This is a genomic window from Salinimicrobium xinjiangense DSM 19287, from assembly GCF_000423585.1.
In the GTDB taxonomy this organism is placed as follows: Bacteria; Bacteroidota; Bacteroidia; order Flavobacteriales; family Flavobacteriaceae; genus Salinimicrobium; species Salinimicrobium xinjiangense.
The window spans coordinates 37,013-94,683 of record NZ_KE384058.1 but is presented as its reverse complement, the minus strand read 5'-3'; the positions used below and the strand labels follow the sequence as shown (position 1 = coordinate 94,683).

The following is a 57,671-nucleotide window of genomic DNA, read 5'->3' as shown; positions in this document are numbered from 1 at the left end:
CATCAGATCTAACAGTGCAAAAGATAATGCAGGATCCTTCGTGGATAGGCAACTTCCCATCCAATATTTCCTGGGGAGCACACAGTGAAAATATCTACTTTAGATATAATCCTGAAAATAATCCTGCAGATTCCCTTTACAGGTTAAACATTAAAAATCCTGAAAAAATAGAAAAAGTAAGCTGGCAGGAAGAAGACAAACTGCTTCCACGACAGGGAGATTTTAATAAGGCGAATAATAAAAAAGTTTTTACCCGTAACGGAATTTTATTTCTTTATGATCTAAAAAAACGGGAAGAAAAAAAACTGGTTGAGCTAAGTAATGGAATATCCAATCCGCAGTTTTTGGCCGACGAATCAGGGATCAGTTTCATTTATGAGAACAATGCCTACACTTACAACCTCAACTCTGGGGCAATTAAGAAACTGACCAATATACGTTCAGGAAAAGAAAAAGAGGAAAAAGAGAAAAAACTTTCTGAGCAGGATCAATGGCTTCAGGATGAAAATCTGCAATTGCTGGAAGAAGTAAAAAAACGGGAGGAGAACCGAAAGTCAAGAGACGCTTATCGGGAAATGACAGCCACTGCCCCGGATTATACCTATTATACCGGTGACAAAAGAGTTATGAATATGCAGGTTTCTCCTGCAGGAGACCATGTTACTTTTCAGCTATATAGCAGGAGTGACGCAAAAGATACAGATGTACCCGATTATACAGATCTTTCGGGATATACCGTAAATCTCCCTGCCCGAAGCAAGGTTGGCAGTGAGCAGGCAAAACTTGAGACCGCCATTTACCATCTTGAAAAGGATACAGTATATAAAGTGCAGACAGATGACCTGCCGGGGATCAAAGATCTTCCTGATTATGTAAGTGATTACCCCGACAAGGAATGGAAAGAGGAAGTAAGGGAGGTGTACACAAATGGTCCTTATTTTTCTGAAGATGGAAAAAATGCAATTTTGATCGTAAGATCTGAAGACAACAAGGATCGATGGATCACACTCGTGGATCTGGAAACAGGAAAATTGAAAAGCCTGGACCGCCAGAGAGACGAAGCATGGATTGCAGGGCCCGGAATAGGACATTCCTGGAGTGGTGGAACCATAGGCTGGCTTGATGACAATCAAACTATTTATTTTCAAAGCGAGGAGACAGGTTATTCTCACCTTTACCTGTTGAATGTGGATTCCGGCCAAAAAACAGCCCTTACGAAGGGAGAATATGAGGTGTTTGATCCCTTCCTGTCGCGAAACGGAAAGCACTGGTATCTGACTACTTCAGAAGTACACTCGGGGGAGAGACATTTCTACAAGATGCCCGTCAAGGGAGGAAAAATGGAAAAACTCACTTCTCTTACAGGAAATAATGAGGTGGAGCTTTCTCCCGATGAAAAGTATATGGCCATAAGGTACTCCTACTCCAACCAGCCATGGGAGTTGTACCTGAAAAAGACCTCTCCCGGGGCTGAAGCCAGGCAGCTTACCTCCGGCCAGTCCGATGAATTTAAAGCTTATGACTGGCGTGATCCCGAGCTGGTCCAATTCGAGGCTCAGGATGGAGCAATGGTACCTGCCAGGTTATATAAACCAACGGCCGAAGCCAGTAATGGTGCTGCGGTTATTTTTGTTCATGGGGCCGGATACCTGCAGAACGTACACAAATGGTGGTCAAGTTATTTCAGGGAATATATGTTCCACAATCTATTGACAGATCTGGGATATACTGTGCTGGATATTGATTACCGCGGAAGTGCCGGCTACGGAAGAGACTGGAGAACAGGAATCTACCGACATATGGGAGGCAAAGACCTGTCTGACCAGGTGGACGGGGTGAAATATCTCATTGCAGAACATAACGTAGATCCCGAAAAAGTGGGGATCTATGGCGGAAGCTACGGCGGATTTATCACTCTAATGGCCCTTTTCACTGAAGCTGATACATTTAAAGCAGGTGCGGCCTTAAGATCGGTAACAGACTGGGCCCATTACAATCATGGCTATACCTCAAATATCCTGAATGAACCCGTTGATGACCCTATCGCCTACAGGCGTTCCTCCCCTATCTATTTTGCTGAAGGTCTTGAAGGACACCTCTTGATCGCCCATGGAATGATTGATGTGAATGTTCATTTCCAGGATGTAGTAAGATTGGCGCAGAGACTTATCGAATTAGAAAAGGAAAACTGGGAAATGGCTGTGTATCCTGTTGAAGATCATGGGTTCCAGGAACCCAGCAGCTGGACAGATGAGTACAGAAGAATACTGCAACTTTTTAATGAAACTCTGGTAGACTAATAATTAAAGTCCGGTGCCATAAAAGCTCCGGACTTTTTATTTTCGGCTGCTCCTTCTTTCACAAAAGAACTAAATTTCCTACCTTTAATGAACTAATCATCCCACCATGAAAAAAATATTGGTTGCTATCAATGTTGAGAAGAACGCTGATCGCCTTTTAGGAAAAGCCGAAGAAATAGCAAGGGCTTTTGGTTCAAAAGTCTGGATACTGCACGTTAGCGAAGCCGATCCGGATGATTTTCTTGGTCTTGAAGCGGGACCTCAATTTGCCCAGGATAAAAGAGTGGAAAACCGGAAGAAGGAAAAAGACCTTGTACAAAGACTTGCCGCCGGGCTTCAGCAAAAGGATATCAAAGCCGAGGGGGTACAACTGGAGGGATCTACGGTTAAAATGATTAAGGCTGCAGTCCGTGATCTAGATGCAGATCTTATTATTGCAGGTCATCACAGGCGTAATTTCTTTTATCAGATGTTTGTGGGCAGCATTGAACAGGACCTAATGGAGGATTTAAATATTCCGGTAATGCTGGTGCCTGTAAAATATTAATTCTTTCATTTCCGGGTTTATAAATTTTACCTGCCATTCAATTAAGAAGATGGAGTCCCGGTAATAACTCTATTTGTTTTCCGGAATTCAGATCGTTTTTTCCACGGATTATTTTCTGATCTTTTTTATTAGAAAAATTTAAGACAAGCAGACCTAAATCAGGTACAAATGATTTGTAGGATTTTTCCAGCAATTTATTTTTTAAAAGGAAGTCTAAATACCTATTTTTAAAGCTCAAATATCATAACTTCATAATTTTCAGTAGGTAATAAGAAAATATTTTAATTATATTTGCTCACGTGCCTTAACAAAATATTAAGATAGTAAAAGGCGTTTTTTTATACCCCTACCATGACCGAGAATTGCTGGAAAGAAATTTTTGAAGCATTGCCTCAGGCATGCCTGGTTTTAAAACCTCAACCTGATAATAGTTTTATCACGGCAGATGTAAACAAGGCATATCTTGACCTGACGGGTATAAGCAGAGCTGACATACTTCAAAAAGATCTTGAAAAGGTCTTTCCTCCGAATCCTGAGCTTGAAGCTTTTAATGAAAGTGAAGTTTTTATTTCCCTCACAAAAGTTTTAAGAACAGGAGAAAAAGATGCTGTCAAAAACTGCAGGTATGATCTGTTAAATAGCAGCACAGGGGAATACCAGGAACGTTATTTTACTTTTCAGAATATCCCTTTAAAAAATCCTGATGGACAGATCGAGGTAATACTTCATACCTCTAAGGAGGTAACGCGGGAAAATTTATACGCCCAAAAAGAAAAAGAAATTGAAGCCGAATTAAATATTAACCGGCAACAATTCAAAAATTTTATTCGTGAGAATCCCGACGGACTGTACCGGCTGGACCTGGAAGGGAATTTTTTACATGCCAATCAAGGTTTCGCCAAACTTGCAGAACTTTCTATAGAAGAAATTGTAGGCAGCAATTTTTTACCTTTTTGCTCACCCCACCACAAGGACCTCATCCTGGAGCACTTTGACAAAGCCATTTCCGGTAAGATCACCTCTTTTGAAGCCGATTTCATTTCAGCTTTAGGGAAGACAGTGATCCTGAGGGTACTCCTGATGCCAATGTTTTCAGATGAAAAGGTAACTGAAGTTCACGGTATAGCTAAAGATATTTCTGAATTGCGCAACAGCGAAAAGGTAGTGGTAGAAAAAAGCAGATTTCTGGAAGTAAATGCTGCCTTTATAAGCTCCCTGCTGGAAAAAGAAATTAATGATGAAGCCCTCCTCGATACTTTCGGCATCATAGCCCAAACCGTAGAAGCAGATCGCATGTATTACTTTGGAGCCGATAAGGATCCAAAGACGGGTGAGATCCTAATTAGTCAGAAGGTGGAATGGTGTAGTGAAAATGCAGAATCGCAGTTAGATAATCCCGATTTGCAAAACATGCCTATTAGCAAGGTAGAAGAGATCACTGCTCCCCTTACCAAAAACCTGCCTTTTACCGCTACAAGACATGAACTTAAGCCGGGGGCACTAAAGGAGATATTCGAGGAGCAGCATATAAAATCCATGCTTTTACTTCCCATATTTGTGGAGGAACAACTGTTTGGTTTTGTAGGTTTTGACGACTGTACCAATGATCGAACCTGGAAGGAAGAAGAGATCACATTTCTAAAAAGCCTTACTCAAAATCTTACCAATGCTTTTGAAAAAAAAGCAGCGATTGACAGGGTTAGGAAAAGTGAGGAGGAAGTAAAACGTAGTGAGCAAAAATTCCGCGCCCTCGTTCAGGAAGGTTCAGATCTTATAGGAATATTGAACATTGAAGGCTATTATTCTTTTGTTAGCGAGAACTATAAGAACATTCTGGGATTTGATCCGGAGGACCTTATAGGAAAAAACGCCTTTCACTTCATTCATCCTGAAGATTGGGAAAGAGTCAAACACCAATTCTACCAGCTCAAGGAGCAAAAACAGGTAAAGATCTCTCCTTTCAGGTTTATGAATAAAGCAGGAGAATATCGCTGGGCTCAAACCACTGCGACCAACTTATTGAATGATCCCGCGGTACAGGGAATTGTTGCCAACTCCAGGGACGTCACCACTATCATTGAACAGGCGCGGGAGATCGAGCACATCAATGAAAGATATCAGTTAGCGGCAACAGCCACCGAAGATCTTATATATGACTGGGATCTTACCAGTAATAATGTTACCCGCTTTCATCGTAGCAGAAAAGAACTTTTTGGATACCCTTCAGATGTGGTAAACAAAAGGGAATTCTGGAAGAATAACATCCATCCCGAAGACCTTATTCAGGAAAGAAAAAGATTATCGGAAGTTCTTCGCAATCCAAATGAGAATTATATTAAAACCGAATACAGGTTTCGTAAAGCAGACGGCACTTATGCCCAGGTTGTGGATAAAGGATATATTATTAGAAACCATACCGGGAAAGCCGTCAGGCTTATAGGGGCTACCAGTGACATATCAGAGATCACCGCAAAAAAAGAGGCCTTAAAAGTAGCAAACAAGCGCTTTAAAATGGCGATGAAGGCTACCAACGAGATGATCTGGGACTGGGACATAGCTACAGATTCGGTTACAAGAAGTAAAGGCTATAAAAACATATTTGGCTATCATACCAATGAAGCCACCTCTGTACATTCTTTCTGGCTGAACAAGGTTGTGGAAGAAGATAAGGAGAAGGTGCGAAAATCCCTTGCCTGTGCAGTGCACGATCCCGAGGTTAAGAAATGGAAACTGGAATATCGCTTTTTAAAGGCCGATGGTAAAATTGCATATATCCAGGACAGGGGATATATCATCAGGAATAAAAAAGGAAAGGCTACCCGTATGGTAGGTGCCGTTCTGGACGTTACAAATTCAAGAAAATTGCTTCGAAGGGTACAGCGGCAGAACAAACTTTTAAAAGAAATAGCCTGGGAGCAGTCTCACGTTGTAAGAGCTCCCCTGGCGCGGATAAAAGGTTTGTTACACCTCCTGGAGCAGGAAAATTGCCAGGAAATGTCCAGAGAAGAAATCTTTTTTCACATACAGGATTCAGCCAATGAACTCGACAGCATCATTCGCAATATTGTAGGTAAAACTGAAAAAATAGATATTGAGATCAAGTAGTTCCACACCATTGGAGATCCTGGTAGTGGACGACGACAGGGTTGTTGCCCTGTTACACAAAAATCAGCTTCGTTGCTCAAAAATAGAACCGGCACCTGTGATTTGCAGCAATGGCGGGGAAGCTCTTAATTATCTGCTAAGGAAGGACAGCGCCGAAAATACCTTTCTGGTTCTTCTGGATCTCAACATGCCCGTGGTCAATGGCTGGAAATTTCTGAAAGAACTTAAAAAAGATCCGCCTCTGGCGCAGATATTCGTCGTCATCGTGACTTCCTCTATTAATCAGAAAGATCAGGAAAAGGCACAGAAATATTCCTCTGTAATTCATTTTTGTCCAAAACCTTTAAGTTCGTCCTGTGTAACTACAATAAAAAATCTGGAACAAGTGCGGCAATTTTTCAGGGAAGATTAAACGAAGCCAAAGAGCAGGGAGAATAGGTGCCAAAAATGGCATTTTTGGAGCTCTTTGTTTTCCGGGTTGTTCTTAAAGTCATATCTTCATAAGAAAAATATGAAGCAACTGCACACTGCATTTGTTGGTTATGGTCCCGGCGGAAGAATTTACAATGCACCCATTCTTTCAAGTGTTCCAGGCTTCAGGATAGACATGATCCTTACCTCCAGCTCCAAAAACGTTAAAGCTGCACGGAACGATTTTCCAAAAGCTGAAATTGTGGGGGATTACAACAAGATTTTGAACAATAAGGACATAGATCTGGTTGTCCTGGTCCTGCCCAATCACCTGCATTACGAATATGCCAAACAGGCTCTTGAAGCCGGAAAACACGTACTTGTTGAAAAGCCGTTTACCACCCATGTGTGGGAGGCGAACGAACTTATAAAGCTCGCTTATGACAATAACCTGGTACTGAGTGTTAATCATAACCGGAGATGGGACAGCGACTTCCTTACAGTAAAAAAAGTCCTTGAAAATGGCCTTTTAGGAAAGGTAGTGGAATATGAAGCCCATTTTGACCGCTTTAGAAACGAGGTGAAAAGCGGTTGGAAAGAAAATAAAGATCTGCCGGGCGGCGGAATCCTTTACGACCTGGGAAGTCATCTCATCGACCAGGCTGTTACGCTCTTTGGCTTACCGCGGGAAATATTTGCAGATATTCGCATTCAGCGTGAAGGTGCAGAGGTGCCCGATAATTTCGAGCTCCTCCTATTTTACCCGGGTCTCAAAGTAACTTTGAAAGCCGGAATGCTGGTGAAGGAAAAAGGCTCTACCTATAGCGTCTTCGGAACGAAAGGCAGCTTTATAAAGTATGGAGCAGATGTACAGGAAGAAGATCTAAAGCAGGGAAAAAAACCCGAAGATGAATCGGAGTGGGGTAAAGAACCACAGGAGATCTGGGGAAAATTAAATACTGTAGAAGAAGAAAAAAAGGTTGAAAGCGAGCACGGCAATTACCGGCGGGTTTATGAAGGCCTGTATGAAGCCATCAGTCTTGGGAATGATCCCGCAGTGACAGCAGAGCAGGCACGGGATGTCATAAGGATCATTGAAGCCGCCCAAAGAAGTATGGATGAGCGGCGGGTAATTACTTTTCGATAGGAACCCGGCGGCTCTCCTTCAGCTTTGAAAAATATCTTTTGGCTTCCTTCAGCACACGCGGAGCCATGATAAGTGTGGCTGTCATTGTCGGGATAGCCATAAGTGCAAAGAATCCGTCGATCAAATTGATCATCATGCTGAGAGAAGTTGTCGCTCCAAGCAGGATACTCAGAATATAGAAGTAGTTATAGTAATGCTTCCGGTGCGCCCCGATAAGAAAAGAGAGACATTTGCTTCCGTAGTAAGAATAGGAGAATAGGGAGGAAATACTAAAAATCGCAATACATACGAGCAGCAAATAATTTCCGTAGACAGGAATGGAGGCATTAAATGCTGCTGCAGTAAGGCTCACCCCGTTCACGTCATGAGTATGCCACACACCCGTAACAAGAATGGCCATCCCGGTTAGGGAACAAACAATAAGGGTATCAATTGCAGGGCCCAACATGGCCACAAGACCTTCCCTCACAGGCTCGGCAGTTTTCGCCGCCCCGTGAGCCATAGGAGCAGTACCTATCCCCGCCTCATTGGAGAATGCACCCCGACGAATACCAAGAATAATTAGACCTCCAAGCACACCTCCCAAAAATGGCTCTCCCACATAATTTTCAGCAGCAAAGGCATCTGTGAAAATGAGACCAAAATAATAAGGCACCTGGTCATAATTCACCAGCAGGATGATCAAAACCGAAACAAAGTAAAGGGCAACCATGACCGGCACCATTCTGGAAACCGTATTACTAATCCGTTCCAGTCCGCCGTAGATCACAACTGAAGTAATAATGGCAAGCAGAATCCCAATAGTAAGATTCGAGATAAAATCCACCTCTACTCCGTTTGGAGTAAGTAGAATATAATTTATTGCCTGGGTAAGCTGGTTTACATTAAACACCGGTAGGGCACCCACCAGTCCGGCAACACTGAAAAAGGCTGCCATGATCCACCATTTCCTGCCAAGACCTTCAGTAATAAAATACATAGGCCCTCCCTGTAGTTTTCCTTCGGAATCTTTCCCGCGGTACATGACTGCAAGGGTGTTGGTAAAGAATTTGGTAGCCATTCCGATCACTGCACTCACCCATAACCAGAACATGGCCCCGGGACCTCCAATGGCTATAGCAACAGCGACCCCCGCTATGTTACCCATTCCGATGGTAGAGGAAAGGGCTGTGGAAAGTGCCTTAAAATGATTGATTTCTCCCGGATCATTGGGGTCATCATATTTTCCGCGTAAAACTTCCACGGCATGTCTCAGGTATCTGAAGGGAAGAAATTTAGAAAGAATGAGTAGATATAATCCACCTCCGGTAAGTAACAATAAAAGCGGAAGGCCCCAAACAAAAGAGGCGAATTCAGCTATAAACTCATCTAGTTTAGCCATGAAGCAAATATAACTATTGCAGGGTATTGTACAAATAGAAGACAATATTGGGATCTACCCCGACTACAGGAGAGATTATTCTTCATCCTGCAGGTAAACGATACCCTTTGGCAGGATACTTAGCGGTAGCGGACTGTGCAGCTCCCGGTGAATACCATTTACATAATTTGGAATCATCCCGGCTTCTTCGGCAAGTTCACTACCTTCAAAACCGGTAATCTCACAATAATCCACCAGCTCATTGAAGTTCTGCAGGTATTTTGCAGCCAAAGGCATATATGACCAATGCCATTTTTCTTCCCTGTATCCCGTTCTTCCGGAGTCCTGAGCGGTATATACCTGGTAAAATCCGAATTTCGGAGCATTTTTTACCAGCCATTCATATTCGGCCCTGCCCCTGCCCTCTTCAAAATAGGAATTTTCGAGATTGTTTATATCTATGTCTGTTCCCCAATGGTGACGCGAAGTAGCAGGCATGGAACTGTACTCAAGGATCAAATTGACTTTTGCTAATGAGACCATATTGTCGAGAGCTCGCCATTTCCTTTCCCATATTGCCTTTTGCTCATTAAAATTTCGGGTTCCGGAAACGATCTTAAGCTCTACTCCCTCCTGTTTTGCCTGTAGATGCATTTCCTTAAAGGCAGCATAGACTACTTCATTCAGATAGATGCTTTTAGCAGCATAGTTTTTGTCCACTTTTACAAAATTGGAAGCTGTGCGGTAATCATATTTTCCCAGGAGGAAATCAAGGTCGGAGACAGTCTGCTGCGCACTTGAAGTGAAGAGCGGCAACAATAGTAAAAACACGAAAAAAGATCTGTTCATTCGCAGCCTGCAAGGATTAATTAATTAGGCTTCGGAAATAGACCCCTTTCCTTCTTCAACAGCTGCGCATCTGCCCGAAGCAAAACTCTGACCAAAATCTTAAAAGTTTCTTAATATTCCAAAACATTTTTTTGAATCAGGTATAATTATGAAGATTGGCAACAATAGTTGGTATTTACCGTACAAGCTGATGGCAAGGAATGAGACATCGTCACCGGTCCAATTGGTCTTCAAAACGCCTTCTGCAGAATAAAAATTTTAACTTTACCTTTAGCTGTAGAATAAGTGTTAAACATAAATCTTCTTATATGAAATTAAAATCCTCCTGTTTTCTGCTCCTCCTGTTCTTTCTTGGCTCCTCAATTTTACAGAGCCAAAATATCAATAAGGAAGATACAAGGTTGCTGAGCAAACCTGCAATTAGTGATACCCATATCGCCTTTATATACGCCGAAGATCTTTGGGTTGCCAATAAAAACGGATCAAATCCTACCCGTCTTACAATTGATGAAGGTGTAGAAAGCAATCCTGTTTTTTCTCCCGATGGAAAGATGATTGCTTTTAATGCCGAATATGACGGCAATACAGATGTATATGTGGTCCCGGTAAACGGCGGAATTCCACAGCGGCTTACCTGGCATCCCTATGCCGATTATGTGAGGGGTTTTACTCCTGAAGGTTCGGCTGTATTATTTTCTTCTCAGCGTAATATCTTTACTAACCGGTATTCAGAATTATTTGAAGTGCCGGTGACAGGAGGACAAATTACTGAGCTGGAGATTCCAAATGCCTATTGGGCTTCTTATTCACCGGACGGAAAATACATTGCTTACACACCCCTGTCTGAAAGATTCAACCAATGGAAACATTATCGTGGAGGAACGGCTACCCGCATCTGGATCTTTAATACAGAAGATCATTCTGTAACCGAAATTCCCAAACCTGCAGAAGGCAGCAACGATACGCGACCACAGTGGTTGGGGAATAAGGTCTACTTTAGAAGTGACCGGGCAGGAGAATTCAATCTCTTTAGCTATGACATTGCCACAAAGCAAGTGGAGCAACTTACACATTATAATGAATTTCCGGTTATAGATCTTGCAACGGGAAATAATGAGATCATTTTTGAACAGGAAGGTTATCTCCACACCTTTGATCCAAACTCTAAAAAGGCCAGCAAATTAAAAATTGGAATTGGAACCGATCTGCTGGAGGTACGGCCCCGATATGTAAAAGGAGACAATTACATTCGCAGCGCCTCTATTTCACCTACCGGAGCCAGGGTAGTTATGGATTTTAGAGGAGAAGTAGTAAGTGTGCCGGGAGAAAAAGGGGACGTCATGAACCTATCCTCTACTCCGGGAGCTCATGAGAAGTTCCCCGTCTGGTCACCTGACGGAAAATCTATAGCCTATTTTTCTGATGCAAGTGGCGAATACCAGCTTTTTGTACAGGACCAGACCGGGTTAGAAGAACCCAAAAGATTCGATCTCAACGGAACCGGGTTTTATGCCCACCCGCAATGGTCACCAGATAGTAAGAAGATCAGCTATGTAGACAACGGCAGGAATCTTTATGTAATCAATGTTTCTACGGGAAGGGTGAACAAAATAGCTACAGATGCACGTTATATTCCCGGGGTTTTCAGGAATCTATTTGGTGACTGGTCCCATGACTCCAACTGGATCACTTACACCATTGTGACAGATACAAGTTTTGAGCAGGCTTTTGTTTACTCTCTTTCTCAGAACAAATCTTTCCCCATCACCGACGGGCTTTCGAATGTATCCAGTCCCACTTTTGATCCCAGCGGAAAGTATCTTTATATGCTGGCTTCCACAGATGCCGGCCCGGTAGTGAACTGGTTCGACCAGTCCAACCAGGACATGCAAATGAGCAGTAACATCTACCTGGTTACGCTTCAGAAGGATGTAGAGTCTCCCTTTGCAAGAGAAAATGATGTAGAAAAAATTCAGAAGGAAGAGGAAGAGCAGGACAAGAAAAAGAAAAACGAGAAGGAGAAAAAGGAAACTAAAGTTCCCGATCTTAAAATAGAATTTGAAAACATAAATACCCGAATTGTCGACATCCCGGTGAAGGCCGGTAATTATGCTGCCTTAAGCGCTCCTAAAGAAGGAATGTTGTACTACCTGGCCTATGCACCCGGAGAGCAGGGCAAAGCTGCTTTGAGAAAATACGATCTTAAAGAAAGAGAGGATAAGGAGGTGATGCCGGCCAATCAATATCAGATCTCTGCAAATGGAGAAAAAGTTCTTTTTCTTGCCGACGGAAAATGGGGTATAGCCGAACTGGAGAAGATTGGCGAGAAACGCAATCTTAACACCGGCGATATCCAGGTGAAAATAGATCCCGTTGCCGAATGGCAGAACATTTTTAATGAAGCCTGGAGAGTTAACCGTGATTATTTCTACGATCCTAATATGCATGGTGTAGACTGGCAGGCTATGAAAGCGAAATATGAACCTTTCCTCGCCGATGTTGCCACCAGAAGCGATCTTTATACAGTAATGGAATGGATGTTTAGCGAATTGGGAGTGGGTCATCACAGATTTTCGGGTACCGGAGATCGTCTTCATGAACCCGGAAGAGTAAAGGGTGGACTTTTAGGAGCCGATTATGCTATTGAAAACAATCGCTACAGGATAAAAAAGATCTACGGCGGACTCAACTGGAACCCTGAGATGCGTTCCCCACTCACTGAACCCGGGGTGAATGTGAATACCGGAGATTATATCATACAGGTAAACGGGAAGGAAGTCAAGGGAAGTGACAACCTCTATGAGTTTTTTGAAAACACGGCAGGAAAGATCGTGATGCTTACGGTTAGTCCAGATAACAGCATAAAAAATTCCCGTACGGTAAAGGTAACTCCTGTTGAACACGAATGGGCGTTAAGGAACAGGGATTGGGTTGAAGGTAACATGCGAAAGGTACATGAAGCTACTAACGGTCGAGTGGCTTACGTGTATGTTCCCAATACCGCCGCGGCAGGCCATGAATATTTCAAGCGCTATTTCTATCCACAGGCAAACAAGGACGCGATCATCATAGATGAGCGTTTTAACGGCGGCGGACAGCTGGCCGATTATTACATTGATATCCTTCGTAAACCCGAACAGGCTTACTGGAACTTCAGGTATGGTAAGGATCTCAAATCTCCAAGTGCTTCCATACAGGGGCCAAAAGTGATGATCATTGATGAAACAGCAGGATCGGGCGGGGATTATCTGCCATGGATGTTTAGAAAGTTTGATTTGGGAACAATTGTGGGTAAAAGAACCTGGGGCGGATTGGTAGGAGTTCTAGGCTATCCCGAATTCATTGACGGCGGCTCTGTAACTGCACCTAACGTTGCTTTTTACACCGAAGATGGATTTAGGGTAGAAAACGAAGGTGTAGCTCCCGATATTGAAGTGGAACAAACTCCGGCAGAGGTGATAAATGGTAAAGATCCCCAGCTGGAAAAAGCCATAGAAATCGCACTACAAAAGCTGGAAGAGAATCCTCCAAAAGAGATGGAAACTCCGCCTTATCCTGTGATTCGCGATAAGAAAATTATCAAATAGTTATTTGTTAATTGTTAATTGTTAATTGAAAAAGCCATGAATTCATTTCTGAATCCATGGCTTTTTTTTTAATTCAGCATTTATAGCTAAACTCTAAAGGTTTAGGAATCCATTAAAAAGGACTTCTACAGAGACTGTAGAATTTGCATCTACATTAACAGAGTTCAGATTCAGATTTCCGGAACCGGCCATTTCCAGCTGTCCTTCAAATTCGAGTTTTCCGTCATTATTATCGTCTGCATAAGAATGAAAATAGAGCTCATATTCTCCTGCTTCCATAAAATGGAGGGAAAACTTACCGTCGCTATTGTTTACAACAGAGCTGCTTACAGCATTCGCAAAGCGTACTCCGCCGGAATTCGGATTCTTTTCTGAATCATTATAATCTCCTTTTTTATAGGCAAAGACCAGCATTTGCTCTGAGTCATAATTGCCCATGTTAGAAACATTTCCTGTGATAGTCCCGGCTTTTAAGGTATTCACGGCTCTTACACTGTTTCTTAACTGTGCTGCACTGCTAAAAGTGTAGGCATTCTCAGCCCCTGAAGTAATAGATTTTCTCAGGTCAAAATCCAGTACCAACTGATTTTCTGCGGAAGCAAGGATCTCTGCTGAATCGGCTACAGAAATTTCTGTCGCAGTCTGCGTAAGAGCATGTTTCTGTCCGTCTGCAGTTAGAACATAATTCCCCGATCCATTTCCTGAAGCATCAGTTTCAGAAAGAACAAGTACAATATCTGAAGTTGTGCCTGCTTCCAGGTTCAATTCTCCCAGGAGTTCAGTCTTCCCGTTAGTAAAACTGCTGATCTCGATGGTGGTCTTCTGAAAATTCTCAATAGCTTTTCCATTGACCCGCACCTCAGATACTGTAATGAATGTCCCCGTTACTTCGGGATTGTCAACAGGAGCATCTGTGATATAAACTTTAGTAGCATAAGTCTGCTCAGATCCATTGGTAGCATCATCGTCGTCAGTAGAACACGAAGCTATTGTTCCGGCAAAAAGAACTAATAAAAATAATTTTAATAATGAATTCAGTTTCATAAAAATTGTTTTTAGCGGTTCACCCGCGGTTATGGTTTAGAAAACGCAAATTAAAAATGCATATTTCGACTGAGATCTGCTTTTAAGAGACTTTTAACGGCGTTTTAGGTAATTAAAAAGATTTCTTTAAAGGTAAATCCTACAAGAATGGGAAACGGGAAACGGGATTCGGGAGACGGGAGACAGGAGACGGGAGACAGGAGACGGGAGACGGGAAGCGGAGATAGAGTCGTCACGGATTGTAAATCCGCGCCAACCATTTGATTCAAGATTCAAAATTTAAAATTCAAGATTTGAGAATCGGGATTAGTTAATTCGGGAAACGGGAAACGGGAGTCGGGAATCGTTAATTCGTTAATTCGGGAAACGGGAAACGGGTTCATGTTAATTTCTGAAAAAATATCTGAGGCCGATTTTCCCTTCCAGGATACCCGTTACTTCAAGGTCCGGACGGCTTTGGTACTGAAAATGACCAACCAGACCGAATTTTGGATAGATCCAGAAGATGCCGGTTAGACGTCCCAGCCATCCAAAATAAGTGGTGGTTTCCAAGGACTATCTTTGTTTTTTCCAGATATTGGACACACTGCCTCCAATCGCTGTTTCTATTCTATTATTTTTCAGAAAAAATAAGTCGGCTCCCAAAGCCAGTTTCTGGTAATTGGCCTCTTTAAATTTCCCGAAGAGTAAATAGAAGGCCAGTTCATTTTCAATTAATCCCACTTCAACGTCAAAATGGAGTCCCCGGTGATCTTCTTCAGTCCGTGGATTGTCGATAATACCAAAAGCTTTATTAGGATCTATGGCAATTCCTGTGTAGAATTGGCTATAGCAGTTTATGCTGCAAAAGAATAAAGCTATGACCCACCGGAACATTTGTCTTTTCTTAGATATCCAATTGAAGTTATCACTATTCGAAGATAAATCTTCAGAATTAGCACAAGCTTAACTTGCTGATAAACAACGATCTCAAAGAAATTTAAAGAAGTAATGCCCGTAAGCTCCGAATTCTGTTGCACAGGATCTCCTCTCCAAAAGCAAAGTTCTCATCTCTATTTATTAAAAAGTGAAATAATTCGTTTCTGTCCTCTTGTTCATATCACAATCAAAGCCATGTAGAGCGGCATTCCAAAAGTAATATTGAAAGGAAAAGTAACTGCCAGGGCCATGGGCAGGTAAAGACCGGGATTTGCTTTTGGCACTGCCATCTTCATTGCAGCCGGTACAGCGATATAGGAAGCACTGGCGGCCAGGATAGCCAGCATGAACCTGTCTCCAACATTTCCTGTTACGAGACCGCTGGCCCAGGCTACAATACATCCATTTATTACCGGTATGATTATAGCAAAAAGGGTAGTGAACCAGCCGCTTTTAATAAAGTCTGCCAGTTTTCTTCCGCTAATAATTCCCATATCCAGGAGAAAAATAGCCAGAAAACCCTTAAAGATGTCATTAGTAAAAGGGGCAATTCCCTGAGCCTGACTTTCACTTGCTACAAAACCTATAATTAAACTTCCCAGGATCATCAGCACACTTCCGTTAGAGAATGAATGGCCTATTAAACTGGACATTTTCGGTGAGGTATTGTCTTTCTTCCCGTATAATGAAATAAGTGCCACGCCAACAATGATTGCAGGAGCTTCCATTAAAGCCATTAATGCAACCATATGTCCACTGTAAGAAATTTGCTGAATTTCCAGAAAGGAAACGGCAGTGACAAAGGTTACAGCACTAATAGAGCCATATGCGGCGGCGATAGCTCCAGAGTTTTCAATGCTCAATTTTCTTCTAAGAAGATAGAAAGTATAAATTGGTATAATAAGGGCAGTAATAACCCCGAATAAAACGGTCCAAATGATTTCCATAGAGAAATGACTATGCGCCAATTCCCTGCCTCCATTAAATCCTATTGAAAATAAAAGGTAGAGAGATATAAACTTCGATGAACTTTTAGGAATCTCAAGATCACTTTTTAGGTGGACTACCAGAATACCCATTACAAAGAAAAGTAAGGCCGGGCTTGTCAAATTTTCTATTAAAAGATTTAAATTCATAAAATTTGGTGTTATAGGGGTTTAAGGTGCTGTTCTGGTTACTTTAATCTTTAGCAGCTCTTCGCAGTTTGTCGTTGATGGTTATTCCCAATCCTTTCTCAGGTAGCTGTTCAAAAACAATTATGTCCAAATTCTTTTGATCCAGCCGGTGCATTGCGGCATAGACATTCTTTGCAGCCACTTTCAGATCACCCGACTTTGACAATATTTCCTGGTGGTCTAATGGTAAATCTTCTAAAGGGTACTGAAAAAGGAGAGTGCCCACTTTCTTACCTTTTAAGGATTCCAATGTGGTTTTTATATTATTTGTAAAACAACTTTTAGTATTAGGAGAATAATGTCTGGATAACATTCCCGGTGCTTTAGGCCTTTGATTATCATGAATACTAAAACGAAGTTTGCCGGTGACTTTCTCAATTTCCTCTGCCGTTATAGCACCCTGCCTGAATATAACCGGGTTTTCAGCTTTGTCAAATCCCACTATGGTCGATTCGATTCCCCTTTGACATTCCCCTCCATCTAAAATCAGGTTAAGCTGATTCCCGAAGTATTTTAAAACATGATAAGGTTTTGTGGGACTAATGGATCCAAATGGATTTGCACTGGGCGCAGCTAAAGGAAAAGGTAGTTTTTTCAGAAGCTCTAAAGTCAACTTGTGGTCAGGAATTCTTACAGCTACAGTATCTAGTCCTGCAGTAACTATAGAAGGAATGATTTTCTTTTTCTTCAAAATCAGGGTCAATGGACCTGGCCAAAAAGTATTCGCTAACTTGTAAGCTACATCAGGAATACTCTTTGCTAATTTTTCCAGTTCGTTGACCGAGGCAATATGGACAATCAGAGGATTGTAAAGAGGTCTTTTCTTTAAATCGAAAATCTTTTTTACTGCAGCTTCACTTAATGCATTCCCCCCTAATCCATATACTGTTTCCGTGGGGATGGCTATAATTCCTCCATTTTTCAATTCGGAAATAGCCCTGTCAAAAATTTTACTCATCGAACTTTAAAGATCTCCCGTTGAACAGGAAAGGCTTACAGATGAATTAATAATTACCGTGGAACCTTCCCTTTCAGCATTCTCCAGGAAGGAAATAATTTGTTCCCTTGTCTCCCGTAGTTCGGCCAGCCTCACCCGTGAGCTCTTATCAGAGCTACCAATGCGAATTTCTGAACTGAAGTCTCTATTGTTATGAAACTGAATCTTGCTGCCAATCATGTTGAGCAAAATATCTCTTGCATCTGCAGGACTAAAGGTTCCGTCGATCAACTTTAAATTTTTCATGGTGTAGAAAATTTTTGGGTTTTCTGATTTGATTTTAGAATTAACACAGTCGATTTTTTTCTGGTGCAAATGTGAAACATTGTATATATAATGTGAAATTTATATTTTTGATAAAAAACATAAGAACTTCTTATGAACTACACCTTACATCAGCTGAAGATCTTTCTGGAGATTACCAGGACCCGAAGTATAACTAAGGCTTCTGCAGAACTACACCTCTCGCAACCGGCCGTCTCCATGCAGCTTAAGAACTTTCAGGAACAATTCGATTTCCCACTCACCGAAGTTATAGGCCGGAAAATTTATATTACTGACTTTGGAAAGGAGATAGCTATAGCGGCTGAAAACATCCTTAAAGAAACCGAAACAATAAGTGCAAAGAATGCTGCTTATAAGGGAGAACTTATCGGAAGGTTAACTGTTGCCGTTGTCTCTACCGGTAAATATGTAATGCCTCATTTTCTCTCCGGATTTATGCGGGATCATCCCTCCGTAACTTTATCTTTAGATGTCACAAATAAGGCTGCGGTTATAGAAAATCTGGAAAAGAATGAGATTGACTTTGCTCTGGTTTCTGTTCTTCCTGAACATTTAAAGATCGAAAGCATTCAACTTATGGAGAACAAGTTATTTCTTGTAGGTGGAAGGGAACAGACTTTAGAAAACAGACATCACAGTAGAGATATTTTAAAGGAGATTCCATTGATATATCGGGAAGCAGGATCTGGTACGAGGCATGTCATGGAAAGTTTTATGAAGCAGTACAACCTTCCTGTATTAAAGAAAATGGAGTTGACCTCAAATGAGGCAGTTAAACAGGCTGTAATAGCAGGCTTAGGTTATTCAATTATGCCGATAATAGGGATCAAGAATGAACTGAAAAACGGTGATCTGGAAATTATTCCCGTAGGAGGCTTTCCTATAAGATCAAACTGGCAAATAATATGGATGAAAGGAAAAAAGTTTTCACCTGCGGCTGCCTCCTATTTGGAATACTTAAAAAAAGAACGCTTAAAAATAATTAAAGACAAGTTCGACTGGTATGACCAATATTAATAATCAAGCTTTTTAATGAGATTGGTAAAAAAATAATTAATAGCAAATATAAGTTATCCTTATAATTTTGAATTTACTTCATCCCTCTGCATGTAGAAAAATTCAAGCAAATAGATACCTGTAAAGTGAGGAGCCTGTAACCAGGAAGCAACAACAGTCCTGCAATGTTTCGGGTGCGGGTTCCGAACCTGGTTCTTCAGGGCAACGGCTGCAGAATTGATTTTGTAAGGCGTGAAAGGTTCCGGCATCCTCAATAATTCAGACTTAAAATAAATACCCGGAATCAATCCAAAAAAGAACCGGCTCAAAGAAGTCCTGAGCCGGTTGTAATCTCTGAGTTATAATTTTACTATTCCAGCCACTCTACAGCCCCGGTATCAACATTATAATAGGCTCCTATTATATTGATTTCACCATTTTCTGCCATTTCAGCAATTATTGGACTATCAGTCTTGATCTTGCCGATTGTATGTTTTACGTTATTTTTAATAACTGCATTAACATATTCTTCGTTCTTAACTGTTCTTTGATCTTCAGCAAAGTTATTTGTCATTTCGATAGCGGGATCAATATGTGCAAGCATTGCAGTAATATTGCCCAGTTCCACGTTATCAATAGCCGATTTTACGGCGCCACAACTTTCATGGCCCATTACCACAATGACCTTTGATCCTGCAACCTTGGTGGCAAATTCCATACTTCCCAACATTTCTTCATCTGCAAAGTTCCCTGCGATACGACCCACAAAAAGATCTCCCAGTCCCTGGTCAAAAATCTCTTCAACAGGTACTCTACTGTCAATACAAGACAGTATCATGGCTTTTGGATACTGTGCGCCGGCAGTGGCCCCTATCCTCGCCTGGCGATTTCTCGGAGTAAGGCTGTCTTTGATAAATCTTTCATTACCTCCTTTAAATTCGGCGACAACATCTGCAGGCATCAATGCATCACGCTCCTGTTGGGTCAAAGTGACATCAGCATTCCTATCTGCCCCTTGATTTGTCATTTCAGTGTCTCCTGTAGTATCACCGGTTGCATTCCTGTCTTTATCTTCCCCACATGACATCATGAGTAAGGAAACACCTAAAATCATGCTTAAAAAATTGAAATTTTTCATTTTGCTCATTTTTAAATTTTAATAGATAGTATGTTAGTTTTTTATCTTTTGATCCAGGGCTTCTTCTTTTGATTTTAAAAAACTCCTGTAATTTTCTTCATTACTGAAATATGCTACTTCTCCCCTTTCACCTGCGAGAACAATAAAGGCAGTAGCCTTATCCACTTCCTGAGATGTGAGGGGATCAATGGCAACGCGTATATCTTCGTCTTTTGGAATGCGCTCTACACACATTTCACAGCAACCGTAATACATTTTCCCCTGGAAAGGAACCTCCAGCTGCAACCTCCCCATGTAGGCATTATTCACCATGCAAACCTCATCATTCGGCACTTGTTCCCATACTTCATAATTTTCCCCGGTAGTGGCTGACTCAAATATTTTAAGGCTTTGCTGCTCTGTTGTTACATTAGCAATTGCTGTCTCAGGGCCTTCCGCTGTTTTTTTTTCAACTCTCTCATCACAGGCCGTAATGAGCGCGAAAGCAAACAGGAATATTAATTTTTTCATCATTTTCAACAATTTTCTTCCGTCTACCGGTTAATTAGGAATAGCCCTATGGATTATGACTCCGCAAAATTAAGTGAACAGAGATAATAGAGATAACTGTAAAAACTTATGGGAATGATAAAGAAAATTGAGGATGAAAGGATTCAGGATTCAGGATTTAAGATTCAAGATCATTGTTGTCGGGTAAAAGAATCTGGACCGCTCCGCTTCTAGAGTCTAGAGCCAAGACTTCTATATAAAACTCAGAAAGACAATACTGTGAAAAACTATTTTCTATGGTAGAATTAATGAAATTTAATAAAAAGGAAAACCACCCCCTCAAACCGATGGAGAAGATCTATGACCAGCATTAGCAAGGGTTTTCATTAATTAATTTTTTTTTTTTAATCGGACAACAATGATTTAAGATTCAGGATTCAGGATTCAATATTGTTCAAGAATACCGGGAAATTAATACAGGTTGGAATTTGGTGCTTGTAATCATTGTTGTCCGGTAAAAGAGTCTGGACCGCTCCGCTTCTAGAGTCTAGAGCCAGGATTTTTATGGAAAACCCTGAATGACAATACTGTAAAAAATCATATTCTTTGATAAATTAATATAGAATTTTATAAAAAGGGAAACCACCCCTTCCAATTGTTGGAGAAGGTCTTTGACAAGCATTGGTAAGGGTTTTCATAAAATCATTCTTTTTAATCGGAAAACAAGGATTCAAGATTCAGGAATATTCAGATTAGCACAAAATGCCCCATAAGGATGGGAATGAGGATGTGGAATTGGAATTTGGTGCTTGTAATTTGGAATTTCCTTCCACACCGCCTGTCGGCGTTGTGTTTTTTTGTTTTACTCCGAAGCTTTGGGTAAGCTCAGCCGGAACCAGGATTAAAGTTCCTTTGGGGCCCCGCCTGAAAATACAAAGTCCACACCGCCTGTCGGCGTTGTGTTTTTTTGTTTTACTCCAAAGCTTCGGGTTAGCTCAGCCGGAACCAGGATTAAAGTTCCTTTGAGGCCCCGCCTGAAAATACAAAATCCACACCGCCTGGCGGCGCTGTGTTTTTTTGTTTTCCTCCAAAGCTTTGAGCAAGCTCAGCTTTTCCGTAAAACAAAAAAATCCGCAGCTTTCGCTGCGGATTTTGTGCTTTAAGTGACCTCGACAGGACTACTTTTTAATTATACGCACTTTAGCTCTCTTAATATTTTATTCAATTAAACCTCAATATATAAAGGGATTTAAGGGGTGTCAATGGAGATTCTGTTAATAAAAGTTTAAGCAGGTTTAAGTTAAATTCAAAAAAGGGCGGTACATTGGGCGGTACAAATAACTTATAATGGGATCTGTAAAAGTAAAACTTCGCGAGGGGAAAGGAACTGTTCAGAATATCTACATTCATTTCAATTATGGCCGCAAAAAACAGTACCGATATGCAACTGGATTGAGTATCAAGAAGGCTGCACATTGGGATGAACAAAATAATGCAGTAAAGAACGTATTAGCGGAACCCGATAGCAGTAATATTAATGCAGACCTGGCTGAGCTTCTGACTTTTTCCCGTCAGCTGCTTAGGGATTTAGAGAAAGAAGATTCCCCTATTGATAACAGGATCCTTAAGCAGCGGATCAATCAATGGCAGAACAAAAGCGGAGATAACAGAGAGGCAGTTTACTTGTCAGACCATTATAAGTGGTTTAATGAATACTACAAGAGCAAACCGCGACCAAGCACTGGGAAACCTCTTGCAAAAAGTACTCTAAAGCCCTACAATAATACCCTACGAATTCTTGAAGATTATGAGGAACATATAGGTGGTAAATTGGCTTTTCAGCACATCACCCTCTCTTTTCATTCCGAATTCATCCAATGGCTACAGGACAAAGGATTTACCGACAATTACATTGGAACCCAAATAAAGAACATTAAGACGGTCATGCATGATGCTTTTGAAAGAGGGCTTCACAAAAGCCTGGACTATCAAAAATCAGCCTTTACCAAACCCAAAGAGGAGGTGAACCACATTTACCTCACAATGGATGAAATAAAAAGCATCAAGGAAATTAATTACTCAAAGCGCCCACATTTAGATATTGCCCGAGATCTTTTTGTCATAGCTGCAGTAACTGGTTTAAGAGTATCTGATTACAAAAGCCTATCAACTTCAAACATTAAAGCCTTTAGAGGCATCAGCTATTTGGAAATTAAAACACAGAAGACAGGTAAAATAGTGCACATCCCACTTCATCCATTTATAAAAGACATTCTGAAAAAGAGGGACGGGCAGTTCCCTGAAATGATTCCGGAGCAAAAGATCAATGAGGCCCTAAAGAGCATTGGGAAAAAAGCCAAACTCAATGAGGAAATTATTATTGAACGTACTGAAGGTGGAATCCGCACCAAAACTGCATTTAAAAAACATCAACTCTTAACCAATCACACCGCCAGACGAAGCTTTTGTACCAATGCCTATAAAGCTGATATGCCTATCATCGACATCATGGCTATTAGCGGGCATTCTTCTGAAAAGGTCTTTTATAACTACATTAAAGCTTCACCCATGGAAAGACTAGAGAAAATATCTGGACATGTCTTTTTTAATTAATCAGAATTCACCAGACCTCTTATCGCTCATTTCATGAAGCTGAATATCTTCCAGGATCAAATATTCGTGGTCTGCACTCACGCGCGCAAATACCCCATTCCTCTAAATCTATGTATGGATTGCCGTCTGCATAGACGTTACCTTTTGCTTCATTCTAGAGAACTTGTTCATCCATTGCTCCCAAAACTGACGGGATATCTCCTGCAGCAAAGGATTTATAGAGGCCGTCAATAACACTTCTTTTGTTGGTAGTTTCAGTCTACATAGAGACTCTCAGATTAGCCCCATTCTTTCCTGAGAGTTTGTTAAAGGTTTTGGTTGGTGCTTTTAATAATACTTCACCAAAATGAATTTTTCTATTTAAAACCTGATCAAGATCATGTTCCTTACAAAACATCTTTTGCATTTTTTGAATATTGATTTCTAGGTTTTTATGAAATAAAATGACTTCAATGGAAAAAATTCTTAGGCTTATTGAGGAGGAGGATTCTATTTCTATTTTAGCGGAGAACTCGTTTAATGAAGCCCTGAATCTGCTTTTCAAATATGGCTTGTAGACATAAACGACGAAGGGTAGTGATTACACCTGAGGGCAAGAAAGCTCAAAACCTTGGATTGAATCAGGTTATAAATGAACTGAAAATCAATGAATAAGATAATACTCTATGGCAGTTACGAAATAAGAAATAAAACCACTACATAAATGCTTTAGACTATTTTTCTTTTTTCACCAAATCTTTCCAATTGAATTTAATTTTTTTATGTGATGATAAAATTAAAAGATCCTTTATCCACTAAAGATCGTTGGTGCTATCTGCTATTGCTGGTATTACCAATAATTTTTCTGATTTGATTAAATCACACTTCTCTGATTAAATTCCCCTACAACTTTTCAGGGATCCAACCCTTGCTACGGCAGGGGTTTTTTATATTACTTTAGAGGCAAAAGGATAATTTTGAAAAAGGTATGGATTAAGCTAATTGACCTAATTTCTTAGTATTTCAGCACACTCATTTTACAATTTAAATTAGAAGAACCTCTCAAAAGCATTTATGAGAAACCATTTATGACATGTTACAACCTTAAATCTAAACATCTCACAACTTCTTAGAGTTTAATTAATTCTATTTCTAACGCAATCTCTTGTAAATAAGAAAGCTTCATAGGTTTTGAAAGAAATCTTTGAACGCAGGTAAATTTTTCTGCCTGAGAAGAAAAATCTTCAATTGATGAGGTTAGCATGTAAATCTTATACTGCTCCTGAACTTCCCTGGGTAACTTCTCGAATTCTCCCAAAAATTCAAAACCCGACATTGTCGGCATATTAACATCCAGGAATAAAACAGTGATTCCTGCTCTAAGTCCTTTTCCAAGGATATATTCTAACGCTTCTTCAGGTCTCGTAAAAAGATTCCTCTGCGCTCCACTATTAAAACGCTGAATGGTAAAATCACAGATAAGATTGCTGGTTTTGTCATCATCAACCACCAAATAGTGATACAGTTGCTCCATTTTTTTCATGTATTGGTATGACAGTTTCCTTTAATAAAATTGTGAATAATGTACCTTCGTTAACATTGCTGTCTACGGTTATTTTTCCACCCAACATTTCCACCTGAGTTTTAACCATAAACAATCCCATACCCTTTCCTTCTATATGATGGTGAAATCTCTTATAAAGGTTAAATATTTGATCCCGTTTATTTGTCAGGTCCATTCCAAGACCGTTATCTTTAAAGAAAATCAAAATGAACTCTCCTTTTCTTTCCATCCTTATTTCTAATTCAGGAGGGATTCCTGGCCTTCTGTATTTAATGCTATTGACGATTAGATTATAAAAAATACTATAGAGGTAACTCTTAACTGAAGCCACTTCTTTAATATTTTCGAATCTGTAACTAATTTGTGCTTTTTCCTCATTTATTAAGGGTTGAATACTCAATTTTATCTCTTCTACTAATGCTCCTAGATTTATTTTCTCCTTCTTAGCTTTTACATCTACTTTCGCCTGCAGGATACTGTTAAGGTCTGTTATCACAGCGTCCAATCTTTCAACATTCGAAAACATTTCGGAAAAGAACTGTTCCTTTACCTCATGAGGGTATTCAGAATTTTGTAACAGATCAGCAAGTCCAAGTATGTTAGCAACAGGAGATCTCAGGTTATGAGAAACAATGTAAGAGAATTGTTCCAAACCTTTATTAGCCGTCACCAATTCCCTGGTGTGAGCTCTAGAGACTTGTTTAATTCCCTTAATTTCACATCTGCATTTTTCCGTTCGGTAACATCCTTAAAAAAGACTGAAAGACCTTTATTGGAAGGATAGACAGTTTCTTCATACCAGGCAGATGTTCTTTCAAAAAAAGCTTCAAAATGCCTTTTCCTCTTATCTTGCATGGTATCCTCATAATTTCGTTGAAAAGGAGTACCTATGGCATCTGGAAAAACCTCCCATAAGTTCTTTTTTATGATAGCCGTCTTCGGACAATTAAGAAGATCTGCTGCATGTTCATTCCAGTAGGTTACTATCCAATTTTCATCGACTGCGAAGAAAGCATCACCAATACTCTCCAGTAAAGTTTCTTTTTCCCGAACTGCATTTAGTACTTCAAATTCTGCTCGCTTTATTTTATCAATATCTTGAAAACTTCCGCTTACTTTAACACATTTGCCTTGCTCTACTTCGGGTTGTCCCATAGCTCGTACCCATATTTCCTTTCCACTAGCTGTAACTATTTCAAGCTCTTCGTCAAAAGGAACTTTCTTCTCAATAGATTTCCGTAAAACTTTTTTTATTCTCTCCCTACTCTCCCGTTTATAAAAATAAATTGCAGTATTCAATTCGGGTATAAAATCTTTTTCAACTCCATGAATTTCTCTTGTCATGGGCGACCAGTAGAGCTCTCTATTAGTGACATCCATTTCAAAACTCCCTATCCTTGACAATGTATTTGCTTTTTCAAGAAGATCTTCCAGTAAAAAAGCCTTTCTCTCAATGGGAAAAGCTTCAGTTTTGGACTTCTCCTAAAGGAATATGAGTATAGAATCTTATATAGCCAATAGGGCGGGATTTTCTGTTGCTGGTTTAGTACAAATACAAAATATACAATATGAAAGAAATTACACCTACTAGGAATAGTATGATAAAAACCCTTCTACAGATTTCTAAAAATTTTACTCTACTGTAAGTATTACGAGCAGAGATTTTATCCCATTTCTTCTTCATGGCGGGATTTTAACTCTTCTAATGCCAGAACGTTAAACCTTATATCAGCTACCACAACTTTCTGAAAATAAACTCACTCAATGAACTCACTCATGGTTCTGTACCTGCACGTTAAAAATAAGCAGTAAGGATGAAAAATACAAGCAATCCTGATAATGATCACATGGAAAAATTTGGCTCTTCAGAGGAGAAGGATATTCAGAACTCAACAGCAGATCAAACAGTTACGTCTCGATAGGAGGAACTGCTTGATAAATACACAAACTTCACCTCCTTAGAATAAGAAGCACCCTTTAAGAGTGCTTTCTTTTACTTATTTCAAATCTTCAATTTCGAAGTTAATTTTTCCATTTCTAGATTTACTTTTTCTTGAAGAATCTGACCATAATGAGGTTAAGTAATACCAATACGGGAATGCCCGAACAACTTGCTTACAACCTGCATTGGTACATCATTTAGAAGGAGTACAATGGTGGCAAAGGTTTTTAATATGGTGAGTAAGATTGATTTTTAAAAATAAAAACTGTCATAGTTAGTTAATATTAAATTAATAGTTGGATTAGTTCGGTTATTCTTTGGTAACTTAAATAGCATCAGATTAAAAGTCAGGAATATGAGACATGCCGTTTGCTATGTAAGCAATGCTGATAAGCAGTTGACTACTTCAGAAATAAATGAGCTTTTAAAGTTTTCCGAAGAGAATAACAACCAGAAGGATATAAAAGGAATCCTGCTATATTCTGAAGGAAATTTTTTTCAAGTAATAGAAGGAGAAAAAGAAAAAATAATTAGTCTATGGAACAAAATTCAGAATGATCCGCGTCATTATGGCATTATTACAGTAATAGATCGAGACATACAAAAAGGCTCATATGATCATTACAGAGCAACAGTAATCCCTGAGGGACAAAAATACAATCCAGGATTACCTCCAGAATATTTGGAACCATTAAAGGGAATTAGCCCAGATGTTCAAGGGGTAATAAAAGGAATGTTGAGGAATTTCATAGCTACAAGAGTATAAAATTTTAAGATACCTTTAACTATTTTGGGGCACCCTATGGGGCACCAGAAAGGCAAGAAAAACGTTTCGGATTTAGCACTTAATTATAAATTGATTAAAAGAAATGAAACAAAGCAGTAAAACCGAAAACATCAAAAAAAATTCCCGGGTAGTTGTAATAGGGACATCTGCAGGGGGACTCAAGGCATTAAAAGAACTAGTTAGCCAAATGCCCAAAGACTTTCCCATTCCGGTATTAGTGGTTAGGCATGTTTCTCCTGATGCCACGGGCAATGTAATATTAGACGAACTTAATAAGCTAAATACCTTAAAATGTCAACATGCAAAGGACGGAAACAATTTAAAGCCCGGATATTTATACCTGGCACCATCAGATCAGCACTTGTTGATTGGTGAAGGGCTCAAAATGTTGGTTACGAAAGGAGCCCACGAAAACCGGTCGCGTCCTGCTATTGATCCGTTATTTCGATCAGCTGCCGTAGCCTTTGGATCTGGGGTTATCGGTATTTTGCTCACTGGTTATCTTGATGATGGAACAGCAGGAATGAAGGCTATTAAAAGTTGTGGAGGAATTTGTATTGTTCAGGATCCTGATGAGGCTGAATATCCCGATATGCCACGAAATGCCTTGAATAACGTGAAAGTGGATCATTGCCTGCCTGTTTCAGAAATGGGTGCCCTCCTCCTCAAGATTGCTCAGCAAAAATTAAAAAAAAGTAAAGCTGTTCCCGACGATGTATTAACAGAAGCTAAGATAGCTGAACGGGTGCTGAGCGATCTGTCTTCAGTAAATGAACTGGGTGATCAGGTTCCATTTAACTGTCCGGGTTGTGGTGGTGTATTATGGCAGGTAGGGAAAGATACAGATCTACGGTTTCGGTGCCACGTGGGACATTCATATACAGCAGCTTACCTTTTGGCTGACCAAACAAACAAGATCGAAGAAACGATGTGGACTGCCCTGCGGATGTTTGAGGAGCGTAAAAACCTGCTAACAACAATGGCACAAGGAGAAAAAGGCGTTGGTTCTCAAGCAGCTCTTGAAAGGGCCAAAATGTCACAGGTCCATATTGACAGAATAAGAGCAATTTTGAAAACAACAGGGAAGGAAGGCGGGGATGATACGCCTACCTGAACTAATACTTAAACTTTTATTTCTTCCAAAAGCTCCTGCACCTTGTCCTGAAAGATTTTCATTTCAAAAGGTTTGTAAATAAAATCTGTTGCTCCCGCTTTTAAACAAATTTTCCTTGCATCGTGGAGAGCCGACATCATAAGGACAGGTATGTTCGCAGTAGCTTTTGTATTGCGAATCTTTTTACAAACATCTGTGCCGTCGACACCATAGATGAGTTTATCTAAAAGAACGAGATCTACATCATTCTCAATGATATCCTGTATTGTATTCTCAGGCCTTCTGGACAGGATGATATCATATCCTTTGAATTCCAAAATGTCCTGTATCATAAGTCCTAAGTTATGATCATCTTCAACTATTAAAATTTTTGCCATCATAATTTCTGTTTGGTGCTTAAACGTCTTATCGAAAATTCATTGGTGATGTTGGGGTGTCCAAATGCTGTGAATGCTGTGAATGCTGTGAATGCTGTGTAAATAAATAAAATTATGGTAACTACTTTGTAGATCGGGATTTCTTATATTTTATCCAGAGGAAGTGAAAAAGTAAATACTGAACCTTCTCCCTTCTCACTTTTAACCTTGAGATTTCCATTGTGGCGAATCATAATTTCCTTAGCTAAATATAAACCAATACCTAAACCGGAATAGGTTTGTTCATCTTTCCCTGTAACTCTAAAAAATCTTTTAAAAATGTTTTTCTGATCTACCCGATCGATTCCTATCCCTTGATCTTTTACACTAACACAGGCTTTATCTTTTCCTTCCTGAAATACTTTAACTTCAATATTTTTATTATTTGGGGAATATTTAATTGCGTTAGTGATCAAATTGATTAGGACCTGGCTGATTCTATCCCTATCCCCATTAACCATGAGTTGGTCTTTGTGATCTATTTTGATTTTTGCTGAGGAACTGGAATATTGAACATCCTGTACACTTTCTTCCACCATTTGGTTTAAGCTGAAGCTTTCCTTCTGTAATGAAAGTTTACTTTCCTGAACCCTCGAGAGGTCCAGCATCTCAGATATCAACCTGGTTAATCTTGTGACCTGACTGTCGATGCGTTCCAGAGAAGGAATAATAGGAATAGATCCCGGCAGGACCTCTTTGGATTCCCTGAGCCTTTCCAGCAGGAATTGTGTATAACCCTTGATAGAGGTTATAGGAGTTTTAAGTTCATGACTTGCCAGTTTAAGGAAACTTTCCTTACGTTCTTCTTCCTCCTTTATCTTATGAATTTGAGTAAGCGCACCAATCCACATTTTAATTTTTCCATCCTCGTCTTTAACCGGTACAGCCCGACTTAAATGCCATTTATAAATATCATTTTTGTCCCGCAAACGAATTTCCTTTTCAAAAGCATTTCCAGATGCGATACATTGTTTCCATTTCCTGCGCGTAGTAGTTATTTCCTCCGGGTGCATGAATTGTTCCCAGCCTTTTGCTATTAATAACTCCTGGTTCAATCCTGTAAAATCCAACCAGCTTTTATTGAAATAATATATTTCCCCCGAGGTATCTGTACAGATGATTTTTTCGGGAGTAAGATCTGCCATTTGATGAAAGCGACTTTCACTTTCCTTGATGGTTTTATTTAACTCTGCCTGGGCAGTAACCTCGTTTGCGAGAATAGCCACACCTTCAATACCCCCTTTGGAATTACGCTGAGCCTGATATCCAAAGTTGTAATAAAGCAGCTCCTGTTTTCCATTGCGTATAATCTTTACAGGCGTTTCATGGACATATTGGGGTTCCCCGGTTTTATACACTTCCCTTAAGATCTTTCCAAGGCCTTGGTCTACCAGTTCCGGAACCGCTTCTAAGTAAGAGGCTCCTATTATATCCTCACCTTTCCCAAATTGATTAAGGAAAGGCTCATTGGCAATGGATATTCTGAATTCAGGTCCGTTTAGAATAGCAATTAATGATGGTGAGGAATATATCATTTCTTTATATTGATGCTGAGTGTCTTCTAATTTCCTTGCCATCACCTTACGTTCAGTGATATCTTCTATTGATAGAAGGATTAAATTATTCTTTAAGTTATTATCCCCTATCTCCATAGCGTTCAAGATCATTGAACGCTCCCCGATTCTTTTAAAATTATGAACGACCTCAAAATTTTCGACAACCTTGTCTTTGGGTAAGATCGATTCCAACAATTCCCGCACCTTGGGAATATCCCACAGATTGTTGTTAAGCTCATACAACCTTTTACCTTCTGTATATCCAGATTTATCACAATAGGCTTCATGAAAAGCTTTATTGGAAGTAATCACTTCCAGTTCCCCATTTAAAACAATTAAAGGTTGACGGGTAGTATTTATAATCGCACGTGCAAAATTCCTTTCTTCGGTAAGCTGAAAATTGAGTGTGCCTAGTTCCTGATTGGTTACCGTTAATTCTTCATTGGTGCTCTGCAATTCTTCTTTACTGGTTTCGAGCTCTTCATTAAGGCTTTGCAATTCCTCGCTCCCACTCATAAATTCTTCATTCGCGCTTTGCAATTCCTCATTAACAGCTTCCTGCTCCTGTGTAATGCCGAGCATATCTTCCCGGCTTTGTGCCAGCTCATTTTCCAGCTCCTTTATACGCAAATCCTTTTCATCTATTTTGGAAGAACCTTGCACTTTATCCGGTTTTTTTAGGGTGTCAACTGAAGGCTGAAGAACTATTAAGTAATGGGGGTCGACCAGTTTGGGCAAAACCATGGCTTCTACCGTGATTGGTTGCCGGTCTCCATTTTGATGAGTGAAAATATGATTCTTCTTTAAAGGCTTTCCATCTTTTTTTACTTTGTGAATTATATTTCGCAATTCAAAAGCTAACCCGGGCTTTGCCATTTTCATCAGATTATGACTGGGTGAACCACTTTGCTGCTCCAGATAATTAGAAGTGCCGCCTCTAAAAAGCACAATATCCATTGCTTCATTTATAACTACGCTGGCTGGAGTATATTTTTTTAAAAGAATCTCATCTGCAGTCCCTTGAAAATCAGTTCGTTTAACAGGAGTAGGTTTATTTACTTTGAACTCCTGTTTTTTTGCGTTATTTCTGATTCCGGTGGGAATATTAAAGGATTCAGGAATATTATTTTTTTTGAAAAGTTTCACTTTTTTATCGATGTCTGTAAAATATCCTGGTACACTTCCCACATTTTCAGATTTCCCTAATAAGAGGTAGCCATCCTGCTTAAGAGAATAATGAAAAGTGGTTAGAGCTTTTTTCTGAAGGTAAGGTTGTAAATAAATAAGAACGTTGCGACAGCTAATCAAGTCCATATTTCCAAAAGGAGGATCTTTCAGGAAATTTTGTATTGCAAAGACGCAACTTTCCCGTATCTCTTTTTTTATTTGATAGCCCTCGTCATATTTAATGAAGTATTCCTGTAAACGTTCGGGACTAATATTTTCAACATCTTTCTCTTTATAAATTCCCTTTCGGGCAAATGAAATTGCTGGTTCGCTAATATCTGAAGCAAAAACTTGCACATCACTGGTAAATCCATTTAAATTGTTGATCTTTTTAGGATTGTGGGACCTGTGCTTCCTCAACTGTTCATGAATACAAATTGCTAAAGAATAGGCTTCTTGCCCGGTGCTGCAGCCTGCAATCCATACCCTGATAGGTTCACTCTCCTTTTTTTTCTCAATTAAAAGCGGCAAAATGGACTGGCACAAATTTTCAAAAACATGGGTATCTCTAAAAAAGCTGGTGACGGGAATTAGTAAATCCTGATACAACAAATCAATTTCCTTGGAGTTTTCCAGTAAAAATTTATGATAGGCCTCGGGGCTTTTATACTTTTTAATGACCATTCTCCGCAGAATTCTTCGCTTAATGGTATTTTCTTTATAATAGGTGAAATCAGTATTGCGACGCAACCGAATTAAGGAAAGGATCTGCTGAAAAGTTCCATCTTTTTCATCACTAAAACCCTGTTGTCCCTGAATTTTAGGATTTTTATTCTTAATTAGATCTAATATTTTTTTTGGGATTTCGGAGGGGGGTAGAATAAAATCTACAGCTCCCGCATTAATTGCACTGTTTGGCATTTGCGGCCATTCTGCAGAACTTTCATCCTGGGCAAATGTAATCCCGCCCTTACTCTTAATATCCTTGAGACCCTGGGTGCCGTCACTGGCGGTGCCCGAAAGGACAACGCCCAGACTGTGTGACCCATGAATAACAGCAAGAGAATTAAAAAAAAGATCTATGGGAAGATTTTTTTTATTTTTTTCAGGTGCCGGTCGTTGGCTCAACATTAATACCCCGTCACTTGCTAGAAGCATCTTGTTGCTGGGGATAATATAAATATGATCTGGCCTTACTTTTATGTCATCTGTGATCTCAAGCACGGGTAAGGGGGTAGATTTCTGTAAAATTTCAGAAAGCATACTTTCATGACTGGGATCTAAATGTTGCACCAACACATAGGCCATTCCGGAATTTTCTGGAATTCCACCCACAAATTCTTTAAAAGCAGAAAGGCCGCCGGCTGAAGCCCCAACCCCTACCACCGGGAACTTGTTTTCGGAGAGTTCCAGGATCGGATTATTATGGGGGGAGTTTTTAGGCATAGGCTAATTTTAAATATTTGAAAGGTACAGCTAATACAGCAGAAGTTTAAGAAGGAAACGTTAATAAGAATTAGGTGAAGAGTAATAAATTACCAATCTAAAAGGTTGAATTGCACTATATAATTGTAGATATTTTGTAACCATTCATTGTATTTAAAAATTTAATCTGAGTGATGTTTTTTATTCTATGCCTATTGTGCTGATAGGTTTAAATCAAAATATAATAGTGAAAAGGAATGAGCTTCGGTATCACATGTTTTTATCTAATATTTATGTGGTTAAGCATGAACCAGGTTTAGAAAAAACAAACGAGGGAAAGCGAGGGAAGTCGCGTAGGTAAAGGGGAATTTCACCCCTAAACCTCTCACAGAACCGTAAATCTCTCAATTCATGCGGCTCCAATGTAAAATCTTTATTTGAATTGGATAAATCCCTCTCAAGGTCATCTATTGTGGTTATAAGAGTATCGTCGTCAGAGAATTTGAACCATATAGAATCCTCGGGTATTTTGTTATCAAGAGTTTGCTCATATTGTTTTTCTACCACGCGAAGTTTTTGGATAAATTCATCCAGATCTAAAATGTTCTGAAGGTAATCATTAAATAAAATACTAACCCTGTGACTATATTGGTTTAAATGTGCCATGAAAATTAAACTATAGGTGAAGACTAAAATAAATCTTCACCCGGACTATGATGCTGTCAGATCAAGAGAATTTGAGCAATACAAAGATCAACCGTGGATCACCATCTGGTCCCGGTGGAAAATTTTAGAAGAAATAGTGACTTTTAATTCCTTCCGGACGGCGTGTTGTTTAGTTGAAGCTCCTTTTGGCACTGTGATCATCTACGGAACTATCATCCCTTACCACATGGCTGGTGTAAGCGGCAACCGCTATCCTGACAAAGGAAAAAAGGTGTGGCAACTGCATTTAGAAGATATAATTGACCAGTCCTCAAACTGGCAAAACATCATGGATAATTACCCAGATGTTCCATTTTTTGTGGCTGGCCTTTTTAATCAGACGAGAGATGGCCTTAAATACGGTTACGGCACGAACCAGGGACGAAAGCTATTAACTCAAAAATTAGCTGATAATAGCTTGTCTTGTGTAACAGAAAACGACTTTCATGATTTGGGTTTTCTAAAGCCGGATCACAATGGCAAAAAACGAAGAAATATAGACCATATCTTTATTTCCAATAATTTTTGTGCTTCAATAGAAATTCAGGCTGGAGCCTGGGATCATTTTTCAAAAGAAGGATTTATGTATTCTGACCACAATGGAACCTACATCGAAATGATTAGATGAATTTTTTGCAATTTGATCTGATGTATTTCATAGTATGCCCCATGAACGGACCCAAAACTATATTCATCCCACTTTATTAATTTATATTTGTCCCATTCCTTCCCTACAGGATCTAATCCAAACCTGAAAAACCCGGAAAACTAATTAGAAATTTTTGTTTTACCGTTGGATCAAAACCGATTGGGTTAAATAGTTGATTTAAAACTATTTACTAATTTCGCCAATGGTCATGTAACGGTGTCCAACGGTAAATCTAACGGTAAGCCAACGGTCGAGCTAACGGTCGAGCTAATGGTTTTCAACGGTACCGTTAAACACCGTTAAACGGTCGAATTATTATTCTTAAATAAATCTTAACTTTATTGCCCTTAATCAGTCTTAACTACACTCCTTAAAATACCACCTACCCCTAAAATGGTAAAAGCAGATCTCAATTTTAAAACTTGAACTCCGGAATGCGGCAGAAGAATTATACTGCCCGGTATCCGCGAATACTATAAAACTGGTTTAAATAACGACATAATAAAATAATGACAAGTACAAATCAAAGAGCAGAATTACAAGCAAAAATATGGAGAATAGCCAACGATGTTCGTGGCTCGGTGGATGGATGGGATTTTAAACAATTTGTTTTAGGAACACTTTTCTACCGCTTTATCAGTGAAAACTTTTCAAATTATATAGAAGCCGGCGATGAGAGAGTGAATTATGCAACATTATCAGATGATGTCATAACCCCCGAAATAAAGGATGATGCCATTAAAACTAAGGGGTATTTTATATATCCAAGTCAGCTTTTCGCGAACGTTGCCAAAACAGCCAACACCAATTCCAATCTAAACACCGATTTAAAATCCATTTTTGACGCTATTGAAAGCTCTGCGAATGGGTATCCGTCCGAATCAGATATAAAAGGATTGTTTGCCGATTTTGACACCACCAGTTCCCGACTGGGGAATACCGTTGAAAACAAGAACAGTCGTCTGGCAGCAGTGCTAAAAGGCGTGGAAGCGTTGAACTTTGGGAGATTTGAAGAAAACCAGATCGACCTTTTTGGCGATGCCTATGAATTCCTGATTTCCAATTATGCTGCCAATGCCGGAAAATCGGGAGGTGAGTTTTTCACCCCTCAGCACGTATCTAAACTTATTGCACAATTGGCCATGCACGGGCAGACAACCGTAAACAAAATTTACGACCCTGCAGCAGGCTCAGGCTCTTTGCTCTTACAAGCTAAAAAGCATTTTGACAACCATATTATTGAGGAAGGTTTCTTTGGACAGGAGGTGAACCACACCACATATAACTTGGCTCGTATGAATATGTTTTTACATAACATCAATTACGACAAGTTTCATTTAGTATTAGGAGACACACTTAAAGACCCACAGTTAGCGGATGAAAAACCCTTTGATGCCATAGTATCAAACCCTCCCTATTCGGTAAAGTGGATCGGTGATGATGACCCAACCATGATCAATGATGACCGTTTTGCTCCTGCCGGTGTGCTTGCTCCTAAATCAAAAGCCGATTTTGCTTTTGTACTACATTCACTGCATTACCTATCTAGTAAAGGTAGAGCAGCCATCGTATGTTTTCCTGGTATCTTCTATCGTGGCGGTGCCGAACAGAAAATTAGAAAGTATTTGGTAGATAATAACTATGTAGAGACCATTATTTCCTTAGCTCCAAATTTATTTTATGGTACATCAATAGCGGTTAATATTCTAGTGCTATCAAAACATAAAATTGGCACCAAAACACAGTTTATTGATGTGAATAGTGAAGATTTCTTCAAGAAAGTCACGAATAACAATGTGCTTACAGATAAACACATTGAAAGTATTATTAAAATGTTCGATAGCAAACAGGATATTGAGCATGTAGTAAAATCTATAGACAACAACAAAATTGCCGCAAACGATTATAATCTCTCTGTAAGCTCCTATGTTGCCCCAAAGGATAATCGTGAGAAGATTGATATAGCTGTATTGAATGAAGAGGTTTCCAGAACTGTAGAGAAGATAAATTCACTTCGTTTGAATATTGACGCTATTATAAAGGAGATTGAAGCATGAGTTATTTAGAGAAATTATTAGAGGGGGTTGAAGTTCAGTGGGAGAATTTTGGTGAGGTTGCAAAAATCCAAAGAGGTGCGTCACCTCGTCCTATAGCGAAATTTATCACGGATGATAAAAATGGTGTTCCTTGGATAAAAATCGGAGACACTGTACCTAATTCAAAATATGTTAATAAGACAAAACAAAAAATCACATTTGAAGGAGCTAAAAAATCAAGAATATTGAAAAAAGGTGATTTAATTATGTCTAATTCGATGAGTTATGGCCGGCCATATATTCTTAAGATTAATGGAGCCATTCATGATGGCTGGGCTTCTATTAGTGATTTTGGAGATAAGCTTAATTCTGATTATTTATTTCTTTATCTCACATCCGAAATTGTTCAAGATTACTGGCTAAGTAAAATAAATAGTAGTTCAGTCAGCAACTTAAATGCAGACATTATCAAGTCTTTACAAATCCCCATCCCACCTCTCAAAGTCCAAAAAGAGATTGTCCGTATTTTAGAAGTGTTTACAAAACAAACAACAGACCTAACTGCAGAGCTAACAACAGAGCTTAACGCACGTAAAAATCAGTATTGGTACTATCGAGAGCAATTGTTCAGTTTTGAAGAGTCTGAAGTTGAGTGGAAATCATTAAATGAAATTGGTGAATTTCAAAGAGGGAAACGATTTGTAAGAACCGATTTAATCTCTGAAGGGGTACCAACTATTCATTATGGTGAAATGTACACACATTATGGCACTTGGGCAGATGAAACGAAATCTTTTGTAAGTAAAGAACTCGTTGAGAAGAAAAAATTAAGAGTAGCTAAAAAAGGAGATATTGTTATTGTTGCTGCTGGTGAAACGATTGAAGACATTGGAAAAGGAACAGCTTGGTTAGGTGATGAAGGTGTTGTGATTCATGATGCGTGTTTTTCATACAGAAGCCCTCTGCACCCAAAATACGTAGCGTATTTTACCCGTACAAAGCAGTTTCATGACCAAATAAGGAGACATATTTCATCGGGAAAAATTTCTGCTATTAACTCAAAAGGATTAAGTAAGGTCATCATCCCAGTACCATCAAAAGAAGAACAAGAACGAATAGTCTCCATCCTCGACAAATTCGACACTCTCACTCATTCCATCAGCGAGAGTCTTCCAAAGGAGATAGAACTAAGGAAAAAGCAGTATAAATATTACCGGGATATGTTATTAACATTCCCACAACAAGAGCCCGCATGAGTACCTATAACACCATAGCTGAATCCAACAATTTTATTGTTTTAGATAAATACACCAAGTTCTCTGAAGCCAACGAAGCTCCTGCTGTTTACCAAACGGAGGTGGCACTGGAGCGGGAATTCGTTCAGGATCTGATCAACCAGGGTTATGAAAGTCCGAACCTTACTTCTATGAAAGCAATGCTTGCCAATGCAAGAGTACAGCTTCAGACGATGAATAACATGGTGTTTGCAGATGGGGAATGGGCTCGTTTTGTAGAGGAGTATTTAGATAAGCCAAGCGATAACCTGGTTGATAAAACAAGAAAATTGCACGATGACTATATTTACGATTTCGTCTTTGATGATGGCAATATTCAAAACATCTACCTTGTTGACAAAAAAAATATTGCCCGCAATAAGGTGCAGGTAATTTCCCAATTTGAACAAAAAGGAATTCATGCCAATCGTTATGATGTCACTATCCTGGTAAACGGTCTGCCCCTGGTGCAGGTAGAACTAAAAAAACGTGGGGTGGCAATCCGGGAGGCCTTTAATCAGGTACATCGGTACTCAAAGGAGAGTTTTAACACCAATGCTTCCCTCTTCAAGTTCTTACAGGTCTTTGTCATCTCCAATGGTACCGACACCCGTTATTTTGCCAACACCGTAGAGCGAAATAAAAACAGCTTCGACTTTACCATGAACTGGGCCAGGGCTGACAATACGCTGATCAAGGACCTGAAGGATTTTACGGCTACATTCTTTCAGAAAAATACCCTTTTACATATCCTGCTCAATTATTCTGTATTTGATACCAGTGACACGCTTCTCGTAATGCGACCTTATCAAATTGCCGCCACTGAAAGGATCCTGTGGAAGATCGAAAGCTCTTATCAAACTAAAAAATGGACTTCTTCAGAGGGGGGCGGATATATATGGCACACCACCGGTTCCGGTAAAACCCTGACCAGTTTTAAAGCGGCACGATTGGCCACACAACTTAATTTTATTGATAAAGTATTCTTCGTGGTGGACCGCAAGGATTTAGACTATCAAACCATGAAAGAGTATCAGCGTTTTTCGCCTGATAGTGTGAATGGATCCGACAGTACTGCAGGTCTAAAGAGGAATATTGACAAAGATGATAACAAGATCATTGTCACAACGATTCAGAAACTGAATAACCTAATGAAAAGTGAGAATGACCTGACCGTTTATCAAAAACAGGTGGTTTTCATTTTTGATGAAGCTCATCGATCACAATTTGGGGAAGCACAGAAGAATCTGAAAAAGAAGTTCAAAAAATACTATCAGTTTGGCTTTACGGGAACGCCCATTTTTCCTCAAAATGCCTTAGGTTCAGAAACTACTGCCAGTGTATTTGGTCGGGAGCTTCATTCTTATGTGATAACAGATGCCATCAGGGATGAAAAGGTGCTGAAATTTAAGGTGGATTATAATGATGTACGCCCCCACTTTAAAGGTATAGAGACAGAGATTGATGAAAAAAAGTTAAGTGCAGCAGAAAACCAAAAAGCTCTACTTCACCCTACAAGAATCAGGGAAATTTCTCAGTACATATTAGATAACTACCGCCAGAAAACACATCGGACCAGAAGCGGAAACAGCGGTTTTAATGCCATGTTTGCCGTCAGTAGTGTAGATGCGGCTAAATTATATTACGAGGAGCTGAATCAGCTCCAGAAAGACAATGAGAAGCCAATAAGAATAGCTACTATCTTTTCCTTTGCTGCCAATGAAGAGCAGAGTGCCATTGGGGAGATACTAGATGAAAGCTTTGAACCGTCTGCCATGGACAGCAGTGCAAAGGAGTTTCTAACCAAAGCTATCAATGACTATAACGCCATGTTCAAAACCAGTTATGGAGTTGAAAGCAAAGAATTCCAGAACTATTATCGTGACCTGGCGAAGCGGGTAAAGAATAAGGAAGTTGACCTGCTAATAGTAGTAGGGATGTTCTTAACTGGTTTTGATGCTCCCACCCTCAATACCTTGTTTGTAGATAAGAATCTTCGCTATCATGGGTTAATGCAGGCTTTTTCCCGTACCAACCGTATTTATGACGCTACAAAAACTTTTGGGAATATCATAACTTTTCGTGATCTGGAGCAACCTACCATTGATGCGATTACGCTCTTCGGGGACAAGAACACTAAAAATATTGTCCTTGAAAAGAGCTACCAGGAGTATTTGGAAGGCTTTACTGATATTGTCACCGGAGAAGCCCGAAGAGGTTATACAGATGTGGTGAAAGAGCTCAATGAGAAATTCCCTAATCCTGACGAGATAGCCACAGAAAATGATAAAAAGGAGTTTTCAAAGCTGTTTGGAGAATACCTACGTGTCGAAAACATTTTGCAGAACTACGATGAATTTGTCAACCTCAAAACTCTTCAGGAAATAGACCTAAAAGATCCAGAAGCCGTTGAAGCTTTTAAAGAGGCTCATTTTGTGTCAGATGAAGATATAGCGGCAATGCAAAAGATCGAAGTGCTGCCGGAGAGAACGGTGCAGGATTATCGATCTACCTATAATGATATTCGTGACTGGCTAAGACGTGAGAACAAAGGGAAGGAAGCCGAAGAGTCAGATATTGATTGGAATGATGTCGTCTTTGAAATAGACCTGCTTAAATCACAGGAGATCAACCTGGATTATATTCTTGAGCTTATTTTTGAGCACAACAAAAAGAACAAAGACAAAGCTTCCTTGATTGAAGAGATCCGCCGGGTCATTCGTGCCAGTGTTGGCAGTAGAGCCAAGGAGGGTCTGGTAGTCGATTTTATTAACGAAACAGACCTTGATGAAATTCAGGAAAAAGCAAGTGTTATAGATGCATTTTTCGCTTATGCACAAAGCAAACAGAAAAAAGAGGCATCTGAAATCATTAAGGATGAAGATCTAAACGAAGAAGAAGCAAAAAGATATATAACAGCTTCTTTAAAACGGGAATATGCCAGTGAAAATGGAACAGCACTTAATGCTGTGTTACCGAAAATGAGTCCATTAAACCCACAGTATTTGACAAAAAAGCAGACCGTATTTCAGAAAATTGCTTCATTTGTCGAGAAGTTTAAGGGTGTTGGAGGTAAAATATAGAACCCGGCGATGACGGTCGGCGGATATTCAATTGAGGCGCCTACGCCGCATTCGTTTGGCAGTCAAAAAAAATTACACGGCGAAGTCCTCTTTTCTGAAGTGGACAACCTAATAAAAAAAATGTAGAACTGGCCGAAGGTCAGTACAAGGATAGACCGACGGAGGCTTAACCTTTTAGATTATTCAAATTTTTTAATGAAGAAATGACATATACTGGATTAAGAAAAAAGTTTGAGGAATGTACAGAAGACTGGAATAAAAATATAAAAGAAGAAAGTTACAAAGAGCTGACCAGGACTTGGTCTCTAAAATCTCCCGCCCAGAAAGAAGGAATGCGGTTGATGATCGATTATCTCAGTGAGAACTTTTATAATAATCTGGATTATATTCTGGAGGAGCAGCGGATGGAATATGATGACAGATTATTCTATTGCATCAGTACTGAAGAGAAAATTGATTTAGTACAAGAGCGTCTTTTACAATTAAAAGCTCTCTTTACAGCAAAAGGTATGTTTTTGAATCTTTTACCATCCTCCTTTCCGGAAAACAGTTGTTATTCGCGTTTTCCTCACATGGTATTTAATTCACTTCCAACAGATGTTCAAGACCAGGTGATAAAATTGTCACCAAAAAATCAGGAGGATTGGATTATACAAATGGAAAGGTTAATGAGTGATTTCCATGAATATGAATTTGCTATTGTAGAATTTTTATACCTAAAGTCCCTCTTTCAAGATTTACAAATTGAAAAAGGAAAGCTAAGTGATATGAGGCAAGAAAAGCCCTTATTAAAAAATGAATATCCAGAGATTTTTTTAAATGAATATGCATATCATTTATTTAACCACATAGTTCAGGATCAGAAAAAGAAAGAGGCAAACCTCGGTCCTGCTCTCCTTACCAAACTCTTTGATTTTTTTAAGGATGAAGATTTCATCTATAAAAAAGTAAAGCCAATGCCGTACCTCAAATTTTTAAAAAACAAACATAACATAGATATTAAAAAGCTTGATAAAAGAGTAGCTGCAGATAGTGATGATATTGATCTATTTAAAAAACTTAAAAAAAGTTTTACATTTAAGCCAAACTCAATTGATTGATTAGTTGTTGATTACTTTCGAATTTCCGCAATAGCTTCCCATTTACTTCCCAATAGTGCAGCGTATGTCTGCTTAGGCTCACTTTATCTTTACAACTCAATAATTAATCTAAAATAATTAAAAATGAGTAAAGAAATCACTCAATTACATGGTATCTCTCCTGATGAATTACGGAAGGAGATAAGAGAAGACTTCAGGAAAGAGCTGCAGGAGCTTGCAAAAATTTTCTCTCCCAAAGAACCAACTGTTTGGATCACAAGACAGGAAGCTTCTAGACTTTTAGGAGTCTCTCTGGTAACAATTCACAACTGGACCAAGGAAGGCGTTATTCATGCGCATAAAATCGGTACCAGGATCAGATTTAATAGATCTGAAATTGAAAACATTCTTCTTAATTCAAACAAAAGAGCTTCAAAATAACCTGGCAGTTATTCTTGAAGCTCAATTTTTTAACTCCCGGATTCGCAGTCCGGAAATAATCTCTATTATTTGTTATGTCAAATTTACAGAAAAAAAATCACGAGAACAATTCTTCTCTAAAAGGTAAATTCACACCAAAAAAAGGTGCCGATGAAAAGGAAAATAAGACCCATTTCTCCAACGGTACCAAAGACAAAAAAGCGGATAAAAATGATGAAAAAATACTGCCAAACAACGGCTCAACCGCTCAACAACCGCTGGATTCAACTGCAATTAATGACGACAGTTGCAACAGTGAATCAACCGAAAAGCAATTAGACGGTTGCAACGGTGATTCAACTGCAGAGGACAACATCACGATTGAAGATTTAGTGAATGAAGCAGAGCAATTAGAAAAAAAGATTACCCTCTCCAATAATCTGGATTTCATCCTGCAAAATCTGGAGTTGAAGGATTTTGAAACTGAAGCAGAATGGATGGATAATGAAAAGCCTTTGCCGCGCAAATATTACGTTGTTCTAAGCATCCAGTTTATTATAGAAAAAGCAAGGGAGCTTGAATTAGATATTATATTCAGAAATGGCTTAATCTACTTATTCAATAAGAGATACTGGGAAAAAGTGGATGAAGAGGAATTTCGGTATTTTCTGGGGGAAGCTGCTTTAAAAATGGGAGCTGGGAAGCTTGAAGCGAAATATTATAGATTCAAAGACGACCTGTTTAAACAATTTGCGGGCGAGGGTAAACTTCAGACGTCTTTAGCTGATAATAAACAGGTAACCTTAATCAACCTCCAAAACGGAACTTTTGAGATTTCGGAAGATGTTCAGCAGCTAAGAGAATTCCGAAAGGAAGATTTTCTCACCTACCAATTACCTTTCGAATATGAGGAAACTGCAAATATGACTCTCTTCTCTAGGTTTTTAGATGAAGTTATACCAGACAAGGAATTGCAGGATATACTTTCTGAATATCTCGGTTCAATTTTTATCAAGAATAACGTACTGAAGCTTGAAAAAGCCTTGTTCTTATATGGTGGTGGATCCAATGGAAAAAGTGTCATTTTCGATATCATAAGTGCTCTACTGGGAGAAGAAAACTTTTCGAGTTATAGCCTGGACAGTCTTACTAAAGACAAGGATTCCCGATCTATGATATCGGATAAGCTTCTTAACTACTGCAGTGAAACAAGTACTTCAGTTCAATCGGAAATCTTTAAGAAATTAGTTTCCAGGGAGCCAATAGATGTCCGTCAGGTTTACAAGCAATCGTTTATTATGCGTGACTATGCCAAACTGATGTTTAATGCCAATGAACTTCCTACGGACATTGAGCACAACCACGCATTCTTTAGACGATTTCTGATCATTCCTTTTCGAGTAACCATTCCGGAAGAGAGGCAAGATAAAAACCTTTCTACCAAAATAATCAGACAGGAATTACCGGGTATATTTAACTGGATTCTGGTAGGTATGCTTCGATTACTGGAAAAGAAGAAGTTTACCTCCAGCACAATTGTGGAAGAGGAAGTGAATAAATTTAGAAGGGAAAGTGATTCCGTGTTAAGCTTTATTGATGATAATGATTACCATAAATCCTGTACTGAGGAAATTAAGTTGAAGGAGTTATATCAGGAATACCGACAGTATTGCCTTGAAAACACCAACCGACCATGTTCCGATCGCACTTTCAGAAAACGTCTCGAAAATGGGGGTTTTGAAACAGATCGCAAAAACACCGGATGGGTAGTTTTTGCAGAAAAAAAAGTTTCTGAAGAGTAACATTTTATACACCTTCTACACTAACAGTGTAGAAGGTGTTCTTAATGCAAGTCATTTAAAACCTTTTTATGTCCCAATATAGATTTACCTTAGAACCTTACATCTCCTCAAAGAACAGGTATGAATGCCCCTCCTGTGGTGAGAAACATACATTTACGCGGTATATTGACGAGGAAAAAAAAGAGTACGTTGGATTAGAAGTTGGCAAATGCGATAGGGAGCAAAAATGCGGCTATCACCTAACTCCGAAAGAGTTCTTCCAGAGTCAGACATCTTTTTCAATTGATCATTCGCACCAGAACACAACCATAAATCCTGCAGTTTTAAGGCAGGTGGCTTTTCGGGCAAAACAAAAAACGCAACCGGCCTCTTTTATTGATGAAGAATTGTTTCTTAAAAGCCTCGAAGGATCACACCCGAATAACTTTCTAATATTTCTGGAATCTTTTATAGGCAATGCTGCCATAGCAGAAGTAATGGGAAAGTACAAGATAGGCACTTCCAAAAAATGGAAAGGAGCGACTGTCTTCTGGCAAACTGACGAGCAGAATAAAGTCCGGACCGGGAAAATGATGTTATACAACAGACTCACGGGAAAGAAAAAGAAAGTGAACTGGGTTCATTCAGTCTTGAAGCTCCAGGATTTTAATCTCAAGCAGTGCCTCTTTGGGCTTCACCTGCTGAATTCTGATAAGCAAAAGGCAATCGCTATAGTGGAGAGTGAGAAAACAGCTGTAATCGCCTCTATTGCCTACCCTCAATTTATTTGGATGGCTACCGGAGGTTTAATGAATCTCAAAGCCTCAATGCTCAAACCTTTAGCGAACCGGGAAGTGATACTTTTTCCCGATGCCGGCTGTCATGGTACCTGGAACGAGAAAGTTGCTGATCTGCCGCCCAATATCAAGTACTTCATTTCTGATCTTGTGGAGAAAAAAGCTACTGCAGACCAGAAACAAGAGGGATGGGATATTGCGGATTACATTTTGAGGATATGGAGGGTGAGAACGATTTACGCCTGAAATTGGCAATTGCTAAAATTGGTGCGCTTTAGTAAAATTAAAAGTTATTGTCACTGTCAAAATGGATCTTTGCTTTATTTGAAAATATAACTAATCGTTTAGATGCTCTAGTCATAGCAACGTATAGATGTTTAGGACAATTAAATTTATGTGCATTTATAATTGCTACTGTATCAAATTCCAATCCCTTTGTTAAGAGTGTGGTACCAATCGATTTACCATATATTTTTCTTCCGATCCTACGTGTTTGATTCCTTTTATTTTTCATTGAGTCGAAAACAGAAATTTCGTCATTTTCGGCGTCTTCAAGTGCAATACAAAGAGTATTAAAAAGTTCTCTTCTATAACATTTTATGCCAGGTAATGTTTTTAATTTCTTTAATAATTGAGCATACTTATAGTGTGAATATTCCTTTTCTAGAAAAGAAATAATAGCTTCTATAGGCTCGAGTAACTCCTTATCCTCTTGTTTAATTTTTCTTTTTAAACCCTTTTCATTTAACCAGTTGGCAACTCCTGTTTTATTAAATATCTTTTTACAAAAGACAAATAACTTGATTCGCACATTTTCTCTACTCAGTAAATCGCACTCTTTGGATAGGACATAGAATTCCTTATCATCAATAGATTCCACTAAAGTAAACTCATTGTTAAACATTTTTATAATATTTAGACGAGGATAAACACTAGTTGAATCCGGATGCAGTAAAAGAATACTCTTTTCTTTCATTAGACTCCTTATCTGCCGACAATATTCTGTTCGGGGATTATATAAATCTCTCTCAGAAATCAGTTTCAATTCAAACGAATTATATTTCCTAAAATCTACTTCCTTTTGATCAATAAGCACCTCTCTTAGGCTCTTCAAGTCAGCACCTAAAAAAGCATTATTCCCATTTAACCACCGCTGCGGTTTGTCCAATTCATATTTTGATTCTATAAATCCCCTCATCATTAGAGAATCGGTTAGATCTACAAGTTGCTCTCCATTAAAATCAAAAATTCCCTGAAGAAAATCCCCAAGAATATGAGTAGGAAATAATTCTGAAAGTAGAAGAATTAGGTTATGCTGTTTAACAGTACAATCTTGATATTCATCAACAAATAAGCCTTTGTAGGTAGTTGAAATTATCTGTTGGATTGGACTGAGTTTAAATAGATCTATCGCTTTTTCTATAATAAATGAATAATAATTTTTACTATCATCTTGGTCTGGAATATCATTTTTAAAATAAAAAGCTAAGACGTATTTTTGAGCAAAACTTGTTATAGTTTCTACCTCACAGATAGAACTTGAAATTCCCTCATTTTTTATTTTTTCCTTAATAGATGCTACTCCTGCATGCGTATGAGTTAATATAAGTTGTTTATCTCCTTTTTCGAATGTCTTCAGACATTCTGCAATTGTATGTGTTTTCCCAAAACCTGCGGGGGCTATTAACATGCTTTTGTGCCTGGAAATAAATTCAAGATGATTAAACATTTTCCATCCAGTTAGATAATTCCTGAAAAATTTGACCTAATTTTTTTTCCTTGATAGCATCGCTGTTTTCACAAATAATTCTCCCAACAAATTCACCGTGATCAGTCCTTTTAAACCACTCCTTCTTTTTTGTCACTGACGCTTGGTAAATTGCATCGCGAATTGCAGGATGATCATTGGACCTCCACTGGTAAGGAAAATCTCCATCATATCTCCATTCAATTGAATCCTGCACGCTTGACTCTCCTTTTTCCTTAATACGATATTGAACTAAACTCAGCACGGCTTCCCATGGTAAATCTTCAAATAAATGATTTTCTATCGATTTGCTGTTTTCGCAGTCAATTACTCTTATTCCGAGTTCTACTAATTTGGGTTTAACTTTATTTATTTCTGGAACATCTGAATCGCAGAATAAAGAAACATCATATCCGGATTTTTTAAAGGCTTTGGCGTATTCAACGTGATTTGAACCTCCCTGTCCATCCGCAAACCTTATCCCAAGAAGTGCAGCATTAGGATCACCTTTTTCTATTCTAAAATTGTTAATACCTCTACAAATACCAACTTCTGTAGCACCTTCGCAAACTAAAACTCGTTCTGAAAAAAACGCTTCCGGATTTCTCCTAATGCAACCTTGAAGAGACGAGTCAAAGGAATGGAGGTTTATGTTTCCCTTCTTCATTTTGAAGACATCACCTGCTGTCAATTCAACTAAAACATCCCTTGAATGGGTCGTGATAAATACTTGCCCTTTATTCTTTTTCTTTAAAACTCTTGCTAAATGTTGAGCTCTATCCGGTTCTAAACCCTGTTCTATCTCGTCTATTAACAATATTCCCCCCGTCTTCGCAACCTCGAGTTGTATTGCAATTGAAATGAGCCTTTTTGAACCTTTCCCTTTTAGCCTAAAGGGTACAGTATGGTCATGGAGAGAAATTCTTCCATCTTTTAAGGCAATGTTCTTAAAATCAATGGTTGTCTGAGTATCATTTATATCAACACCTAATGCAGTTGCCGAAAGCTTTATTTTTTGGACAACATTATCTAAATGACTGAAGGATGTTGAATCAATCTTTTCTTTCGCTTCTCTAAAAGCATCAATAAGAACATTAGATTTCTCTGTAGTAGTTTCTTCTTCTTTAAGTAATGCATTTAATGGATTCCCTCTGCTCCAAGAAAAATGTCCATCAACATAGTCAGAAATCAGAAAAACGTTTAAACTGGCTCTATCCCCTGTTCTTATTTCAATGGGTTGTTGGCTTTCCCTTTTATTTATTACATACCACTTAGGTTCCAGATTTTTGTCGACTATAAGTTTTACGGTTAGAATAGATACATGATCATCTTCAATTTCATCACTTATTTTATTTGTTTTTACATTTAATCCCCGTATAAAGAGACCAAATTTGGATTCCCGAATAAGTGTGGCAGGTAAATCGTATAAAGACACCTCTATTTCTATAGGATTGGAAATATCTCCATTATGGAAATCAGAGTCATAAAAACTTAGGTTCCAATTAGGTGAAAGAACGGCAGAGATTGCTTCGAGTATGGTAGTTTTACCCGAATCACCTCTACCTATTAAACAAATGAAGTCTGTTATTCCGAAAACTTGTTCAAACCTTTTAAGGCCTTTAAAATTCGATATTTTAAGATTATGAATTTTTGCCATTTATAATTACTAGTTTAGAATTGAACTTTTTTGATAGAAACTACTACACCGATGTACAAATGCCAATCATCAAAAAAATCCCATTCCGTCTCATTATAAGTTCGATTAATTTGATCGGATTCCTTGTACAGCCTATCTAAAATAGGTCTCGTTTCTACAGTGATGTCTAAACCTAAACTTGAAGCGATTTGGTCAAAAACCTTAATCCAGTTTTCATATTTCTTTTTGACAGAATTTACAAAAGATTCTTTTTCCTCCTCATAGAGAAACCTGCGAGGAATTTCTACTGCTATATTATAAGCTTGTTTCAAAATTGAGGAACCAGTATTTTCATCTTCAATAGAAAAATATTCTAGGTTTCTTTTTACATCTTGAGTAAATTTAACTTTTTGAGGATTTACTCCTTTTATTTCAATAGGAAATAATGGCATATATTCATTTAAGTATCCATCCTGTTGCTTATTTGTATATACGGCAATATCTATTTTACCATTTCTACAGACATTTTTAAAACTAGAAAATCTATATTGGGAATTAGCTTGTGGAACACAGTTAGTTGCAAATGATTGAGTTGGCTCTTCTAATTTTATAATAAATTCTGATTCTTGAGTTGCAAATTGCTTAGCAACTAGAGTTGTAAATAAATATTCTGGTTTAATCTTGGTATAATCACCATCCTTGAAATACAGGGATGTGTAACAAGTTTCTTCTAGGCCTTTAAAAATCTTATCAATTTCACTCATACGGATTGGATATAATTAACAAATCAATAATAAATTATTTGATTAGCTCTTTTTTATCTTGAATTTTTGACGTTCTAAAAATCTGGGTGGAGTTATTATAGTTTTAAACCGGATAAAAGGAGATGAGGAGATCCGGCCACACATCGGGCGGTACAAAAGCATAAAAAAATCCACAACCACTTTGTTATCAGTGTGTTGCGGATTAAATCTGTGACCTCGACAGGATTCAAACCTGTAACCTTCTGAGCCGTAATCAGATGCGCTATTCAGTTGCGCCACGAGGCCTTTTTGCGGGTGCAAATATAGGGTATTTTATAAAACAGGAAAACATTTTTATCAAAAAAAGGCTGGCCTTTAATTTCCGAAAAGAGATATATATTTGGAATGGCTCAGTTTGAAACCAATGAAAATCAGTATCAGGGTATTATGCCTTCTTATCTTTCTCTCCGGATGTAAGACAGCTCCCCCACGGGAGCCCGTTACTCCTATTCCCATCACCGCACAGGCAGCTGCATCATATGATATTCAGGATGAGGAGTTAGAGCTGAAGCTCACCAACTTCCTAAAAGCACCGATACGTTTTTACGTTTCGGCACAGCAGAGCAATTTAAATCCACTGCTGGAAAACCTGCAACCGGTTCTTCTGCCGCCCGGGAAGGATACAATAATCAAAATTCCTCTTAAGGAGCATACAAACCTGCAGCCTGTTTTTAAAGTTGACTACGGGGATTTGAACCATCCGGTAATTCATAGTCCGGTAGCCCTGCCGGTCACAAGGAATAAAGCAGTGAAAATTTTGCAGGGACATAATGGAAAATACAGCCATAACCAGGACAGATCACGTTATGCCATAGACTTTAAGCTAAATATTAAAGATACTGTTTATTCAGCCTCCAGTGGATTCGTGGTACAAATGATGGAAGAGTACAAATATGGCGGGAACGACATCCGGTGGCTGAATCTCGGCAACAGGATCCTCGTCTATGACCCATCAACCGGAAGGTTCTTTCAGTATTCCCACCTGGTCCAGCGGGGAAGTTTTGTGAAACAGGGGGATTGGGTAACACAGGGACAAGCCATAGGACTTTCGGGAAATACCGGATTTTCAGATACACCTCATCTACATTTCAATGTAATGGTGCCCGACACAACAGCAGATGGATTCCGTTCTGTGCCCGTAGATTTTACAGAAGGTTTTAAAGGTGAAGATCTTAAGAAAAATGTCATTCTCCGCCCAATTTAAACCTTCCAAAAGTTGAGCTTTGGACAAATTTCATATTCTTCGAAACAGACCGTGAATCCTTTTTTATCCCTTACCTTTGTCTGTTCACTTCCCTTTCAAAGCTAACCATTTTCCAGGATATAAAATTACCTATGACAGAGTTTCAGCAGAGAAGAAATCTTCTAAAATATTTTTTCTATTCGGTTGTGTTCCAGAAAACAACTCATATTTTCACCTATCTGCTTATCTGTTTTATCCTTCTGTTTATGATTTGGTTGCAGCTCGAGTTCCAGATATTCAATTAACTTTACAGCTATGTCATCACTTCTTAACGGCTCCCCTGAATTTTCCCGGTTCCCGACTTGATTTATGCAGCGAAATACTAAAGGTGGTACCTTCTTCCTCACTGCTCTTAAGGCGCAATTCTCCCGAATGAGCTTCGGCTACGGCTTTCACCAGATATAAGCCAATCCCCCTGCTTTTTAATCCGAGCGGGCCTAATCCTTCAGAAGTGTCGAGAAACTCAAAAATAGCTTCCTGTTTTTCTGCCGGGATGGGATTGCCTTCATTGTGCACACTGAATTCCACTACATCTCCATTGTTCTTACAACTAAGGCTGATAGGACCATTCCTGCGCCCGTATTTTACCGCATTATTTATAAAATTCTCCAAAACCCGGCGCACCATGGTGCCGTCAAAAACTCCGGAGATCTCTTTCTCATCACATTCCAAAATAAACGGATTGCTATAACTTTGTTTAGCCTCCTGATATACTGCCTGAAGATAGTCTACAATGTTCTGCTGCGAAAAATTAAAGATCATTCCCTCCCCTGCCTGTATAGTGACAGAATCGAGTAAACCTTCAATAAGATCTACACTTCTTCCAAGACTGGTTATTGCCATTTCTTTTATCTTATCGAAACGTTCGGGTCCATCTTCATACTTCATCGCTTTTACGGCGAAAAGAGCAGCCGAAATAGGATTCCGCATATCATGGGCCACCATGGCAATAAGCTTATGTCTCATCTCCTGAAGCGAATCGGTGAACGCAATTGCAGAGTACAGCATGGCATTTTCGATTGAATATTTTATTACCATCCCGGCCTCTTTCGAAAAAGCTTTATTGTCAATTAGAGATACGGTGATCACCTTATCAAAAAGGATATATTCTCTTAAGATCTGCCCCAGGGAATAGCCTTCAGATGTGGCTCTGTGCCTTCCATGTTCTACACTGCTCTCAAAGATCTCCCGGTAGATCATCTCCTCCTCCACCACATCGAACTTATCAAAGCGGTCCATAACACGAATAATGTCATCTAATAGCTGTGGCACGTGGTCGCGTAATACAATGCGACTGGTATTTCGGGTAGCCGAGACATCCTCTTTGATCTGGTCGATCCAGGTATTAATTATAATTTCTTTTTCGTTCTTTAGAACTTGTGCGGCATATTTCATTAATGGGGAACTTCTTTAATTCTGAATTTTTCAAGATATAATTTTTTTCCGAAAAAGAGCTGTTAAGATCCTGCTGTAGATAAAATATAAAGGTGAGTCTGAAAAAAAGTTTTGGGAAAACAGCATTTTTGGGACCTGAAGCGTCCCTTGTATCAACCTAAACAGTCAGTCGCTGCAGCAGAATTTCAGGAAATAAGCGGAATTGAAATTTCGCTTTTGAGGCCTTTCCCTTCGGTGTCAAAAACAGGTTTTCCGTTAACTGTTTTCAGCCGCATACAGATGTTCTTTATGCCATTGCCCGAGTGGATTTCATTGGCTGTAGTACCTATCCCGTTATCGGAATATCTAACCTTCAGCAGATTTTTTTCCGTAGAGAAAATAAGCGCAACCAGTGAGGCTTTACTGTGCTTCTTCATATTGACCATCATTTCCTGAAGGATTCGGTAAAGCACGATCTTTTTCTCGGGCTCCAGGCGACTCCAGTTGATCTCCTGCTCTCCCTTGACTATTAATTTCACATTCGCGGGTGTGGCGTGAGAGAGCATAGATAACAAATCATTTACATAGCTTTCGCCGGTATCGATCTCATTATTTTCCCGTGAGAATTCCCGGGTACGGTGATAGATCTTTTCCAACTTATCTACCACAGGAACCGGAGCCACATTTTCCAGCGTGCTCATTACATTATAGATGTCATTCGCCAGCTCGTCATGTATGCGCTTGGAGATCCTTCGTTCGGTAAGATAAATTTCCCTTAGTTTTTCCTTTTTTGCCCGCTGCCTGAAGTAATATATCAAAGCCATTGCCGTGAATAATATAAGAAAGGCAATAAGTGAGATGATCACTGTGCGGGTGCGGAGCTTTTCTGTGCGAAGCGCCTGGCTCACATTTTCTGCTCTAAGCAGGTTAATTTGCTGTTGTTTTCGCTCTTCGTCGAATCTCACCTTCGCAAAATGAGCTTTACTACGCAGGCCTGCTTCCTGTAAGCTGTCACTCAAACTCATATACCGGTCCAGATAAATATCCTTTTCGGCTCCACTGCTAAGAGAGATCAGTTTCGAAAGAGCATCCACTTCAGAGGTTGTAGTACGGTTCTCCTTAGCCGCTTTAAACATAGCTTCGGCGTACGCCTTCGATTTCACGGGATCTTTACTCCCGTAATAATCAGATAAATGACTGTAACTTGTGATAAGTCCTTCCCTGTCATTACGTTGAAGCCTTGCCTCTACTACAGCAAGCAGTTCATCCTCCACCTTAACGGCAGAATCCTGCAACCATTTCATGTAATAATAATTATCTAAAAATCTGTTCCTGGATTCTGTATCGGGTTCAGAACTATGAATGATATCTTCAAGAATATTCAGGGCCTCACCAAAATTACCTTCATTCTTGTGTGCAATAGCAATATTGTGAAGGTAACTTATACTGTCTTTACGGGATGTGGCAAAACTTAGTGCATTATGAAATTCTTCCCTTGCTTCCTTATAGAATCCCAGGTTCATATAAGACAGACCTACAACATTATGTGCAGAACTAACATAGTGAGCATCTTTTTCGGCATCCAGAAATTTCAAAGCTTCTGTTGCCGATTCCTGGGCACCGGTAAGGTCCCCCAGCTCATACTGTGCATTTGCCATATCCAGGGATCGTCTTGCGGCCATAGCCGTGTCTCCCATCTTAAGGTAGAGCTGCCTTGAAAGAAAATTATTTTCAAAAACGGCTTCCGGATTCGAGAGATAGCGGTTCATTACAGCTTTTCTGTAGTAGCCTTTGGCGTGATAGAAAAGATCCCCCTGCAGTTCTGCAACTTTTATAAGACTATCGATCCAGACTTCGGTGGCTTCCAGTTCCCCGAGCCTGCTCATTGCGTATATTTTTCCTTCGAGCAAGGCAGGTAATATTGTATCCTGCGGATCTTCGACCAGTTCCAGACCGGTATTATAGAATTCCAGTTTTTCGGCGGGATCTGATGATTCATATCCCAATTCGTAATAATATTCTGGAGTTCCCTTTTCTGGAGCTATATTGGCAGGAGTATTTTCCTCTTTCCCGCACCCGGGAAGGCAAAGCAAACAAAGTAATAGTATTCCCAGATGCTTCATATCTCAAATTTAACAAATTGTAAGAACATGTGTTAAATTAGTAGAAAAAAATAGTTAAACTACACGTTTGTCGGGTAAGGAGTAGCGGGTAGCCTGTCTACTGTTGCCTGTTGCGGGTTGCCGGTTATGGATTGCGGGTTTATGAGTTAAGGGTTCCGGTTGCCTGTTGCCCGTACATCGCTTTTATAATTTATAAGGTACAATGAAAAAAAAATTGTTAAATTTAAACAGAATGAAGACCTTCCAAAAATGACATTTTTGACACCTCTTTTGATTCTCATTTCCCGTAAAAACCTTTATTTTTTCTACAGTTTTTAAATTTTACACTATGTTTAAAACCACCGCCCTCTGTATTATTTTTATGTTCCTCAGCTTGCCTGCCTTGCCACAGGAAGATCTCCTTATGAATATAGATTCGAGGAACAGCGTTTCTCTCAACGGTAGCTGGAGTTATATCATAGATCCTTATGAAACCGGGTTTTACGATTACCGCTATAAAGAACGCAGGGAAAATGATCCCGAAGCTTACTGGAACAGGCCGGTTACAGAAAACAGGTGGGATCGCGTGGAGCATGACTATGGTGAAAATTTCACTCTGCAGGTACCCGGGGACTGGAATTCACAGGCCGAAGTTTTTAAGTATTATGAAGGTACAGTCTGGTACCAGCGTGAATTCGACTTCACTAAGCCCGGGGAAAAGGAACGGGTTTTTCTGCATTTTGGCGCAGTAAATTACGATGCTCACGTCTACCTCAACGGCAAGAAAATCGGCAGCCATAAAGGCGGATTCACTCCCTTTAACTTCGAGATCCCTAAATCGCTGCTGAAAGAACAGGGGAATTTTCTGGTAGTTAAAGTTGACAACAAAAGACATCCGCAGGAGATCCCGACGGTGAATACAGACTGGTGGAATTTCGGCGGAATTACCCGGGATGTCAACCTCGTAAAAGTTCCCGAAACTTTCATTCAGCAATACGCGCTGCACCTGGATGAAGAGCAGGATTTTAACCTGGCCAAAAAACGAAAACAATTTAATCTCTCCGGATCCATTAAACTGAATAGCCTTTCCCCTGCTTCCGAAGTAAAACTGGAAATCCCCGAACTAAAAATTAATCAGCGCATCAAAACTTCGGGAGACAGTATTGACTTCAGTTTCAACACCAGAAACCTGGAGCTATGGTCGCCGGAAAATCCTAAGCTGTATGACGTTATTTTCAGCTTTAACGGCGAGCAAATAAGAGATAAGATCGGCTTCAGGAAGATCGCAACTTCAGGAAAGGACATTCTGCTTAACGGAGAGAAGATCTTTTTACGCGGCATCAGCATTCACGAGGAAATTCCGCAGCAAATGAGAAGAGCACACAGTAAAGAAGATGCGCGGCAACTTTTTGGTTATGTACAGGACCTCAACGCCAATATGGTGCGGCTGGCGCATTATCCTCACAATTCAAACATGACCAAAATGGCCGATTCTCTGGGGATCCTGGTATGGTCGGAAATTCCGGTGTACTGGACCATAGATTTCGAAAGTGAAGAGGTGCTTGAAAAAGCGAAAACCCAGCTTCGGGAAATGATCATAAGGGACAGAAACCGGGCTTCAGTCATCATCTGGTCGGTAGGGAATGAAACCCCGGTTTCTCCCGTGCGTACAGAATTTATGAAAAGCCTTATCACCGAAGCACGTGTGCTGGACAGCAGCCGACTCATTTCGGCAGCGCTCGAGGTGGGAAACAATGACGGGGTTTTCATGATCGACGATCCTTTGGGAGAATTTACAGATATAGTTTCAGTCAATGAATACCTGGGCTGGTACGGAGGATTGCCGGGAGATGCAAAAACGGCAAAATGGGAAGTAGCTTATGATAAACCTCTTTTCTTTAGCGAAACCGGAGCAGGTGCCAAAGCAGGTTTTTCGGGCGACAAGGAGACGCGCTGGAGCGAAGAATACCAGGAGTGGTATTACAAGGAACAGGTGGAAATGATGAAACGCATGCCCGACAACTACAGTGGACTCTCCCCCTGGATCCTAACCGATTTTCGATCCCCACGTCGCAATCACCCTGTCTACCAGGAAGGCTGGAACAGAAAAGGCCTAATAGACAATGAAGGGAACAGGAAGAAAGCTTTTTATGTGCTGAAAGATTATTATACAGAATTGAAGTCGAAGAAGTAGTTCGAATTACGAAGTACGAAGTGCGAAGTACGAAGTTAGAAGTTAGAAGTAGGAATTACGAATTACGAAGAATTGTTGTCCGATGAAAACAGAAGGAACCTCTGAAAAAGCCCGCTAATGCTGATCAGAGATCTTATCTATCAGTCTGAGGGGGTGGTTTTTAGTTCTTTGAATTTCAAATATTCTACCATGAAAACATATTTTCACAACATTGAATTTCAGTATCTTATGAAAAAGTCTTGGTTCTAGATTCTAGAAGCGGAGCGGTCTAGATTCTTTTTCCGGACAACAATGATTACGAAATTCGAATTATGCAATACCTGCTGTCATTCAGAATGTGCGGTGAAATTGTGAAGAATCTCGGGATGTGCCAAATGTAAAATATTTTCCAGGGTAGTCCGGTAAAAGAAAACTGACCCCCATCTGTCTGCATGCCGCCGAGAGACTTTTGGAGACTGGAGGCAGGACTTTTTATTAAGATTCCGCCAAACAATATTAGAAAAGCTACTTTCTAAGCTTAATTATCAGAAATTCACAGCACCGACACCCCTTTCAAATTACTGACTTATAGTCTTTTAAAATTCAGGAATAAATATTATCTTTAATATACTGAAGATAAAAATGAACATTTAAACCGAAATTCTTCTTCCCCTTCGGTTTGAGATCCCCTGTAGCTTTGAAGTGCCGGAATGTATGATCCGGAAATAAGAAATTAAGCCTCCAGGGATGCTGTTATTCCCATTGGCCGATGAAAGGAAGGACTAACTTTACAGACAGGCCTGCGGCATAAGTGGAGCTAAAAGAACTGTTTTTCAAGTCCCTCTATTTTCATTTTTGATTTAAAGTCCCCATGAGCGTGATGCTCTCCGGAAATCTCCCACCACTCACTATTATGAAATGATCCCTTCCGGAGATAGCAGATAAAAAGAATTACCACCTGTTTTCGACTATTAATTTTAAAAAATATGCGTCATGGAAATCCTAAAAAAATTAATGTTGTTTGTTTTGTTTGCCGCAATAACAGGCTTTATCTCCTGCAGCAGCGATGATGATAATAATGCTCCAATAGATGATCCAAATGACAATCCACAATCGGCAGCCATAGGTAGTTTTACTCTTTCAGATATACCTTTAGTGGGAGAAGAGGTTTTTGTTGAAAACTTCACAATGCCTATGGATGGTTGGATAGTAGTGAGAAGAGATAGCGGCAATAACACACCGGTGATGTCTGAAATAATTTCCATACCCGAAAATGTATTAGCCGGAAATTATACCGAATATTCCATTAACCTGGAAGAGAATTTGGATCTTCAACAAGGTGAAAGGCTTTGGGTAAATCTACACCACGACGATGGAGATCAGATATTTTCCTATGATGGCAGCAGTGATGCCGACTTTCCCCTGGGAACTTTTGATCCCTTCGCAGGATATACCATGATAAGTCAATCTTTTGTTGTTGATCTACCGTAATTTTTAAGGTATAATGAATAAGGAATAAGGTATAATGGGATTCCATGGTTAGCCGAAAATCTTCATTAAATTTCCTAATCATTAATCACTGACCATTGTATTACTGCTACTTAAAAACTGCACACTGCATACTTTTTGAAAACCCCGGGCTATTGATATTGCGCCCCGCCGGGGCTTACATATGCTGTCCCACATTTTGAAAGTCTAAATCAAAAAAAGTTACCTAAAATCTTATTGCACGGTAGTCCCGCTATTCAGCGGGGGAGATACTGACCACTGACCACTATTATATGACTAAAAATAATGATGTAAATGCAATCGCAAATATGTCGCCCCTCCGGGGCTCTTTTTGGAGGGGGCATTTTTT

At 39.4% G+C, this 57,671-nt stretch carries 41 protein-coding genes and 1 tRNA gene (1 of these 42 cut by a window edge); 21 read left to right on the top strand and 21 right to left on the bottom strand.

The window, feature by feature from the left end:
* From G564_RS0117640 to G564_RS0117615, 5 genes are all read left to right on the top strand, one after another.
* A protein-coding gene (locus tag G564_RS0117640) for a S9 family peptidase (protein WP_029038815.1) crosses the window boundary here: on the top strand, positions 1–2,300 show its 3' portion. The gene continues 64 nt to the left of window position 1, outside the view; only the last 2,300 of its 2,364 coding nucleotides appear in the window; the start codon falls outside the window, past its left edge; it ends in the stop codon at positions 2,298–2,300.
* Between the two features lie 106 nt (positions 2,301–2,406).
* Positions 2,407–2,847 (top strand): universal stress protein, encoded by a 441-nt coding sequence (locus G564_RS0117635; RefSeq protein ID WP_029038814.1) that lies wholly within the window; start codon positions 2,407–2,409, stop codon positions 2,845–2,847.
* A gap of 351 nt (positions 2,848–3,198) precedes the next feature.
* The gene (locus G564_RS0117625; protein WP_029038812.1) at positions 3,199–5,952 is read left to right on the top strand and encodes a PAS domain-containing protein; all 2,754 of its coding nucleotides are present in this window, start codon (positions 3,199–3,201) and stop codon (positions 5,950–5,952) included.
* A complete protein-coding gene (locus G564_RS0117620) occupies positions 5,939–6,364 on the top strand; it encodes a response regulator (RefSeq protein ID WP_037374249.1) in 426 nt (141 codons plus the stop codon). The genes G564_RS0117625 and G564_RS0117620 overlap by 14 nt, the downstream gene beginning before the upstream one ends.
* 99 nt (positions 6,365–6,463) lie before the next feature.
* Positions 6,464–7,510, top strand: a complete 1,047-nt coding sequence (locus G564_RS0117615) for a Gfo/Idh/MocA family oxidoreductase (protein ID WP_029038810.1) — start codon at positions 6,464–6,466, stop codon at positions 7,508–7,510.
* On the opposite strand, the gene G564_RS0117610 is transcribed toward G564_RS0117615, so the two are convergent.
* Positions 7,497–8,891: an alanine/glycine:cation symporter family protein gene (locus G564_RS0117610; protein WP_029038809.1), complete on the bottom strand. Its 1,395-nt coding sequence runs from the start codon at positions 8,889–8,891 to the stop codon at positions 7,497–7,499. The two genes, G564_RS0117615 and G564_RS0117610, sit on opposite strands and share 14 nt — an antisense overlap.
* 75 nt (positions 8,892–8,966) lie before the next feature.
* Positions 8,967–9,719 (bottom strand): M15 family metallopeptidase, encoded by a 753-nt coding sequence (locus G564_RS19625; RefSeq protein WP_084625678.1) that lies wholly within the window; start codon positions 9,717–9,719, stop codon positions 8,967–8,969.
* Positions 9,720–10,027: 308 nt separating this feature from the next.
* Between G564_RS19625 and G564_RS0117600 the strand changes: the two genes are divergently transcribed.
* Positions 10,028–13,306 (top strand): S41 family peptidase, encoded by a 3,279-nt coding sequence (locus tag G564_RS0117600; RefSeq protein WP_029038808.1) that lies wholly within the window; start codon positions 10,028–10,030, stop codon positions 13,304–13,306.
* 93 nt (positions 13,307–13,399) lie between these two features.
* Here the strand turns inward: G564_RS0117600 and G564_RS0117595 are convergent, their stop codons facing one another.
* The 6 genes from G564_RS0117595 to G564_RS0117570 all read right to left on the bottom strand — a co-directional run bounded on the left by G564_RS0117595 (position 13,400) and on the right by G564_RS0117570 (position 17,686).
* Positions 13,400–14,350, bottom strand: coding sequence for a DUF4382 domain-containing protein (locus G564_RS0117595; protein WP_051205602.1), 951 nt, complete (start codon positions 14,348–14,350; stop codon positions 13,400–13,402).
* 384 nt (positions 14,351–14,734) lie between these two features.
* The gene (locus tag G564_RS20420) at positions 14,735–14,902 is read right to left on the bottom strand and encodes a hypothetical protein (protein ID WP_156879287.1); all 168 of its coding nucleotides are present in this window, start codon (positions 14,900–14,902) and stop codon (positions 14,735–14,737) included.
* A gap of 3 nt (positions 14,903–14,905) precedes the next feature.
* On the bottom strand, positions 14,906–15,226 hold the full coding sequence (locus G564_RS0117585) for a hypothetical protein (RefSeq protein WP_029038806.1): 321 nt from the start codon (positions 15,224–15,226) through the stop codon (positions 14,906–14,908).
* 218 nt (positions 15,227–15,444) lie between these two features.
* On the bottom strand, positions 15,445–16,404 hold the full coding sequence (locus G564_RS0117580; RefSeq protein WP_029038805.1) for a sodium-dependent bicarbonate transport family permease: 960 nt from the start codon (positions 16,402–16,404) through the stop codon (positions 15,445–15,447).
* Positions 16,405–16,447: 43 nt separating this feature from the next.
* Positions 16,448–17,401: an L-threonylcarbamoyladenylate synthase gene (locus tag G564_RS0117575; RefSeq protein WP_029038804.1), complete on the bottom strand. Its 954-nt coding sequence runs from the start codon at positions 17,399–17,401 to the stop codon at positions 16,448–16,450.
* Between the two features lie 6 nt (positions 17,402–17,407).
* Complete coding sequence (locus G564_RS0117570; RefSeq protein WP_029038803.1) at positions 17,408–17,686, bottom strand: hypothetical protein; 279 nt, start codon at positions 17,684–17,686, stop codon at positions 17,408–17,410.
* 132 nt (positions 17,687–17,818) lie between these two features.
* Here G564_RS0117570 and G564_RS0117565 point away from each other — a divergent pair, with 132 nt between their 5' ends.
* A complete protein-coding gene (locus G564_RS0117565; protein ID WP_029038802.1) occupies positions 17,819–18,742 on the top strand; it encodes a LysR family transcriptional regulator in 924 nt (307 codons plus the stop codon).
* 349 nt (positions 18,743–19,091) lie between these two features.
* On the opposite strand, the gene G564_RS0117555 is transcribed toward G564_RS0117565, so the two are convergent.
* On the bottom strand, positions 19,092–19,859 hold the full coding sequence (locus G564_RS0117555; RefSeq protein WP_211224637.1) for a carbonic anhydrase family protein: 768 nt from the start codon (positions 19,857–19,859) through the stop codon (positions 19,092–19,094).
* Positions 19,860–19,892: 33 nt separating this feature from the next.
* Positions 19,893–20,372: a hypothetical protein gene (locus G564_RS0117550; protein WP_037374247.1), complete on the bottom strand. Its 480-nt coding sequence runs from the start codon at positions 20,370–20,372 to the stop codon at positions 19,893–19,895.
* A 1,323-nt stretch (positions 20,373–21,695) separates the two neighbouring features.
* Here G564_RS0117550 and G564_RS20040 point away from each other — a divergent pair.
* The gene (locus G564_RS20040) at positions 21,696–22,961 is read left to right on the top strand and encodes a site-specific integrase (RefSeq protein ID WP_051205600.1); all 1,266 of its coding nucleotides are present in this window, start codon (positions 21,696–21,698) and stop codon (positions 22,959–22,961) included.
* A 1,108-nt stretch (positions 22,962–24,069) separates the two neighbouring features.
* On the opposite strand, the gene G564_RS0117515 is transcribed toward G564_RS20040, so the two are convergent.
* The 3 genes from G564_RS0117515 to G564_RS0117505 are packed head-to-tail and all read right to left on the bottom strand — an operon-like array spanning position 24,070 to position 25,908.
* Positions 24,070–24,474: a response regulator gene (locus G564_RS0117515; protein WP_169578150.1), complete on the bottom strand. Its 405-nt coding sequence runs from the start codon at positions 24,472–24,474 to the stop codon at positions 24,070–24,072.
* On the bottom strand, positions 24,443–25,156 hold the full coding sequence (locus tag G564_RS0117510) for a sensor histidine kinase (RefSeq protein ID WP_156879286.1): 714 nt from the start codon (positions 25,154–25,156) through the stop codon (positions 24,443–24,445). The genes G564_RS0117515 and G564_RS0117510 overlap by 32 nt, the downstream gene beginning before the upstream one ends.
* Before the next feature lie 14 nt (positions 25,157–25,170).
* Entirely contained in the window at positions 25,171–25,908 is a 738-nt protein-coding gene (locus G564_RS0117505; RefSeq protein ID WP_029038795.1) for a PAS domain-containing protein, read from the bottom strand.
* 893 nt (positions 25,909–26,801) lie between these two features.
* Between G564_RS0117505 and G564_RS0117495 the strand changes: the two genes are divergently transcribed.
* Together G564_RS0117495 and G564_RS0117485 are read left to right on the top strand one after the other, a co-directional pair.
* A complete protein-coding gene (locus G564_RS0117495; protein WP_029038794.1) occupies positions 26,802–27,212 on the top strand; it encodes a BLUF domain-containing protein in 411 nt (136 codons plus the stop codon).
* A 103-nt stretch (positions 27,213–27,315) separates the two neighbouring features.
* Entirely contained in the window at positions 27,316–28,347 is a 1,032-nt protein-coding gene (locus G564_RS0117485) for a chemotaxis protein CheB (RefSeq protein ID WP_037374245.1), read from the top strand.
* An 8-nt stretch (positions 28,348–28,355) separates the two neighbouring features.
* Here the strand turns inward: G564_RS0117485 and G564_RS0117480 are convergent, their stop codons facing one another.
* Positions 28,356–28,727: a response regulator gene (locus tag G564_RS0117480; RefSeq protein ID WP_245583709.1), complete on the bottom strand. Its 372-nt coding sequence runs from the start codon at positions 28,725–28,727 to the stop codon at positions 28,356–28,358.
* Between the two features lie 140 nt (positions 28,728–28,867).
* On the bottom strand, positions 28,868–32,932 hold the full coding sequence (locus G564_RS0117475) for a chemotaxis protein CheB (protein ID WP_037374244.1): 4,065 nt from the start codon (positions 32,930–32,932) through the stop codon (positions 28,868–28,870).
* Positions 32,933–33,593: 661 nt separating this feature from the next.
* Between G564_RS0117475 and G564_RS19615 the strand changes: the two genes are divergently transcribed.
* The 8 genes from G564_RS19615 (at position 33,594) to G564_RS19605 (ending at position 44,981) form a co-directional block, all read left to right on the top strand.
* Entirely contained in the window at positions 33,594–34,244 is a 651-nt protein-coding gene (locus G564_RS19615; protein WP_051205598.1) for an endonuclease/exonuclease/phosphatase family protein, read from the top strand.
* Positions 34,245–34,774: 530 nt separating this feature from the next.
* Complete coding sequence (locus G564_RS0117460) at positions 34,775–36,322, top strand: type I restriction-modification system subunit M (RefSeq protein WP_029038789.1); 1,548 nt, start codon at positions 34,775–34,777, stop codon at positions 36,320–36,322.
* Complete coding sequence (locus tag G564_RS0117455) at positions 36,319–37,557, top strand: restriction endonuclease subunit S (RefSeq protein ID WP_029038788.1); 1,239 nt, start codon at positions 36,319–36,321, stop codon at positions 37,555–37,557. Before G564_RS0117460 ends, G564_RS0117455 begins: the two co-directional genes overlap by 4 nt.
* Positions 37,554–40,658 (top strand): HsdR family type I site-specific deoxyribonuclease, encoded by a 3,105-nt coding sequence (locus G564_RS0117450; protein ID WP_029038787.1) that lies wholly within the window; start codon positions 37,554–37,556, stop codon positions 40,656–40,658. The genes G564_RS0117455 and G564_RS0117450 overlap by 4 nt, the downstream gene beginning before the upstream one ends.
* Before the next feature lie 203 nt (positions 40,659–40,861).
* Positions 40,862–41,758, top strand: a complete 897-nt coding sequence (locus tag G564_RS0117445; protein ID WP_029038786.1) for a hypothetical protein — start codon at positions 40,862–40,864, stop codon at positions 41,756–41,758.
* Between the two features lie 123 nt (positions 41,759–41,881).
* The gene (locus tag G564_RS0117440) at positions 41,882–42,178 is read left to right on the top strand and encodes a helix-turn-helix domain-containing protein (protein ID WP_029038785.1); all 297 of its coding nucleotides are present in this window, start codon (positions 41,882–41,884) and stop codon (positions 42,176–42,178) included.
* Between the two features lie 74 nt (positions 42,179–42,252).
* On the top strand, positions 42,253–43,959 hold the full coding sequence (locus G564_RS19610; protein WP_051205596.1) for a DNA primase family protein: 1,707 nt from the start codon (positions 42,253–42,255) through the stop codon (positions 43,957–43,959).
* A gap of 68 nt (positions 43,960–44,027) precedes the next feature.
* Positions 44,028–44,981 (top strand): DUF6371 domain-containing protein, encoded by a 954-nt coding sequence (locus tag G564_RS19605; protein ID WP_051205594.1) that lies wholly within the window; start codon positions 44,028–44,030, stop codon positions 44,979–44,981.
* A gap of 37 nt (positions 44,982–45,018) precedes the next feature.
* On the opposite strand, the gene G564_RS0117425 is transcribed toward G564_RS19605, so the two are convergent.
* The 4 genes from G564_RS0117425 to G564_RS0117410 form a co-directional block, all read right to left on the bottom strand.
* A complete protein-coding gene (locus G564_RS0117425; RefSeq protein ID WP_029038784.1) occupies positions 45,019–46,464 on the bottom strand; it encodes a UvrD-helicase domain-containing protein in 1,446 nt (481 codons plus the stop codon).
* Entirely contained in the window at positions 46,457–48,139 is a 1,683-nt protein-coding gene (locus G564_RS0117420; RefSeq protein WP_029038783.1) for an ATP-dependent nuclease, read from the bottom strand. Before G564_RS0117420 ends, G564_RS0117425 begins: the two co-directional genes overlap by 8 nt.
* A gap of 14 nt (positions 48,140–48,153) precedes the next feature.
* Positions 48,154–48,882: a hypothetical protein gene (locus tag G564_RS0117415; protein ID WP_029038782.1), complete on the bottom strand. Its 729-nt coding sequence runs from the start codon at positions 48,880–48,882 to the stop codon at positions 48,154–48,156.
* A gap of 211 nt (positions 48,883–49,093) precedes the next feature.
* Positions 49,094–49,167 (bottom strand) — tRNA-Arg (locus G564_RS0117410).
* A gap of 118 nt (positions 49,168–49,285) precedes the next feature.
* Between G564_RS0117410 and G564_RS20035 the strand changes: the two genes are divergently transcribed.
* On the top strand, positions 49,286–50,125 hold the full coding sequence (locus G564_RS20035) for a M23 family metallopeptidase (RefSeq protein ID WP_051205593.1): 840 nt from the start codon (positions 49,286–49,288) through the stop codon (positions 50,123–50,125).
* Between the two features lie 300 nt (positions 50,126–50,425).
* Here G564_RS20035 and G564_RS0117390 read toward each other — a convergent pair whose 3' ends face one another.
* Both G564_RS0117390 and G564_RS0117385 read right to left on the bottom strand, forming a co-directional pair.
* Positions 50,426–51,559 (bottom strand): sensor histidine kinase, encoded by a 1,134-nt coding sequence (locus G564_RS0117390; protein ID WP_029038781.1) that lies wholly within the window; start codon positions 51,557–51,559, stop codon positions 50,426–50,428.
* Positions 51,560–51,744: 185 nt separating this feature from the next.
* The gene (locus tag G564_RS0117385) at positions 51,745–53,661 is read right to left on the bottom strand and encodes a tetratricopeptide repeat-containing sensor histidine kinase (protein ID WP_029038780.1); all 1,917 of its coding nucleotides are present in this window, start codon (positions 53,659–53,661) and stop codon (positions 51,745–51,747) included.
* Positions 53,662–53,989: 328 nt separating this feature from the next.
* Between G564_RS0117385 and G564_RS0117380 the strand changes: the two genes are divergently transcribed.
* Positions 53,990–55,834, top strand: a complete 1,845-nt coding sequence (locus G564_RS0117380) for a glycoside hydrolase family 2 protein (RefSeq protein ID WP_029038779.1) — start codon at positions 53,990–53,992, stop codon at positions 55,832–55,834.
* Positions 55,835–56,806: 972 nt separating this feature from the next.
* Positions 56,807–57,304, top strand: coding sequence for a DUF7282 domain-containing protein (locus tag G564_RS0117375; protein ID WP_029038778.1), 498 nt, complete (start codon positions 56,807–56,809; stop codon positions 57,302–57,304).
* Positions 57,305–57,671: the final 367 nt, after the last annotated feature.

Excerpts from the sequence above, each read along its gene's own strand:
- G564_RS0117635 (WP_029038814.1), top strand. The coding sequence starts at position 2,407 with ATGAAAAAAATATTGGTTGCTATCAATGTTGAGAAGAACGCTGATCGC.
- G564_RS0117625 (WP_029038812.1), top strand. The coding sequence starts at position 3,199 with ATGACCGAGAATTGCTGGAAAGAAATTTTTGAAGCATTGCCTCAGGCA.
- G564_RS0117615 (WP_029038810.1), top strand. The coding sequence starts at position 6,464 with ATGAAGCAACTGCACACTGCATTTGTTGGTTATGGTCCCGGCGGAAGA.
- G564_RS0117610 (WP_029038809.1), bottom strand. The coding sequence starts at position 8,891 with ATGGCTAAACTAGATGAGTTTATAGCTGAATTCGCCTCTTTTGTTTGG.
- G564_RS19625 (WP_084625678.1), bottom strand. The coding sequence starts at position 9,719 with ATGAACAGATCTTTTTTCGTGTTTTTACTATTGTTGCCGCTCTTCACT.
- G564_RS0117600 (WP_029038808.1), top strand. The coding sequence starts at position 10,028 with ATGAAATTAAAATCCTCCTGTTTTCTGCTCCTCCTGTTCTTTCTTGGC.
- G564_RS0117595 (WP_051205602.1), bottom strand. The coding sequence starts at position 14,350 with ATGAAACTGAATTCATTATTAAAATTATTTTTATTAGTTCTTTTTGCC.
- G564_RS0117585 (WP_029038806.1), bottom strand. The coding sequence starts at position 15,226 with ATGTTCCGGTGGGTCATAGCTTTATTCTTTTGCAGCATAAACTGCTAT.
- G564_RS0117580 (WP_029038805.1), bottom strand. The coding sequence starts at position 16,404 with ATGAATTTAAATCTTTTAATAGAAAATTTGACAAGCCCGGCCTTACTT.
- G564_RS0117575 (WP_029038804.1), bottom strand. The coding sequence starts at position 17,401 with ATGAGTAAAATTTTTGACAGGGCTATTTCCGAATTGAAAAATGGAGGA.
- G564_RS0117570 (WP_029038803.1), bottom strand. The coding sequence starts at position 17,686 with ATGAAAAATTTAAAGTTGATCGACGGAACCTTTAGTCCTGCAGATGCA.
- G564_RS0117565 (WP_029038802.1), top strand. The coding sequence starts at position 17,819 with ATGAACTACACCTTACATCAGCTGAAGATCTTTCTGGAGATTACCAGG.
- G564_RS0117555 (WP_211224637.1), bottom strand. The coding sequence starts at position 19,859 with ATGAAAAATTTCAATTTTTTAAGCATGATTTTAGGTGTTTCCTTACTC.
- G564_RS0117550 (WP_037374247.1), bottom strand. The coding sequence starts at position 20,372 with ATGATGAAAAAATTAATATTCCTGTTTGCTTTCGCGCTCATTACGGCC.
- G564_RS20040 (WP_051205600.1), top strand. The coding sequence starts at position 21,696 with ATGGGATCTGTAAAAGTAAAACTTCGCGAGGGGAAAGGAACTGTTCAG.
- G564_RS0117515 (WP_169578150.1), bottom strand. The coding sequence starts at position 24,474 with ATGGAGCAACTGTATCACTATTTGGTGGTTGATGATGACAAAACCAGC.
- G564_RS0117495 (WP_029038794.1), top strand. The coding sequence starts at position 26,802 with ATGAGACATGCCGTTTGCTATGTAAGCAATGCTGATAAGCAGTTGACT.
- G564_RS0117485 (WP_037374245.1), top strand. The coding sequence starts at position 27,316 with ATGAAACAAAGCAGTAAAACCGAAAACATCAAAAAAAATTCCCGGGTA.
- G564_RS0117480 (WP_245583709.1), bottom strand. The coding sequence starts at position 28,727 with ATGATGGCAAAAATTTTAATAGTTGAAGATGATCATAACTTAGGACTT.
- G564_RS0117475 (WP_037374244.1), bottom strand. The coding sequence starts at position 32,932 with ATGCCTAAAAACTCCCCCCATAATAATCCGATCCTGGAACTCTCCGAA.
- G564_RS0117460 (WP_029038789.1), top strand. The coding sequence starts at position 34,775 with ATGACAAGTACAAATCAAAGAGCAGAATTACAAGCAAAAATATGGAGA.
- G564_RS0117455 (WP_029038788.1), top strand. The coding sequence starts at position 36,319 with ATGAGTTATTTAGAGAAATTATTAGAGGGGGTTGAAGTTCAGTGGGAG.
- G564_RS0117450 (WP_029038787.1), top strand. The coding sequence starts at position 37,554 with ATGAGTACCTATAACACCATAGCTGAATCCAACAATTTTATTGTTTTA.
- G564_RS0117445 (WP_029038786.1), top strand. The coding sequence starts at position 40,862 with ATGACATATACTGGATTAAGAAAAAAGTTTGAGGAATGTACAGAAGAC.
- G564_RS0117440 (WP_029038785.1), top strand. The coding sequence starts at position 41,882 with ATGAGTAAAGAAATCACTCAATTACATGGTATCTCTCCTGATGAATTA.
- G564_RS19610 (WP_051205596.1), top strand. The coding sequence starts at position 42,253 with ATGTCAAATTTACAGAAAAAAAATCACGAGAACAATTCTTCTCTAAAA.
- G564_RS19605 (WP_051205594.1), top strand. The coding sequence starts at position 44,028 with ATGTCCCAATATAGATTTACCTTAGAACCTTACATCTCCTCAAAGAAC.
- G564_RS0117425 (WP_029038784.1), bottom strand. The coding sequence starts at position 46,464 with ATGTTTAATCATCTTGAATTTATTTCCAGGCACAAAAGCATGTTAATA.
- G564_RS0117420 (WP_029038783.1), bottom strand. The coding sequence starts at position 48,139 with ATGGCAAAAATTCATAATCTTAAAATATCGAATTTTAAAGGCCTTAAA.
- G564_RS0117415 (WP_029038782.1), bottom strand. The coding sequence starts at position 48,882 with ATGAGTGAAATTGATAAGATTTTTAAAGGCCTAGAAGAAACTTGTTAC.
- G564_RS20035 (WP_051205593.1), top strand. The coding sequence starts at position 49,286 with ATGAAAATCAGTATCAGGGTATTATGCCTTCTTATCTTTCTCTCCGGA.
- G564_RS0117390 (WP_029038781.1), bottom strand. The coding sequence starts at position 51,559 with ATGAAATATGCCGCACAAGTTCTAAAGAACGAAAAAGAAATTATAATT.
- G564_RS0117385 (WP_029038780.1), bottom strand. The coding sequence starts at position 53,661 with ATGAAGCATCTGGGAATACTATTACTTTGTTTGCTTTGCCTTCCCGGG.
- G564_RS0117380 (WP_029038779.1), top strand. The coding sequence starts at position 53,990 with ATGTTTAAAACCACCGCCCTCTGTATTATTTTTATGTTCCTCAGCTTG.
- G564_RS0117375 (WP_029038778.1), top strand. The coding sequence starts at position 56,807 with ATGGAAATCCTAAAAAAATTAATGTTGTTTGTTTTGTTTGCCGCAATA.